Origin of the sequence: Croceicoccus esteveae, from assembly GCF_031846435.1 — a bacterium.
In the GTDB taxonomy this organism is placed as follows: domain Bacteria; phylum Pseudomonadota; class Alphaproteobacteria; order Sphingomonadales; family Sphingomonadaceae; genus Croceicoccus; species Croceicoccus esteveae.
The window spans coordinates 1-57,671 of sequence record NZ_JAVRHS010000012.1; the positions used below are offsets into that span (position 1 = coordinate 1).

General features: G+C 60.8%; 48 protein-coding genes, 2 tRNA genes and 2 pseudogenes (1 of these 52 running past the window's edge). 21 read left to right on the forward strand and 31 right to left on the reverse strand.

From position 1 onward, the window contains the following. Nucleotides 1-1,048: 1,048 nt before the first annotated feature. The 5 genes from RM533_RS11730 to pdxH all read right to left on the reverse strand — a co-directional run bounded on the left by RM533_RS11730 (nucleotide 1,049) and on the right by pdxH (nucleotide 6,105). Entirely contained in the window at nucleotides 1,049-3,130 is a 2,082-nt protein-coding gene (locus tag RM533_RS11730; protein ID WP_311341419.1) for a catalase, read from the reverse strand. Nucleotides 3,131-3,377: 247 nt separating this feature from the next. Next, nucleotides 3,378-3,463, reverse strand: a tRNA-Leu gene (locus RM533_RS11735). Nucleotides 3,464-3,610: 147 nt separating this feature from the next. Continuing rightward, entirely contained in the window at nucleotides 3,611-4,414 is an 804-nt protein-coding gene (locus RM533_RS11740) for a PhzF family phenazine biosynthesis protein (RefSeq protein WP_311341420.1), read from the reverse strand. Then, nucleotides 4,414-5,427: a cation diffusion facilitator family transporter gene (locus RM533_RS11745; RefSeq protein WP_311341421.1), complete on the reverse strand. Its 1,014-nt coding sequence runs from the start codon at nucleotides 5,425-5,427 to the stop codon at nucleotides 4,414-4,416. Before RM533_RS11745 ends, RM533_RS11740 begins: the two co-directional genes overlap by 1 nt. 63 nt (nucleotides 5,428-5,490) lie before the next feature. Beyond that, entirely contained in the window at nucleotides 5,491-6,105 is a 615-nt protein-coding gene (gene pdxH, locus RM533_RS11750) for a pyridoxamine 5'-phosphate oxidase (RefSeq protein WP_311341422.1), read from the reverse strand. Between the two features lie 249 nt (nucleotides 6,106-6,354). On the opposite strand from pdxH, the gene RM533_RS11755 reads away from it, so the two are divergent. The 3 genes from RM533_RS11755 to fabI all read left to right on the forward strand — a co-directional run bounded on the left by RM533_RS11755 (nucleotide 6,355) and on the right by fabI (nucleotide 9,226). Next, entirely contained in the window at nucleotides 6,355-7,341 is a 987-nt protein-coding gene (locus RM533_RS11755; protein ID WP_311341423.1) for a DnaJ C-terminal domain-containing protein, read from the forward strand. Between the two features lie 152 nt (nucleotides 7,342-7,493). After that, nucleotides 7,494-8,393 carry a YihY/virulence factor BrkB family protein gene (locus tag RM533_RS11760; protein ID WP_311341424.1) on the forward strand — a complete coding sequence of 300 codons (900 nt, stop codon included), beginning with the start codon at nucleotides 7,494-7,496 and terminating at the stop codon, nucleotides 8,391-8,393. A gap of 41 nt (nucleotides 8,394-8,434) precedes the next feature. Beyond that, nucleotides 8,435-9,226, forward strand: coding sequence for an enoyl-ACP reductase FabI (gene fabI, locus RM533_RS11765; protein ID WP_311341474.1), 792 nt, complete (start codon nucleotides 8,435-8,437; stop codon nucleotides 9,224-9,226). A gap of 116 nt (nucleotides 9,227-9,342) precedes the next feature. On the opposite strand, the gene RM533_RS11770 is transcribed toward fabI, so the two are convergent. The 4 genes from RM533_RS11770 to RM533_RS11785 all read right to left on the reverse strand — a co-directional run bounded on the left by RM533_RS11770 (nucleotide 9,343) and on the right by RM533_RS11785 (nucleotide 12,489). Then, nucleotides 9,343-9,927, reverse strand: a complete 585-nt coding sequence (locus RM533_RS11770) for a hypothetical protein (RefSeq protein ID WP_311341425.1) — start codon at nucleotides 9,925-9,927, stop codon at nucleotides 9,343-9,345. Between the two features lie 95 nt (nucleotides 9,928-10,022). Then, on the reverse strand, nucleotides 10,023-10,556 hold the full coding sequence (locus RM533_RS11775) for a demethoxyubiquinone hydroxylase family protein (protein WP_311341426.1): 534 nt from the start codon (nucleotides 10,554-10,556) through the stop codon (nucleotides 10,023-10,025). Continuing rightward, entirely contained in the window at nucleotides 10,553-11,041 is a 489-nt protein-coding gene (locus RM533_RS11780) for a disulfide bond formation protein B (protein ID WP_311341427.1), read from the reverse strand. The genes RM533_RS11775 and RM533_RS11780 overlap by 4 nt, the downstream gene beginning before the upstream one ends. 47 nt (nucleotides 11,042-11,088) lie before the next feature. Next, nucleotides 11,089-12,489, reverse strand: coding sequence for a S41 family peptidase (locus RM533_RS11785; protein WP_311341428.1), 1,401 nt, complete (start codon nucleotides 12,487-12,489; stop codon nucleotides 11,089-11,091). A gap of 343 nt (nucleotides 12,490-12,832) precedes the next feature. Here RM533_RS11785 and rpmG point away from each other — a divergent pair, with 343 nt between their 5' ends. The 4 genes from rpmG to ribA all read left to right on the forward strand — a co-directional run bounded on the left by rpmG (nucleotide 12,833) and on the right by ribA (nucleotide 16,089). Continuing rightward, a complete protein-coding gene (gene rpmG, locus RM533_RS11790; RefSeq protein WP_311341429.1) occupies nucleotides 12,833-13,000 on the forward strand; it encodes a 50S ribosomal protein L33 in 168 nt (55 codons plus the stop codon). Nucleotides 13,001-13,195: 195 nt separating this feature from the next. Beyond that, complete coding sequence (locus RM533_RS11795; protein WP_311341430.1) at nucleotides 13,196-13,876, forward strand: LolA family protein; 681 nt, start codon at nucleotides 13,196-13,198, stop codon at nucleotides 13,874-13,876. Between the two features lie 317 nt (nucleotides 13,877-14,193). Continuing rightward, on the forward strand, nucleotides 14,194-14,988 hold the full coding sequence (locus RM533_RS11800; protein WP_311341431.1) for an exodeoxyribonuclease III: 795 nt from the start codon (nucleotides 14,194-14,196) through the stop codon (nucleotides 14,986-14,988). A gap of 21 nt (nucleotides 14,989-15,009) precedes the next feature. Continuing rightward, nucleotides 15,010-16,089 carry a GTP cyclohydrolase II gene (gene ribA / locus RM533_RS11805; RefSeq protein WP_311341432.1) on the forward strand — a complete coding sequence of 360 codons (1,080 nt, stop codon included), beginning with the start codon at nucleotides 15,010-15,012 and terminating at the stop codon, nucleotides 16,087-16,089. On the opposite strand, the gene recQ is transcribed toward ribA, so the two are convergent. The 4 genes and pseudogenes from recQ to RM533_RS11835 all read right to left on the reverse strand — a co-directional run bounded on the left by recQ (nucleotide 16,086) and on the right by RM533_RS11835 (nucleotide 20,088). Then, entirely contained in the window at nucleotides 16,086-17,888 is a 1,803-nt protein-coding gene (gene recQ, locus RM533_RS11810) for a DNA helicase RecQ (protein ID WP_311341433.1), read from the reverse strand. The genes ribA and recQ overlap by 4 nt on opposite strands. A 148-nt stretch (nucleotides 17,889-18,036) precedes the next feature. Next, complete coding sequence (locus RM533_RS11815) at nucleotides 18,037-18,807, reverse strand: TorF family putative porin (protein WP_311341434.1); 771 nt, start codon at nucleotides 18,805-18,807, stop codon at nucleotides 18,037-18,039. A 108-nt stretch (nucleotides 18,808-18,915) separates the two neighbouring features. Further along, nucleotides 18,916-19,790: pseudogene (locus RM533_RS13715) on the reverse strand (ammonium transporter); the annotation flags it as partial. Nucleotides 19,791-19,911: 121 nt separating this feature from the next. Beyond that, on the reverse strand, nucleotides 19,912-20,088 hold the full coding sequence (locus tag RM533_RS11835) for a P-II family nitrogen regulator (RefSeq protein WP_432265073.1): 177 nt from the start codon (nucleotides 20,086-20,088) through the stop codon (nucleotides 19,912-19,914). Nucleotides 20,089-20,405: 317 nt separating this feature from the next. Here RM533_RS11835 and RM533_RS11840 point away from each other — a divergent pair, with 317 nt between their 5' ends. Next, nucleotides 20,406-20,825 (forward strand): hypothetical protein, encoded by a 420-nt coding sequence (locus RM533_RS11840; RefSeq protein WP_311341475.1) that lies wholly within the window; start codon nucleotides 20,406-20,408, stop codon nucleotides 20,823-20,825. 976 nt (nucleotides 20,826-21,801) lie between these two features. Here RM533_RS11840 and RM533_RS11845 read toward each other — a convergent pair. The 5 genes from RM533_RS11845 to RM533_RS11865 all read right to left on the reverse strand — a co-directional run bounded on the left by RM533_RS11845 (nucleotide 21,802) and on the right by RM533_RS11865 (nucleotide 27,731). Further along, complete coding sequence (locus RM533_RS11845) at nucleotides 21,802-22,731, reverse strand: glycosyltransferase family protein (RefSeq protein ID WP_311341438.1); 930 nt, start codon at nucleotides 22,729-22,731, stop codon at nucleotides 21,802-21,804. Then, nucleotides 22,731-23,828, reverse strand: coding sequence for a glycosyltransferase (locus RM533_RS11850; protein WP_311341439.1), 1,098 nt, complete (start codon nucleotides 23,826-23,828; stop codon nucleotides 22,731-22,733). Before RM533_RS11850 ends, RM533_RS11845 begins: the two co-directional genes overlap by 1 nt. After that, entirely contained in the window at nucleotides 23,825-25,123 is a 1,299-nt protein-coding gene (locus tag RM533_RS11855) for an ABC transporter ATP-binding protein (protein WP_311341440.1), read from the reverse strand. Before RM533_RS11855 ends, RM533_RS11850 begins: the two co-directional genes overlap by 4 nt. Before the next feature lie 12 nt (nucleotides 25,124-25,135). Next, nucleotides 25,136-25,984, reverse strand: coding sequence for an ABC transporter permease (locus tag RM533_RS11860; RefSeq protein WP_311341441.1), 849 nt, complete (start codon nucleotides 25,982-25,984; stop codon nucleotides 25,136-25,138). A gap of 922 nt (nucleotides 25,985-26,906) precedes the next feature. Further along, nucleotides 26,907-27,731 carry an SDR family NAD(P)-dependent oxidoreductase gene (locus RM533_RS11865; RefSeq protein ID WP_311341442.1) on the reverse strand — a complete coding sequence of 275 codons (825 nt, stop codon included), beginning with the start codon at nucleotides 27,729-27,731 and terminating at the stop codon, nucleotides 26,907-26,909. Between the two features lie 442 nt (nucleotides 27,732-28,173). Here RM533_RS11865 and RM533_RS11870 point away from each other — a divergent pair, with 442 nt between their 5' ends. Next, nucleotides 28,174-29,055 carry a Crp/Fnr family transcriptional regulator gene (locus RM533_RS11870; protein ID WP_311341443.1) on the forward strand — a complete coding sequence of 294 codons (882 nt, stop codon included), beginning with the start codon at nucleotides 28,174-28,176 and terminating at the stop codon, nucleotides 29,053-29,055. Nucleotides 29,056-29,435: 380 nt separating this feature from the next. On the opposite strand, the gene RM533_RS11875 is transcribed toward RM533_RS11870, so the two are convergent. Beyond that, nucleotides 29,436-30,461: a hypothetical protein gene (locus RM533_RS11875; RefSeq protein WP_311341444.1), complete on the reverse strand. Its 1,026-nt coding sequence runs from the start codon at nucleotides 30,459-30,461 to the stop codon at nucleotides 29,436-29,438. A 147-nt stretch (nucleotides 30,462-30,608) separates the two neighbouring features. Continuing rightward, nucleotides 30,609-31,652 carry a tRNA epoxyqueuosine(34) reductase QueG gene (queG, locus tag RM533_RS11880; protein ID WP_311341476.1) on the reverse strand — a complete coding sequence of 348 codons (1,044 nt, stop codon included), beginning with the start codon at nucleotides 31,650-31,652 and terminating at the stop codon, nucleotides 30,609-30,611. A 241-nt stretch (nucleotides 31,653-31,893) separates the two neighbouring features. Between queG and msrB the strand changes: the two genes are divergently transcribed. Both msrB and dxs read left to right on the forward strand, forming a co-directional pair. Then, nucleotides 31,894-32,382: a peptide-methionine (R)-S-oxide reductase MsrB gene (gene msrB / locus RM533_RS11885; RefSeq protein WP_311341445.1), complete on the forward strand. Its 489-nt coding sequence runs from the start codon at nucleotides 31,894-31,896 to the stop codon at nucleotides 32,380-32,382. A 167-nt stretch (nucleotides 32,383-32,549) separates the two neighbouring features. Next, complete coding sequence (gene dxs, locus RM533_RS11890; protein WP_311341446.1) at nucleotides 32,550-34,472, forward strand: 1-deoxy-D-xylulose-5-phosphate synthase; 1,923 nt, start codon at nucleotides 32,550-32,552, stop codon at nucleotides 34,470-34,472. Nucleotides 34,473-35,096: 624 nt separating this feature from the next. Here the strand turns inward: dxs and RM533_RS11895 are convergent. Next, entirely contained in the window at nucleotides 35,097-36,668 is a 1,572-nt protein-coding gene (locus RM533_RS11895; RefSeq protein WP_311341447.1) for a peptide MFS transporter, read from the reverse strand. 219 nt (nucleotides 36,669-36,887) lie between these two features. Between RM533_RS11895 and RM533_RS11900 the strand changes: the two are divergent. After that, nucleotides 36,888-37,160: pseudogene (locus RM533_RS11900) on the forward strand (integration host factor subunit beta); the annotation flags it as partial. 964 nt (nucleotides 37,161-38,124) lie between these two features. Next, nucleotides 38,125-38,568: an MgtC/SapB family protein gene (locus tag RM533_RS11905; RefSeq protein WP_311341448.1), complete on the forward strand. Its 444-nt coding sequence runs from the start codon at nucleotides 38,125-38,127 to the stop codon at nucleotides 38,566-38,568. Here the strand turns inward: RM533_RS11905 and RM533_RS11910 are convergent. Together RM533_RS11910 and RM533_RS11915 are read right to left on the reverse strand one after the other, a co-directional pair. Beyond that, nucleotides 38,515-39,414, reverse strand: coding sequence for a tyrosine-type recombinase/integrase (locus RM533_RS11910; protein WP_311341449.1), 900 nt, complete (start codon nucleotides 39,412-39,414; stop codon nucleotides 38,515-38,517). The two genes, RM533_RS11905 and RM533_RS11910, sit on opposite strands and share 54 nt — an antisense overlap. Nucleotides 39,415-39,555: 141 nt before the next feature. Continuing rightward, nucleotides 39,556-39,645 (reverse strand) — tRNA-Ser (locus RM533_RS11915). Nucleotides 39,646-39,835: 190 nt separating this feature from the next. On the opposite strand from RM533_RS11915, the gene hspQ reads away from it, so the two are divergent. Next, nucleotides 39,836-40,264 (forward strand): heat shock protein HspQ, encoded by a 429-nt coding sequence (gene hspQ, locus RM533_RS11920; protein ID WP_311341450.1) that lies wholly within the window; start codon nucleotides 39,836-39,838, stop codon nucleotides 40,262-40,264. A 33-nt stretch (nucleotides 40,265-40,297) separates the two neighbouring features. Here the strand turns inward: hspQ and RM533_RS11925 are convergent, their stop codons facing one another. Further along, nucleotides 40,298-41,164: an ABC transporter permease gene (locus RM533_RS11925; protein ID WP_311341451.1), complete on the reverse strand. Its 867-nt coding sequence runs from the start codon at nucleotides 41,162-41,164 to the stop codon at nucleotides 40,298-40,300. Nucleotides 41,165-41,281: 117 nt separating this feature from the next. Here RM533_RS11925 and RM533_RS11930 point away from each other — a divergent pair, with 117 nt between their 5' ends. The 5 genes from RM533_RS11930 to pnp all read left to right on the forward strand — a co-directional run bounded on the left by RM533_RS11930 (nucleotide 41,282) and on the right by pnp (nucleotide 46,666). Next, on the forward strand, nucleotides 41,282-42,106 hold the full coding sequence (locus RM533_RS11930) for a GcrA family cell cycle regulator (protein WP_311341452.1): 825 nt from the start codon (nucleotides 41,282-41,284) through the stop codon (nucleotides 42,104-42,106). Nucleotides 42,107-42,163: 57 nt separating this feature from the next. Beyond that, complete coding sequence (locus RM533_RS11935) at nucleotides 42,164-42,853, forward strand: site-2 protease family protein (RefSeq protein ID WP_311341453.1); 690 nt, start codon at nucleotides 42,164-42,166, stop codon at nucleotides 42,851-42,853. Nucleotides 42,854-42,898: 45 nt separating this feature from the next. Continuing rightward, complete coding sequence (gene truB / locus RM533_RS11940) at nucleotides 42,899-43,885, forward strand: tRNA pseudouridine(55) synthase TruB (RefSeq protein WP_311341454.1); 987 nt, start codon at nucleotides 42,899-42,901, stop codon at nucleotides 43,883-43,885. A 4-nt stretch (nucleotides 43,886-43,889) separates the two neighbouring features. Next, nucleotides 43,890-44,159 (forward strand): 30S ribosomal protein S15, encoded by a 270-nt coding sequence (gene rpsO, locus RM533_RS11945; protein WP_311341455.1) that lies wholly within the window; start codon nucleotides 43,890-43,892, stop codon nucleotides 44,157-44,159. 170 nt (nucleotides 44,160-44,329) lie between these two features. Further along, nucleotides 44,330-46,666 (forward strand): polyribonucleotide nucleotidyltransferase, encoded by a 2,337-nt coding sequence (gene pnp / locus RM533_RS11950; protein ID WP_311341456.1) that lies wholly within the window; start codon nucleotides 44,330-44,332, stop codon nucleotides 46,664-46,666. A gap of 145 nt (nucleotides 46,667-46,811) precedes the next feature. Here the strand turns inward: pnp and rbfA are convergent, their stop codons facing one another. Then, nucleotides 46,812-47,333 (reverse strand): 30S ribosome-binding factor RbfA, encoded by a 522-nt coding sequence (gene rbfA, locus RM533_RS11955; protein ID WP_432265072.1) that lies wholly within the window; start codon nucleotides 47,331-47,333, stop codon nucleotides 46,812-46,814. A gap of 131 nt (nucleotides 47,334-47,464) precedes the next feature. Between rbfA and RM533_RS11960 the strand changes: the two genes are divergently transcribed. Next, the gene (locus RM533_RS11960) at nucleotides 47,465-49,561 is read left to right on the forward strand and encodes an EAL domain-containing protein (protein WP_311341458.1); all 2,097 of its coding nucleotides are present in this window, start codon (nucleotides 47,465-47,467) and stop codon (nucleotides 49,559-49,561) included. A 735-nt stretch (nucleotides 49,562-50,296) separates the two neighbouring features. After that, nucleotides 50,297-50,599, forward strand: a complete 303-nt coding sequence (locus tag RM533_RS11965; RefSeq protein WP_311341459.1) for a hypothetical protein — start codon at nucleotides 50,297-50,299, stop codon at nucleotides 50,597-50,599. A 215-nt stretch (nucleotides 50,600-50,814) separates the two neighbouring features. Here the strand turns inward: RM533_RS11965 and RM533_RS11970 are convergent, their stop codons facing one another. The 6 genes from RM533_RS11970 to RM533_RS11995 form a co-directional block, all read right to left on the reverse strand. Next, nucleotides 50,815-51,885 carry a glycosyltransferase gene (locus RM533_RS11970; RefSeq protein WP_311341460.1) on the reverse strand — a complete coding sequence of 357 codons (1,071 nt, stop codon included), beginning with the start codon at nucleotides 51,883-51,885 and terminating at the stop codon, nucleotides 50,815-50,817. Nucleotides 51,886-51,905: 20 nt separating this feature from the next. After that, on the reverse strand, nucleotides 51,906-53,042 hold the full coding sequence (locus RM533_RS11975; RefSeq protein WP_311341461.1) for a glycosyltransferase: 1,137 nt from the start codon (nucleotides 53,040-53,042) through the stop codon (nucleotides 51,906-51,908). Between the two features lie 407 nt (nucleotides 53,043-53,449). Next, complete coding sequence (locus RM533_RS11980) at nucleotides 53,450-53,761, reverse strand: hypothetical protein (RefSeq protein ID WP_311341462.1); 312 nt, start codon at nucleotides 53,759-53,761, stop codon at nucleotides 53,450-53,452. A gap of 88 nt (nucleotides 53,762-53,849) precedes the next feature. Further along, nucleotides 53,850-54,665 (reverse strand): undecaprenyl-diphosphate phosphatase, encoded by an 816-nt coding sequence (locus RM533_RS11985; protein WP_311341463.1) that lies wholly within the window; start codon nucleotides 54,663-54,665, stop codon nucleotides 53,850-53,852. Between the two features lie 86 nt (nucleotides 54,666-54,751). After that, the gene (locus tag RM533_RS11990) at nucleotides 54,752-56,893 is read right to left on the reverse strand and encodes a M13 family metallopeptidase (protein ID WP_311341464.1); all 2,142 of its coding nucleotides are present in this window, start codon (nucleotides 56,891-56,893) and stop codon (nucleotides 54,752-54,754) included. A gap of 200 nt (nucleotides 56,894-57,093) precedes the next feature. Further along, on the reverse strand, nucleotides 57,094-57,671 hold the end of the coding sequence (locus tag RM533_RS11995; protein ID WP_311341465.1) for an ABC transporter transmembrane domain-containing protein. The gene runs 1,363 nt beyond the window's last position; the window shows 578 of its 1,941 coding nt (coding positions 1,364-1,941); its start codon lies beyond the right edge, outside the window; the stop codon is at nucleotides 57,094-57,096.

Consider the following 57,671-nt stretch of genomic DNA (forward strand, 5'->3'; position numbering starts at 1 on the left):
TATCCCACAAGATACCTTCCAACAGTGCGCTGTCCCACAGAAGTCCCGATGAAATGATGCAGCCGGTCATAAGCTGGATGTTCTTGCGATCATTCGGCCCGATCAAGCCGGGCACATTCCTCGCGCCAGACCTTCAGGCGTCCGAACCTGTTTGGCTGGCGGTGGAATGAGATATCTTGCGCGATTGGACGCGTCGGTGCCCTCTGGAGGTGATGCAGACAGCGCATTTACGGCCGGCCGGAGCAGCGCGGAATCGGTCAGCATCATAACAAGGATCGCCCGGCGAGGTTTTTTGCGCTCGGCAGCGGGCCAGGCATCAGGGCCGCGCCTTGGCAGTCGCTCATCTACCATTGGTTGAGCGCCATCAGCAACCGTCGGCCCCTGCCGTTGCATACGGCGTCGAGCCTGAAGTTCAGGTTCGGTGTTCGCCTTCGGCCCCGGCATGGCTGCGCTGCCTCACCCCCTGGTGCGTTCGATACGGTTGGGAACAGCCTCTTCTCGAGCAGGCTGGCTTCGGTGCGGTGTGCCTCGGGTTTGGCTGCATAGATCATCATTTTATCGGCTTGCTGCCGCCATTGGCGGTGAGCGCAGCAAAGGTCTTGTTGTACACGCCAGGCTGGTTCCGCCGGTAAGCCGGTTGGCGCATCACGTCAGCGCAGACCGCAATACCGGCCCGCGGAGACGCCATTGCGGATCATGAAGATGATGCGGCTTGCGATACTGCGATGATCCACTCGCAATGCATATGCGTTAACGGAAGATGCGGCTGATTGCGGCGCATTTGTGACTCACCTTAGCATCCACGGATCACTGAGCGGCGGCACCTCCTTGCGTTACCATTTGCATCATCTCAGCCATGCTTGTGTAAACGATTCAACAGGTCCTGTGCCTAGCGGAACAGCAACCGTTCTTTAAACCGGTTAGACAAGCCAGGCGATCCAAACCCCTGCACGCTCCTGTACGATGCCTCCAGCAGGTCCGTGACGTACGAATCTGAACTATGGTGAGGCAGAGGCACCCTGCCAGAACGCCTCTGCCACGTTCTGGCCTACGAAGCGGGGTTTGCTACTCTTTCCCAATACCGCAATGCGCCGCAGGTTTTGATGAAGTCGCCTGCGCCCGCACCTGCAGACAGATCGACAAAGCCAGCGTCAATCTTTTCAGCCAGGCCGATTGCCTTGAACAGGGGCATGCTGTCAGGAACATAACCAATGAACTTGGCGTGCGCAAAAGCGTCGGACGCGAAATCCTGACTTGGCTTGTCAGCGGCCAGCTTCCAAGCGCTCTCCCTGCCCAGAACAATTGCAACCGCGTCGAACACCACCGAGGGGCCGCCGTCAATCTTCTCGTTGGCTTCCTTCATGCTGCCATCCGACAGCCGCGCACCCGCGATGTGTGGCGCCACGATACCCACGCTGGCACCGGCGCCCTTTGCAGCTTGCTCCAGAGCGGTGATGACCTGCGCATCGGCTCCGTCCGAAATATAGATGCCAAGCTTGCGACCCTTGAAGCTTTCCGGTCCGTTCTTGAGGATCGACAGGGCATCGGATGGCGGCAGATCGGCAATCGGCACGCGCGCAACCGGCACCTTGTCGGGCAAGGCGTCAAGTCCGATCCCGTCGCACACCGCCTGCGCAAGGCCATCATCGATATGGCGCAGATGGCCGATCATCCGCTTGCGAATGTCCATCCGACCGACTTTCGACAGCTCGAACGTGAGCGCATCGGCCATATGCCCCTGCTCGATGGCAGTCTGGGATACATAGAACTGGCGTGCCTGACTGTAATGATCGGCAAAGGTCTCGCTGCGGACCCGCACCTTGGATCCTTCGACCGGCGCGGGAAAACTGGTGAACCCGTTCATCGGGCAAGCGCGCGGGCCACGATCTTCCCCAGTGCCTTCACCCCAGCTGTTGGGCTCGTAATTGGCGCGACCCTTGGGATTGGTCATCGCCATGTGGCCGTCCTGCTGGAAATTGCGGACCGGGCACTTTGGGGCGTTGATGGGGATATGCGTGAAGTTCGGGCCGCCAAGCCGCTTCAACTGCGTGTCGAGATAGCTGAAATTGCGGCCCTGCAGCAGCGGATCGTCCGACTGGTCGATGCCCGGCACGATGTTCTGCGTGCAAAAGGCGACCTGCTCGGTTTCGGCAAAGAAATTGTCGACATTGTTGTCGAGTGTCAGCGTGCCGATAATGCGGACCGGCACCTGTTCTTCGGGAATGATCTTCGTCGCATCCAGCACGTCGAATTCGAAGCGCTCGGCAAAATCATCGTCGAACACCTGAATGCCAAGATCCCATTGCGGATAATCGCCGCTGTCGATGGCGTTCCACATGTCGCGCCGATGGAAGTCAGGCTCGGCGCCGTTGATCTTGAGTGCTTCGTTCCAGACGACCGACTGCAGGCCCTGCCGCGGTTTCCAGTGGAACTTGACGAAATGGCTTTTTCCCTCGGCATTGATCAGCCGGAATGTGTGGACGCCAAACCCTTCCATGAAGCGGAACGACCGCGGGATCGCCCGGTCCGACATGATCCACATGACCATGTGCATGGATTCGGGCGTCAACGAGATGAAGTCCCAGAAATTGTCGTGAGCCGTCTGCGCCTGGGGAAAAGCACGATCGGGAGCAGGCTTGGCCGCATGGATGAGATCGGGAAACTTGATCGCATCCTGGATGAAGAACACCGGAATGTTGTTGCCGACCAGGTCCCAATTGCCCTCGTCGGTGTAGAACTTCGTGGCGAACCCGCGTACGTCGCGGGCAAGATCCATCGAGCCCTTGTTGCCCGCCACGGTCGAAAAGCGCGTGAAGGTCGGCGTTTTCTTGCCGGCTTCGTTGAAGATGCGCGCATGCGAAAGCTCAGGGATCGCCTCTGTCAATTCAAAGTGCCCGTGCACGCCATAGCCACGCGCATGCACGACGCGTTCGGGAATGCGTTCATGGTCGAAATGAAAGATCTTTTCGCGCGCGACCTGATCTTCGAGCAATTGCGGCCCACGCGGTCCGGCAGTCAGCCAGTTCTGATTGTCCGAAACTGGCATGCCCTGCGCGGTGGTCATCACGTCATCCTTGCCCAGCGGCTTTTGATGATTGGCACCACCTTTGGAAAGGTCGAGATTTTTCATGGAATGGCTTTCCCTTTTGCAAGGACCGGCGGCAGGAAAAGAGGCTGGCGGATGCTTGCGGATCATCAGAACGAACAGACATGTCGGCGCATTTCGTGCACCAATAGCGATTGAACCGACAGCCGGCACGCTGGTTCCAGCAGGCGCAAGGCATTTCAGTTGTGCAGCGTCATACCGTTGCTTGCCAGCAAAACGCGAGGCGTCAGCCGCACTTGCGGCAGGATCCGCCATGAAATTCAGAGAGAAATGGTGCGGCCGAGAAGACTCGAACTTCCACGGGCTTTCGCCCACAACGACCTCAACGTTGCGCGTCTACCATTCCGCCACGGCCGCACGATGCCCGAAGCGAAGGGATACATCCCTTCCCGGTAGGCGCGAGCACTTAGCAACAGCATCCATGCTGCGCAACCGACAAATATCGGGCCCGTGCATCATGTCGCCAACTGCTTGCGGCGTGCTCGGTAAAGCGACGCGATGCGTTCAATAACAGAAACGACCGGTGACGATGGTGACGCATGGGCCGCCAAGCCAGACTGTATTGCCTTCAAGCCGGCACGATAGCCGCCCACCGCGCCGGGATGCCTGGAATGCGGTGAACTCCGCCCGGCCCAGTCGCTGGGCCCAGAACGGGGTCAGCGCTGCGTGCGCGCTGCCGGTGACCGCGTCCTCGTCTACGCCAGACCCCGGCACGAAGACGCGGCTGACAACATCAGTCTGCGATCCCGGCGCGGTGCAGATGAATTGATGATCTCCCAGGGCTGCAAGCGCCCGCATGTCGGGAAACAGGCTGCGCACGATTTCCTCGTTGTCGAACAGGAAAATGTCGTAACCGTCGGGATTGCGAGCGATTGCCTTGGGTGCCGCCCGGTTAGAGGGGTCAAGTGCGGCGACGGCAGCCGGCCACTCGCCCGGGCTTGTCACGATTGCGGGCAGGGCAAGCTCATAATCCTCGCCACGGCGCCGCACGTGCAGGGTGCCGGCACGCATCGTGTTGAACCGCACCGCATCGATACCGTCGCGTCCAAGGATGACATGCCCGGCTGCCAGCGTGGCATGTCCGCACAGGCGCACTTCTGTCGCAGGAGTAAACCAGCGCAGGTGGTAATCGGCCTCTTCACCAGCGAATGGCACTACAAAGGCGGTTTCGGCAAAATTGTTTTCCTCCGCAATGCGCTGCATCACGCCATCTTCGGGGAAGCTGTCGAAGATCATGACTGCTGCCTGATTGCCTTCAAAAGCGCGCGCGGCAAAGGCATCGACATGCCAGTAATCGATCTGCGGCATCAGTTCAGCTCCTTGTCCTGTTTCGGTTGTTCTGCTGACCGATCTGGCGACGTGGATGGAAAATCGGCATCGACACCTTGCGTCAGAAGATCGACCGGGCGTTCCGATGGCGCATCGCAATGTCCGAATGGATCGGTGTGGATCAGGAATTCTGTATCCGGAAACCTGCTGCCCAGCAGATTCTCGATGTCGTCGATAACATCATGGGCGGCCGCGACAGTCATCGCGCCATCGACCGCGATGTGGAACTGGGCAAAATCCTTCTGCCCACTGGTGCGGGTGCGAAGGTCATGCACACCGCGCAAGGCAGGATGGCCGCGCATGACATCGAGCAGGTCCTCGCGGCGGCCAACCGGCCATTCCTTGTCCATGAGATTGTCGATCGCAACGTGTGAGGTGCCCCAGGCGCTCCACGCAAGCCAACCGGCAATGACCAGCGCAATGACAGGGTCTGCGCCGCGCACCCCGCCATACTGGTCAAGCAGGAGCGCCAGGATCACGCCTGCATTAAGCAGCAGATCGGATTTGTAATGCACATGGTCGGTTTGGATCGCGATGCTGCCGGTGCGGTGGATGACATGCCGCTGCCAGCCAAGCAGTGCCAGCGTTGCAACAATTGCAATGACCGATACGGCGATGCCGTCGCCTGCCGCTTCGGTCCGGGCGCCGGTGCTCAGCCGCTGTACTGCCTGGATTGCAATGCCGCACGCCGAGAGGGAGATCAGCACCACCTGAACCAGCGCCGACAATGCCTCGGCCTTGCCATGGCCGAACCTGTGGTCGTGGTCAGCGGGGCGGGCAGCGATCCATACGCCGAGCAAGGTAGCAAGGCTGGCCAGCAGATCGATCGCTGTATCGGCAAGACTGCCCAGCATTGCGGCCGAACCCGTCCGCCACACCGCCCAGAGCTTGAGAAACACGAGCAGCAACGCCACTCCCAATCCGGCCACTGCTGCGCTGCGTGTCAGCATGGCACGCTGCTGCTCGCGCATGGTGCGTCCCTCGTTCGTCATGGCAGGCGGCAAGCGGCCACAAGAGCAAGGGGCGGCAGAGTTTGCAAAGGTCGCAACGCGCTGTCAGGGATACAGCAAGGTGCTTGTCCAGCCATCATCGACCAGAGTGAAGCGCCGCCGCTCATGGAGGCGGTTGGGCCGATCCTGCCAGAACTCGATTGAATGCGGGCGCACCCGATTGCCGGTCCAGTGTTCCGGCCTTGGAACTTCGCCATCCCTGAACCGTGCCTGTGCATCGGCGAACCTGTCCAGGAATTCTGCCCGGTTCGCCAGCGGTGCCGACTGGTCCGAGGCATGGGCGCCCAGCTGCGAATCGCGCGAACGGCTTGCAAAATAGGCGTCGGCATCATGCTGCGTAACGGGTGACAATGGACCATTGATGCGAATCTGGCGGCGCAGGCTCTTCCAGTGAAAAAGCAGCGCTGCTTGCGGATTGGCAGCAATCTCGCGTCCCTTGCGGCTGTTCATGTTGGTATAGAACACAAATCCCTCAGCCCGGCCATGTCCCTTGAGCAGCACCATGCGCACGGAAGGCATGCCATCTGCGTCCGCCGTGGCCAGAGCCATGGCATTGGCATCGTTTGGCTCGCTTTGTCGCGCGGCGGCAAACCATTCATCGAACAACAGGTAGGGATCTGTGTCGGCGATGGCATCGGCATTAGGGGCGTCGGGCTCCATGGGATCTCCCTGCGTTGTTCAGCGGCATGTCGCAACAAAGCGATGGCATCGCCAGCAGGCATCGGCAAGGGGCTTGGCGAAGCAGAATGATGGAGCAGATCACCCGGACACTGACTGGCCCGACCTTCGAGCAATGATCCACCGGGCCGCGGTGAGCGGGCTTCTTGCGCATGCGGATAAAGCGCAGCTCGGCGCGGCAGAGCAGAAGCAGGCGTTGCCACGCGCACTCCGGCACACTAGCTACCCATCATGGCTGATCCATACCAGATTCTCGGCGTGGCACGCGGCGCCACTGAAAAGGACGTAAAGTCCGCTTACCGCAAGCTTGCCAAGCAATTGCATCCGGACCGCAACAAGGACAATCCCAAAGCGGCCGATCGCTTTTCCGATATCACCAAGGCTTATGATCTGCTGTCCGACAAGGACAAGCGGGCGCAGTATGACCGTGGGGAAATCGATCTTGATGGCAATCCCAAAATGCCGTTTGGCTTTGGAGGCGGACCTGGCGGGGGCGGGCGCCCTGGCGGTGGTCGTACCGGCGGCATGGGCGGCACCATGGGCGGTGGCGGGTTCGGGGCAGACGAAGTCGATATCTCTGACCTCTTCGAAGGAATTTTTGGCGGCGGCCGGGCGCCTGGCGGCATGGGGGCGGGGTCCGGCGGCCTTGGGGGCGGAGGCTTTGGTGCCGGATCGCGAGGGCGTCGTGGCCCAGCGCCTAAAGGTGCAAGCGTGCAATATCGTCTTGCCGTCAGCCTGCCTGACCTTGCCAATCTCGCGCCCCAGCGCATCACGCTTGCCGATGGCAAGACGATTGACCTCAAGCTCCCCGACGGAGCGAGCGACGGGACGCAGATGCGGCTGTCGGGCAAGGGAGAACCGGGACCGGGCGGCAATGGCGACGCGATTGTTACCATCGTGGAGCAGCCGCATCCCTTTTTCCGCCGCGAGGGCGATGATGTCCGGCTCGACCTGCCGGTCACGCTTGATGAGGCTGTAAATGGCGCTAAGGTGAAGGTGCCCACGGTTTCGGGGCCGGTCATGCTGACGATTGCGCCTTCCAGCGGCTCCGGCAAGGTGTTGCGGCTGAAAGGGCGCGGCTTTTCCCGCAAGGATGGCAGCCGCGGTGATCAACTGGTCAGTCTGGCAATCGATCTTCCTGTGGATGATGCGGATTTGCTGGCCCGCCTCGATGGATGGACTGACCTGCGTGAGATAAGGGCAAAGCTGGGCGTGTGAGGCCCTTTCCGCCCCTGCCGTCCCAACCCGCGTCGCCGGATCGTGATCGGACAAGGGAACGGCCGGCAGATGGGCCGCCCAACCTGACGCCCGAAGCACGTCGGCGTCATGCGGCGCATTTGCGGTCTGAACTCCAGAAAGGATTGCTTCACGTGCGGCAGGAGGTCGGGCCGGGCACGCGCACCTTCAAGGTCGTGCAGCGCGTCTGGATCGGTGTTTACAACGACGGTTTCATCCACGCAGGCAATCTGGCTTACATGGCAATCCTGTCGCTCTTTCCGTTTTTCATAACCGGCGCAGCAATTTTCTCGCTGGTGGGCAATGCCGATGACCGCACTGCTGCAATCAACGCCTTTCTGCTGGCTGTACCGGCCGTGGTGGCCGAGGTCATCGAGCCTGTTGCACGCGACGTGGTCAGCGCGCGGACCGGCTGGCTGTTATGGGCCGGTGCGCTGTTCGGCTTCTGGACCGTCGGCAGTCTTATCGGCAGCATCCGCGATATTCTTCATCGTGCTTATGGCACCCATCCGCACGCCAGCTTCCTGCGGCAACGCCTGTTCTTTGCCGCCGTGGTCGTAGGAGCAGTGCTCCTCCTCATGATGAGCCTTGCTGCACAGTTCTTCATCTCGGCCGCGCAGGAGGTCATTGCCGCCTGGTTTCCCCATGCCCGCGACTTGGTCGGTGCGCTGGCGCTGTCGCGGTTCATACCGGGTTTCGGGCTGCTGTTTTCGTTGTGGCTGTTGTTCGTATCGCTGACGCCGCGCGCCTATCGCGGCAATGATTACGTCAAATGGCCGGGGGCGGTGCTGGTAACGGTGTGGTGGATCATGGTCAGCGTGCTGCTGCCGCCGGCGCTGCGGCTCATTTTCAAATATGACCTGACCTATGGCAGCCTTGCCGGAGTGATGATCGCCCTTTTCTTTTTCTGGCTGGTCGGTCTAGGGCTGGTGGTTGGCGCGGAATTGAACGCCGCGCTGGCCGAAACGCCGGAAGAACGTGCGTTGCGGACCAATGGTCATGTGGCAGAACAGGATGCGGAACACACGATATGAATGGCCAGAACGGAGAACACGAACCTGCAACCGGCAATCTGATGCAGGGCAAGCGCGGCCTCGTCATGGGCCTTGCCAATGACAAATCGCTGGCTTGGGGAGTGGCTCGTGCCTTGCACGCGCAGGGCGCACAGCTGGCCTTTTCCTATCAGGGTGATGCCCTGGCCAAGCGGGTCAGGCCATTGGCGCAGAGTCTGGACAGCGATTTTCTGGTCGAATGCGACGTTGCCGACATGGACCGGCTGGACAGCGCCTTTGCGAAAATAGCCGAACGCTGGCCGACACTCGATTTCATCGTGCATGCAATAGGTTTTTCCGACAAGAACGAATTGCGCGGCAAATATGTCGACACCAGCCTCGACAATTTTCTGATGACCATGAACATTTCTGCCTACAGCTTGGTAGCGGTCACCAAGCGGGCCCGACTGATGATGACAGAAGGGGGCTCTATCCTGACCCTGTCCTATTACGGCGCGGAAAAGGTCATTCCGCATTACAATGTCATGGGGGTCGCCAAGGCCGCACTGGAAACAAGCGTCAAATATCTGGCCAATGATCTTGGGCCTGAAAACATTCGCGTAAACGCCATTTCGGCAGGACCGATCAAGACCCTGGCGGCAAGCGGCATCGGCGATTTCCGCTATATTCTGAAATGGAACGAGTTGAACTCACCGCTCCGGCGCAATGTCACGATCGATGATGTCGGCGGAGCCGGGCTGTATCTGCTGTCCCGGTTGGCAAGCGGGGTTACAGGCGAAATTCACCATGTGGATTCGGGCTACAATGTGGTGGGCATGAAGCAGGAAGACGCACCTGACATTGCGCTGGTCTGATCCGGCCGATGATGCCGGCGACAGATCGCCAGGCCCGAATACCGCGTGCGATCAGCGACCCGCAAAGCAGACAGCGGGTTCCTCTGCATCGGGCCGTTCCGTAGCTACGCCCTGGTTCAGCGGCGCGGCAATTCGGCCGGCTCACCAGCTGCAGCATCGTCCGCCGGGGGTTCAGAGGCGTCCGAAGCGCCCGGTTGACTGATCATCTCCCCGCGCATCCGGGCGTCATATTCCCGCTCGATCTGCTCGACCCGCTCCTGCTCGGCTGCGGCATCCTCGTCGATCTCGGCCAGCCTGCGCGCACGTTCCTCGGCAATAAGCTGCCCGAAGCGTACGTCGGCATTGGATGCCCGTTCCTGATAAGCCTTTTCGATCTGCTCCAGCGTGCAGCCGGTGAACGCGGCTGGCCCGACGGTAGAGCAGGTCAGCGCGCCCGTCGCGCCTACATCGGCGTTGGCTGCAACGCGCGCTGCCCAGGGCTCGTTCTCCCTCGTTGTCGATTCGCGCAGCGGGGTAGGTATGCGATAGGGATCTTCCTGGCGAACGCACACCGTGATCTGTTCCTCGGTACTGGGCGGGCACGGCTGATCACCATAGACAATCACCTGATTGACCGAAGGTTCTGCGGCATCCTGCGCCGATACAGGCATGGCAAAAGCCACTGCCATTGCCGATGCCAATGCTGCTGCGCTCATCCTCATTACCTGTTCCTTCAATCATGCTTCTTGCCGCGACTTCGCCCGCTGTGGCGATCATCATCAGCCGCATCGTGCTTGAACGATTGCTGAAGCCTGGTTCAGATCCGCTGCGAAACCGCGATTGCCGCGCGGCACCCGAGGCGGATAACGCCGGACAACAGCGCATAGGCTGGCGCGCGTTCCGCGCCACCGGCGATTGCAGTTGCGTGATGCTCCCGCTCATCGGCGCGAAAACGGTCGATCATGTCGGACAGTTGAGGGTCGTCGTCCGCCAGGCTTTCAAGCTGCTGGGTATAATGACGGTCGATTTCTTCTTCTACCGCAGCGGTGCACGCCATCGCTGCTTCGGGGCCGATCAGCGCGGTTGCCGCACCCAACGTGTAGCCTGCGACGTTCCACAACGGCTGGAGCAGCGTCGGGCGCACGCCACGTTCCACCAGCAACGCGTCGAACTGGGTCCGATGTTCTGCCTCCTGCGTGGCCATGGCGGCGATCTGGCCACTGCCGGGCGCGCGGTCGCCCATCACGGCAAGCTGGCCGGCATAGATACGGGTAGCGCCATATTCTCCGGCCTGATCCACCCGGATCATCGCTTCTGTGTCGTTCATCTGGCTATCCAAGGTTCTGGTCATGAAAGATCAACGCGCCTCGCATCTACTTGTGCCCCAAGCCGCAGGACAGACACGCCTGCGACGGCCGAAACAAGGAAGTTCCATCCGGCAAGAGATATGCCGAACAGCGTCCAGGGCGCAATGTCGCACCGCGTCAACGGCGCGTTCATGATTGCGTCAAGCGCACTCCCGCTGCCGACCCGTGCATTCATCGCGCAGCTGGTAATCCCCTCCCACCAGCCATATTCCACGCCTGCGTGATACAATCCGAGAAACGCGGCGACCAGCAGCAGAACACCGGCCAGCCGAACCAGCCATGGTGCCCACTGCGCAGGTGCGAAAAACGACAGCACTGCAGGGACAAGCACGGCAAAATGCGCATAGCGCTGCCACCAGCACATTTCGCAGGGATAAAGACCGAACCCATACTGCGACACATATGCACCCAACAGCAGGGCAGCGGGGACCGTCACCGCAAGAAGACGAGCGGGTTGCAGACGTCTCACGACCTCGGATCGGCGCTCGGGGAACTGGCGTTCGGGCGACGCAGGGGTCAGCGTCCGCGCGCCTGTGCCGGCGCTCTCTTGCCCCGGATGGCTGGCGCCCGCGCCACTATCGTGGAGGGCTGCGCAAGACGCGTGTTGCGCAGGGTTTCCAATGCATAGTGCAGTTGGAAATCCTCTATTCCCTTTTCCTCAAGCTGATCTGCTGTCAGTTGAAAGCGCGGATCCTGCTTCATGTCCTGCTCAAGGGCGTCCTGATCCAGATCCGCTTCGTTGATGAGATGCTTGCGCAGATCGGACTCGCGCACGGCCCGTGCAGCCCGCGCCCGCGCGTCGGGATCGGAGATTTGCGGCACGATCAGATCAGGCCTGATGCCGCCTTCCTGCACCGATTTGCCGGACGGCGTGTAATAGCGCGCCGTCGTGAGCTTCAACGCAGTGTCGCGCGACAAAGGCACCAGCGTCTGCACGCTGCCCTTGCCAAAGCTGCGCTCTCCCATGACCAGCGCGCGGTGATGGTCCTGCAAGGCTCCCGCGACGATTTCGGAAGCAGATGCAGAGCCTACATCGATGAGAACGACAATCGGCACCCCATTTGCGACATCGCCGGGTCGTGCATAATAAGCCTCGTTGTCACGGGCAAAACGGCCCCGCTGCGACACGATCTGCCCATCATCGAGGAACAGATCGGACAGAGCCACCGCCTCGTCCAGCAAGCCGCCGGGATTGGAGCGCAGGTCGAGCACCAGTCCGTCAGGTGCGCCGCCGACCTGCTTGCGGATATCCAGCATGGCCCGCTGCACCTCACGCCCGACATTCGCGCTGAAGGAGGCGACGGTGATCACACCGATCCTGCCGTCCACCGACCATTCAACCGGTTTCAAATCGATGATTTCGCGCGTGACCGACACATCGAAGGGTTCATCGCGACCCGGCCGGAAGATCGTGAGTTCAAGGCCGGTGCCGGGCAGGCCGCGCATCTCGTCCACCGCTTCGTTCAAGGTGCCGCCATAGACCAGACGCCCATCGAGATGGGTGATGAAATCGCCTGCCTTCAATCCGGCACGTTCCGCCGGGCTGCCACGCGTCGGCGCGATGATCTTCACCACGCCGTCTTCCATGGTGACAGACAGCCCCAGCCCGCCGTAATTGCCTTCGGTCTGGGCGCGCAGGTTTTCAAAATCGCTGCCGTCAAGATAAGCGGAGTGCGGATCAAGGCTTGCGAGCATGCCATTGATGGCGCCGCGAATCAGCTGTTCGTCGTCGACCTTGTCCACGTAATTGGCCTGAATGCGCTGATAGACATCCATCAGTTCGCCGAACTGGGGTGCGCTGCGCCCGTCGACGGCGGCAAGACCGGCTGTGGTCACCGGCAGCAGGGCGAGCCCGGTCAGCAGCGCTGCAACACGCAATCTTGCTTTTGCACGCAGGGAAAAACGGCGCAGCGCCATAAACCTTGGTCCTCCTGTTCGACCACCCATGTATAGACGATCCGACCTTAATGCCAGATGGGCGGTGAAATGCCGATCGACGCCCCTGCTTCAACCTGGAGCCGCGCAGTGCAAACAGCCGCTGCTTGCTTGACTTTGCGCTATCATTGCCGCAATGGCGCGGGCGTTCGGGTGCGCTGGCTGCCAAGGTTGGCGTGCTTTTGAAAAGATGCGCGGGCGGCATGGCGCGGCCCCGCACAGGTTCAGGATTACAGCAGCCCGTTCCGGCAATTGCGGGCGGCAGACCAGAAAACGCGGCGCATCTCCTGTTGGTGGAAGAGCGCAGCAGACACAGGATAGCGCAATGGCAAAGCCCGCAACCGTAAAGATCAGGCTGGTATCCACAGCCGACACCGGTTTCTTCTACGTGACAAAGAAGAATCCGCGCAACATGACCGAAAAGATGGTCCAGCGCAAATACGACCCCAAGGTGCGCAAGCATGTCGAGTTCAAGGAAGCAAAGATCAAGTAAGGTCGCCTGCCCGCCCGCATAACTGACTTCATGTCTGCTCGTGGGCTGGCGTGTCTCACCTGCGATGACCTGATCCTGCACGGCTGCGGGTCGTGCTGGATTCTTGCGCGACGCATCTTGGCGTGTGTCGAAATACGCCCGCAGGAACTTTTCCGGTTAACCACCTGTTCAATGGCATTGGTCGATAGAGCAGGGATGGATAAATTGAATTCAGGCAAATTGCTGCTGCGCGCAGCGGGTGTGGCGATGCTCGGTTTCGGCATGCCGCTGGCTCTGGGTCTTCCGGCAGCTCCAGCCTTGGCGGCACCCGGCTCTCAGGCACCGTCCCGGGATCTCGACCGGGCGGTCCGGGCCTTGCGTGCAATCGACTCCATGCAAGCTGATTTCACGCAGGTAAGCCGCGGCGGGCAGCGTGTCGGCGGCACCATGACTCTGAAGCGGCCGGGCAAGATACGGTTCCAGTATGAACGTGGTGTGCCGCTGCTCATCGTGTCGGACGGAACCCGGCTGACCATGCTCGATTACGAGGTCAGTCAAAAACAGGTTTGGCCTGTGAAGAGCAGCCCTCTGGGCGCTCTGCTTGACCCCGGCAAGGACGTGACGCGGTTCGGCACTTTGGTATCCAGCAGCGCGCCCGATACAATCAGCATTCTGGTGAAGGATCCGGCGCACCCGGAATATGGCCGTCTCACGCTACATTTTCGCAGCAAGCCTTCCGCTCCGAGCGGGCTGGAGCTTGCAGGCTGGAATTCCGTCGATTCGCAGAACAATCTTACCCGCATCATTTTGAACAATCACCGCTATGGCATGCCGATCAGCGACAACATGTTTCGCTACAAGGATGTGTCTTCACCCACCCGGCGTGGACCGCGCTGACACTGAAAAAGCATGACAGGCAGGCGAAATACTGGTGAGCGCGCCGGTACGTGCCGCGTTGACGGCAGGCCGTTGGTTTCTGAATTTTCGTTCAGCCAGCGGACAGCACTAACGTCCTAAAAAGAAACGGTCAGGTCGAACGGACTGCTGGTTTCCCCCCTGTTGCCGCGATTCGTTCAGACGGCCTGGCAAACGCGTGACGAACGCAAGAGGAACCCTCGCCCCAATGCCCCCGGGGTGAGGGTTTTTCCCTGGCTTTCTTGCTGCGGCATTGATGCCGGCTGGACAAGAGGTCGGTTCGGCCTATGTCCGCAGACATGGTCAAGATCGCCACCTGGAACATCAACTCCGTCCGCCTGCGCATCGACCAGGTGCTGCGCTTTCTCGGCGAAGAAGCACCCGATGTCCTGTGCCTTCAGGAGATCAAGGTCGCCGAAGCGCTGTTCCCGCACGATGCATTCGAACAGGCGGGTTATACGCATCGCGTGGTTAATGGGCAGAAGGGCTATCACGGCGTTGCTACCATCAGCCGCTTGCCGCTGCGCGAAACTGGCCGGCATGACTGGCAGACCAACGGGGAGGCGCGGCATGTCGGAGTCGAACTGCTGGGCACAGGTAAAGGCCTGCTGCTGGAAAACGTCTATGTCCCGGCCGGCGGTGACATTCCCGATCGTGAGCAGAATGCAAAATTCGGCCAGAAGCTCGACTTTCTCGAGAACATGACCGTCTGGGCAACCGGTGTGACTCGCCCCAGCCTCATCGTCGGTGACTTCAACGTCGCTCCGCTGGAGCATGATGTCTGGAGTCACAAGGCATTGCTGAAGGTGGTGTCGCATACACCTGTCGAAGTCGCGGCGCTCGACCGGTTCCGCAATGCGCACGGCTGGGTCGATATCGGACGCGAGCATGTGCCGACGGACCAGAAAAGCTACAGCTGGTGGAGCTACCGCAGCAAGGATTGGCAGGCTTCCGATCGAGGCCGGCGGCTTGACCACATGTGGGCCTCGCCTGAGCTTGCGCGGCGTGCGGTTGCGCATCAGGCGGTGCAGGCCTGTCGGGGATGGGACCGGCCATCGGATCATATCCCGTTGATTACCGAATTTGTGCTCTGAAGCTGACGCTGCAAACTGCCGATGAACGCTCCTGACCTCTCCGACAAGCCCAGCTCCCGCAAAGTGGCACAGGCGATCGACGCATTGCGCCACGGCTGGCCCGTCTGTGTGGGTGCCATGGTTCTGCTGCCGGCCGAAACGGCTTACGACAGCGGAAACCCCCGTTCGGATCGTCTGCTGATTTCGGCGGCGCGGGCCGCTACGCTGCACCTTGCCAATCAGAAGGACGCGGCCATACCGGAAGCGCCCGTGCTCATCAGGGCGGCGCAAGCATTCACTCTCGCCGATGCGCGGATGCTGGGCGACCCCACGCACGACCTGGCCAATCCGCTGGCCGGCCCGTTTCGGGCTGAGCCGCTCGACACGCCTGATGATGCCGTGGCCGCAATGACGCTGGCACGGCTCGCCGGTATTCTGCCAGCATTCATGGTCGACGCGTCGCCATCGGAAGAATGCGTGCCGGTGTCGCTGCAGGATCTGGCCGTGTTCCGGAGCAGCGACCGGCTGACGATCCAGACCCGCGCTGCGCTGCCCGTTCGCATGGCACGCGATGCTCAGATCATTGCTTATCGCGCTCCCGATGATCTTCGCGAACATATCGCGCTGGTAATCGGCCGCGCCGGTTCAGACCGGGTTCCGCTTGTACGCCTGCACTCCGAATGCCTGACAGGGGATGTGCTCGGCAGCCTGAAATGCGATTGCGGTCCGCAACTGGACACTTCACTCAGCGCCATGGCGCGCGAGGCGGATCAGGGCGGCTGGGGCATATTGCTGTATTTGCGGCAGGAAGGGCGCGGGATTGGGCTTGTCAACAAACTGCGCGCCTATCGCCTGCAGGATCAGGGGTTCGACACAGTCGACGCCAACAACCGGCTCGGCCTGCCGACCGAGGCACGCGATTTCCCTGTGGCGGCACGCATGCTTCACCTGCTCAATGTCGCAAAAGTGCGGTTGATGACCAACAATCCTGCCAAGGTGGCCGCGCTGGAGGAAGTTGGGATTGACGTGGTCGAACGCGTTCCACACCAGCTTGCGGCCAACGAACACAACGCTCGTTATCTCGATACCAAGCGCGACCGGACAGGGCATCTGCTGCTCTAGCGGTGTTCGCGGATTACCTTGAGAAACGCTTCGCCATACTGCTCCAGCTTCCTGGGTCCGACGCCTGGTAATTGAAGCATGCTGCTGGCGCTGTCGGGTCGCAACCCTGCCAAGTCACGCAGCACAGCATCGGGAAAAACGACAAAGGCTGGCACGCCTGCCTCTTGCGCCAGCGTGCGCCGCAGAGCGCGCAATGCTTCGAACAAGGGGTCGGCAACGGGATTGCTGGCCGCTGCTCTCCTGCCTCTTGTTGGGGCGCCGTGCTCCCGGTCGCGCCGCTTGGCGGCAGCGGGTCGCAACACATCGAGGCGCCGCTCGCCTTTCAGAAAGGCCTGTGCTTCATGGCCCAGCATCAGTCCGCCATGCTGCGTCGGCAACAAGGCGCCATGCGCCAGCAAAGCGCGTTGCACAGGTTTGAGGAGGGTGGCTTCGGCCGCAGGAACAATGCCGAACACAGAAAGGTCCTCATGGCCATTGTCGCGGCTGCGATCGCTCGATTGGCCGGTCAGGATTGCTTTGACATAGCCAGCGCCGAATTGCTGTCGCGTGCGGACAACCGCCGAAAGGTATTTCTGCGCCAGCACGCTCGCGTCAATGGCTTCGGGCGGGTCAAGGCAATTGTCGCAATTGCCGCATTGTGCCGGTGGGTCCTCGCCAAAATGGCGCAGCAGGATGGCGCGCCGACATTGCGGTGTCTCGACTAGCGCAGCCAGTGAGGCAAGCCGGGCGTTTTCTCCCTGCTGGCGCGCCGGATCGAGCTCGGCAAGGCGCTGGCGTGCGCGAATGAAATCATCGCCGCCCCAGAACAGATGTGCCTTGCTTGGCTCGCCGTCGCGTCCAGCCCGGCCGGTTTCCTGATAGTAGGATTCGATGGATTTGGGCAGACCGGCATGGATGACAAAGCGCACGTCCGGCTTGTCGATGCCCATGCCGAATGCGACAGTCGCGCAAATCACCATATTGGCAGACCCGATAAAGGCCGATTGATTGGCGGCGCGCACTTCCGGCGCCAACCCTGCATGATAGGCGCGGACCTGTCTTGCAGGCGAGTTGAGCGCCTGTGCCAGACGCTCGCTGGCTGCGCGGGTTGGCGCATAGACAATGCCCGCGCCAGGTTCGGCAGCCAGAACGGCCTTGACCTGGCTGGTCAGGCTGCTGCGTGCACTTACCGCGTAACGGATGTTCGGCCTGTCGAACCCCGCCACGATCATGCCATCCTGCGCGATGCCCAATTGCGCAACTATGTCCTTGCGGGTGTGTTCGTCCGCCGTTGCAGTGAGCGCGAGCCGCGGCACTTGGGGGAATGCATCGAGCATCGGCCGCAGCAGGCGGTAATCAGGCCTGAAATCATGCCCCCACTCGGACACGCAATGTGCCTCATCAATCGCGAACAGGCATAATTGCGCTTGTGTCAGCAGCCGCAGGAAGTGCGATCGGCTGGCCCGTTCGGGCGCGACATAAAGGAGGTCCAGCTCGCCTGCATGAAGACGCCGCACGGTTTCGGCCTGATCATCATCCGCACTGGTAAGCGTGGCAGCGCGGATCCCCACTGCCTGCGCGCTGCGAAGCTGATCATGCATCAACGCGATCAGCGGCGATACGACCACACAGGTGCCCGGCATCATCCGTGCCGGCAATTGATAGGTCAGCGATTTGCCCGCGCCGGTCGGCATGACCGCCAGCGTCGATTGTCCGGACAGCACACGCCGCACGACTTCTTCCTGGCGGCCGCGGAACGCTGCGAACCCGAAGACATCCGCAAGCGCTGCAAGCGGATCGGCAGGCGTGGAACTGGACAAGTCGAACTCTTTTTCTGTTGGGGAGCAGGCTGCGCCATGTAGCGCAGCCGGAGCTTTGTGCCAAGCGATGCGCCGAGCCGCCGAGGACCACCCGCCACCCTGTCAGCGCCGCCGCTTCATCATGCTAACAGGTCTGTTGCCGGGCTTTTCAGAAAGCAAGGCCGATGGCGAGCACGACGCCAGATTGCGCATTGGGCGTCGCCTGCAGATCAGTATCGACATAAGCGATGCTGACCCGGGCAGCACCACGTGCTGCACTCACCGTTACAGACCAGTCCAGATAATCGCCAGACGGTGCAAGACTGCCGTTGGAATAGCCCAGGTGCGTCCCAAGCGTCAGCGGGGTTCCGATCAGCGCCAGCGCGGTGTCGCCATAGACATAGATGTTGTCATTGTCGCCGGTTGCGCTCTGGCTCCATGCATAGGCAGCGCCAAGCGTGAACCTGGCCGGGCCGATGGTGTGGGAAAGGGACGCATATGGTTCGAAATAGTCGCTGTCACCAGCGTCATCCTCGCCATCGGCATAGACATAATAAAGCACCCCCGCGTCGATTGCAGTGCCACCGGAAAGATCGAAGCTGTACCCTGCGTAAAGGTCGACTTTGGTATGCCCCAGAACTGGACTGTCCTCCAGGGTGGATGCCCAGACCCCTGCATAAAACCCGCTGGCATGTGCAAGATCGATCGTGCCCTGAACCGCAGGGTCCTTGTCGGAAAAGGAAATGCCGCGAAACCGGTAGTCGGTCACGACGGCGACCTCGCCGGTGATCTCGACGGGGCTTATCTGTCCCATGCTGCCCGTGGCTGGCTGGGCTTCTTCGAATACCGGCGGGCCGGCGCTTTGCGCATGGACAGTCGCTGCGCCCAGGAGCGGGGTCACGCCTGCTATTGCTGCAGTCATCAGGAACGGATATTTCATGCACGCGTCCTTTGGTTTGGTTTGTGTCGATCCGCTCCGGCACAGGCCCGGTCTTTGCCCGGGCCTGTCGTCATATCCCGGTCAGTAATCATATGTCCGCTCGAAGTGTCAGGTAAAGTCGAGCCCTTCACGCTCAACATGTGCATCGACGCGGCCGCCGGTTACCAGCCTCGTCATGAGAAAAGCAATGGCGGACCCGATCCCGGTCCGGGCAATCGCTACGGTGCAACTGCAAGATGAACTTCGCGCCTGCTGCATCCTGCGCATTACCGGCGCCGCCTAGGGCTGGCATCATGGCAATGCAGTGCCAAGCGAGCCGACCATGTCGCCAAGCAAGTGAATGCCGAACCCGTCGGCGGTGTCGTCAAAGCCAAGCCTGGATTTCGCCCCGGTGACAAACCAGAAGCAGGCAAGCGAGGCCACCGCGCTCCAAGGGGAATCGCGCCAGACGGTCCCGATTTGCCCGCCGTCCGGGTGATCGCGATCAGCCCTGCTCTCGCTCCTGAACAGCCGCCAAGCAGCGAGCCCTTGTGTCCGGCGATCTTCTGCGCAAGCATTCAGAACAGCACGCCCGATGCAGCAGCGACAAAAGTGTTGGGGACAGCAAGACAGGCAATCCCTTCCGCTTCAAGCTGCGAGCCGCCGTTGAAGCCGAACCAGCCCACCCACGACAGGCCGGTGCCGATCAGCGTCATGGTCAGCAACTGGGGCAGCATAGCTTCCTTCAGATATCCAAGCCGCGGGCCAAGGATAATGCCGCCAACCAGCGCCGATACGCCGGCGTTGATGTGCACCACTGTGCCGCCGGCAAAGTCGAGCGCGCCCCATTCATGGATCAGACCACCTGTCGCCCATACCATGTGTGCGAGCGGATAGACGATCGTCAGCCAGATCGCGGTGAACAGCATCATGGTGGAGAACTTGGCCCGCTCCATGACCCTGCCGACAACCAGCGCGGCCGTAATGGCGGCAAAGGCCATCCTTGGCAATGGTGGCCACCACGACAGGCGCTGCGCCGCTGCCCCCTTCCTGAAGCGGCATCGCAGGAGCAGCGGTCAGGCTGCCTGAAATTGCCAGCAGGATCGGCGCCTTTCTGCACAGTGATCACATAGCAACATCGTCACGGTCACCAGTGCGGATGCGCAATGCGTCAGCCAGGTCGAGCATGAAAGTCTTGCCATCGCCGATACAGCCGGTGTGGGCGTCCTGCGCTGATACCGCGATCGCTGCATCTGCCGGATCTTGCATGACGACGACTTTCAGCATGATCTTCGTAACGATGGTGACTGACTGTTCAGCGCGACGCGGGCCGTTTTCTTTCTCGAATTAACTGTTGTTCGCCAGTTATATTGCATTGCACAAGAAAGGGCAGGCCGCCAGCATGTTGCATCATCCGCTATTGCCAGCCAGTTACCTGTTATTGGTTCTATAGCGGCAGCGGCTTTGCGTGTAAAAATCACCACTGTGCACTTGCAACAGGCGGCGCTGCGTGATGCGTTCAGTTGGGAAGCGGCACTGCTGGTTCCGACGCTCGCAGCACACTTGCGGTGAAGGACCCCGTGCTTGCCTCGATGCAGCCAGACGAGCTGCGACAATCGATGCAGGCATTGGGAACAGGAACACAGCAGGCATTAGCGGCGATTTTGAGCGTGGATCGCTCTACCGTGAGCCTGTGGCTGGACGGACAGGCAGGAGTGCCGCGCCCGGTGGCCAAGCTTGTGCGGCTGATGATCCATTATCGCAAACTCGATGCGGGGCTCCACGACCATGAACAGGCCGCTGCACCCTGGCATAAGGTGCGCAGCGTTCAGCCCGCTGGCAGCTGCCGTTCGAGCAGATACATCTGGCGGGCGCCATCCTGCAGCGAGGTGACAAGAATGCGCTGCCCGTCGGGGCTGGGAACAGGATGCAGGTCGCAACGAAACGCGCCACCTTTGGGCCGGTGGTTGGCAAAATGCGCGATGGTGTGGTGTGTGCCGGCCTTGAGGTCGAAAAGGATGAGGTCGATCTCCTCCTGATACGGTGTATCGAAAACGTATTCGTCTGGCCGCTGCGCGAAGTGGCGGATATGCACATTTTTCTTAATGAGATCAGGCGCAATCCGGTTGGTTTGGCGGCCGACAGGGGCGGTGTCCTGGTAGAAATATACCCCATCCTGCCGCCAGAGATACAGGTGATCGCTGTCATGCCAGATCACGTGGCTGGCAGCATCGGTCAGGAGGCGCAGATCGCTGCCATCGCTGTTACAGGTGAGGCTTGCGCCCTGCCGATCGTTCCAGCTGCCGTCCCTTTGCCGGTAGCGCAGCTTGACTGTAAAACGCGTGCCGCAGGGCGAATATTTGGCATGGTTGAACCAATAGGTATATCGTTTCACCAGATGTTTCAGCCGCTGCCGGACTGGCAATTGCGCCAACATGAAGCGCACCGCCCGATCAAGCGACAGCAGCAATTGCGCATCCTGCCCACCGTCACTGCCAAGATGCAGCCGCCAGATACCATCGCCGGTCGGTCGCCGCTGGTCGATACCGTCACCTGATCCGCCGGCATAGCCGTAGCCGGGCCGCAGATGCTGCAGGCGCGCCATGTTGAGCGACAGGGCAGATCGTCCATCGGGATGCAAGGCGTAGACGGGTCTTGAGAAACGCCGCTCCTCACCTGTGTCGAGGTCGTGCATGCGGGCAATGAAACGGGTGCCATCGCGATCGTTCCAGATGACGCGATTGCCTTTCGGGAGCCACTGGCTCATCGCACCTTGCTGCCAGCTCCATGCATGGCTGCTGCCCAGCGGCTGCCAGCAGCGGTCGCCATCAAGGTCGACGATGCCGATCTCGATCGTGTCGTCGGCCGTGGGGTGCCGTTCTGCGAAATCCAGGCGGTGCCCGATTACCCGCCGGCTTGCAGGATCGAACACCGCGATGTCGTAATAGGCATGCGCGTGGCCGATCCCTTCTGCGCTGCCGGTGGTGAGCCGCGAAAGTTTCCACTCAGTGCTGATCATCGCCTGATCCTCCGGATGAGTTTTTCTGCTCTGGCAAGACTGCGCAGCCCCTGCACCCGCGTCGTCCAGCTGATCCGGTCGGCCAGCATGGGCCGGCGGATCGCAACGTCGTCAAAGGAAATGCGCTCCTCATCGGCAAAGCGTTGGAGCAGGAGTTCGCCATACCGCTTGCCCGCCGCGCTGACGCCAGCGGTGCCGACGCGTTCGCGGGTTCCGGGAACCAGCGTCGCCACCCATTTGTAATGATGCACCTTGAACGGGAAGGCAAAGCGAAACGCAGGGCGGGTGCTGGCGCTGAATTCGGCCAGCGGCTGACCAGCAAGAAATCGAGGAGCGATCCCGTCGCCACGTGGATGGTGTCCGCCGCGGCTTGGCATCAGGTCGCCTTTCAAAGCCATCACCTTGACCGTGCCATAGCGGAAGCCGGGTTCCTGCGCGCCTCCTCTGATGGCGCAGATCACCTCGGCCTGAATGGGAAACTGCACCTCGACAGCCGGGCTGGCAACCACAGGTTTGAGCCGGCCATTTGCCGCGAGCCGGTCGATAAACGGCCCCTGGATGCAATTGATCGAACGCGCGTCGCACCAGCCAAGCACTTCGTGCAGCGGCGCGGGATAATCGTGCAGTTCGTCCACATCCGCGCTGATGACCCAGTCAGCGCCATCGGCGCAGCGTGTCTGCACGGCACGCCGCTTTTCCCACATTGCATCGCTGGTATATGGCTCCAGCCATAACTCGGGCTCGGCAAGGCTGAAATCGTGCAACAGGGCAATCGCCGCATCGAGCTCCAGACAGGGTTGGGACGCCTGCAGGATCAGATGCATGTGTGCAGGTGCGATGCCCAGCGCCAGATAATGGCGGATGAAATGCGGCAGCATGGCAAGGTCATTGCGCACGCCGACGCAGGAGATGAGCCGTATTGCCATCATGCGGTCCTTGCGTTTGTCCTGACCAGCAAACGCCGGGCCAGCAGGCGGCGGGCAACCCTCACGGCCCAGCGCCGGTTGAAGCGCCAGGCAGCAGCGGAGGCGGCTACCAGCAGCGCGGCGGCCGGATCGCTGCCCTTGAGACGGGAGGCGGCACCGAACAGGCTGTCGCTGATCCTGCGTTCGAAATGTGCCATCACCGTCGGCGTTTCACGCTGCACCGCGACCCGGCGGATGCGGGCAAGGCACTTCTCGGCCAACAGCACCTCGTGCGCGGCAAGCGGCGGCGCGCTGCGGTAAAGAGCAATGGCGGCGCGCGCTTCGTCCTGTGGCAGCGGCGTGCCGAGGTAGCGGCCAATCTGCGCGATGGGAACAGAAAGGCTCAGCGCCTGGCCTTCTTCACCCCGACTGCGCGAAACCGACTGGTCATGGACGCGGTAATCGACCAGCGCCTCGCGGATGTTCGCAAGGCGGGTGACATGCGCGAGGCGCGCCCACAATTCGGTGTCCTGCGCCGTCCAGAAGGCTTCGTCATAGCCGCCTGCCTCCCGCACCAGTGCGGTGCGGAACATGACACCGGGATGCAGGATGCGGTTGATGAACAGGCGATCGAAGGCGATCTGGTCAGGATCGGTCACCGCGTTAATGGTGGCGATGTAGGTGCCGTCCTGCGCAATGCGGTTGAACCCGCAGGATACGACGCCGACGTCGGGGTGCTTGTTCAGGAAAGCGACCTGTCGCGACAATCGCTCGGGCGCGTAGATGTCATCGGCGTCCGCGCGGGCGGTCAAGGGCGCCCGGCATCTCTGGAGGCCGATGTTGAGGCTGGCTGCAAGCCGCAATTGCCGGTCATTGCGAACAAGAACGATGCGCGGATCTTGCGCGGCATGCTGCTCCAGCATGGCGTGCACGACCGGCCCGCTGGCATCGTCGACGATGACGAATTCGAAGTCGGTGAAATCCTGCGCCAGGAGGCTGTGCATCGCTTCATCGAGGTGTGCCTCGCCATTGTGGACCGCCATCAGGATGCTGACCTGCGGCGTATCGGCGGATGGATGGGCAGCGGCCTGCCTCGGGCTTTCCTCGATCGCGATCATGCGTCATGGCCGCCGTGCCGCGTGCTCGCTTCCCAATGCTGGTCGAACAGCACGCGCGCAATCCGCCTTGGCAGCGTTCGTCCGGTTGCAAAGAAGCTCGCCGAATCGACGGTAAAGGTCAGCGCATTGGGCACCGCGTCCGAAATCTTGTGATCGGTCGTCAGCACGGTCGCATTGACGGAATAGCTGCCAGGCGGAAGCGGGAGGCGATCGAGTGTGACGCGCACCCGGCCGTGTTCGGCGGCATCGAACTCGAACCCCGCGACGCTGGTCTGCGCAGAGGTGACTGCAACCCCATCCCCGTCGCGGATGGTGAACCGCATTTCAAACCGCCGCGCCCGACCCGGATTGTGGTAATCGCATTCGAGCACAAGCGGGCTGCCCGCATCGAAATACTCGCTTTCGATCCCCTGCGCATCGAGAACACGGCCATCGATGAGGCGAATTTCGCCTTTTGTCTCGCGGTCGGGATTGTCGTTGCTGAACCCCTTGCCGGCAAAACTGACGAAGGAGGCAAGATAGTCGCTGACCACCTCGCTCGATGTGCCATCGGCGACCATCTCACCATCGCGCAGCGAAATGGCGCGATCGCACAGGTTCTGGATTGCGCCCAGATTGTGGCTGACGAACAGGACCGTGCGGCCCATCCCGGCGACTTCTTCCATCTTGCCGAGACAGCGCCGCTGGAATTCGGCATCACCAACGGCCAGCACCTCGTCAATGATGAGCACTTCGGGCTCCAGATGCGCAGCGACGGAAAAGCCGAGACGGACCTTCATGCCCGACGAATAACGTTTTACCGGCGTATCGAGGAACTTCTCTACGCCGGAAAAAGACGCGATCTCATCGAATTTGCGGTCGATCTCCCGCTTGGCCATGCCGAGGATCGTGCCGTTCATGTAGATGTTTTCGCGGCCGGTCAGTTCGGGATGAAAGCCGGTGCCCACTTCAAGCAGGCTGGAAACGCGGCCCCGGATGGCGATTTCGCCGGTGGTCGGCTCGGTAATGCGGGACAGCATCTTGAGGAGGGTCGATTTGCCTGCGCCGTTGCGCCCGACAAAGCCAACCGTTTCCCCCCGCCGGATCTCGAAATCAAGGTCCTTTACTGCCCAGAACAGATCATCCTGTCGGTCGCCTGCGGAAAAGGTGTCGAGCTGGCGCAGGCGCTTGAAATTGCGCAGCGGCGATGCGGCAAATGAGGCAAGCGCACCGATCATGGTGTCGGCGCGTTCGGCCGCAACGCCGATGCGATATGCCTTGCCAAGGCCGGCGACGCGAATGGCTATATCGGACATGGCAAACCTCGTTCAGGCGACATCGGCGAACAGGGGTTCGCGGCGGCGGAAGAAGAACGCGCCGCTGACCAGAAGGAAGACCGCAACCGCCGCGCCAACCCCAATAAGGTCCCACGGCATGGCGCGCGAACCGAGGAATGCGGCACGAAAACCCTCGATGACACCGACCATCGGGTTGAGCGCGTAAAGCAGCTGAAACCGTTCCGGCACCAGGCTGGCGGGATAGACCACCGGCGCTGCATACATCAGCAGCTGCACGAAGAACTCGGTGGCGTAATTGATGTCACGAAACTGTATTGCGAGGGCGGTGAGCCACAGCCCGATGCCCAGCGCGGCTATGACCATGATTAAAATTAACAGCGGCACGACAATGACGCCGGCGGTCGGCTGCACGCCATAGATAAACAGCATGCCGATCAGGAGGACGAAACCGATGGCAAAATCGACCAGCCGGGCGCAGACTTCCGAAATCGGCAGGATCATTCGGGGAAGGTAGATCTTGCTCAACATCGCCGCGTTCTTGGGCAGGCTGTTGGTGGATTGCGTCACCGCGCTGGCAAAATAGGTCCACGGCACCAGCGCAACAAAGGCGAATACCGGATAGGCGCTGCCATCCGACCCCACGCCCACCAGGCTGCCGAAGATGACGGTGAACACCACCATCTGCGCCACGGGCTGGATCACTGCCCATCCCATGCCCAGCGCGCTTTGCGCATAGCGGATCTTGACGCTGCGCAGAGTGAGAAAACGCAGCAGATCCCAATGGCTGGCAAGTTCGCGCACATCTATTGTCCGCCAGCCGGTATGCGGCCTGATCACCGTGACCTGCGGTGGCGTGTCTTGAGGGGTGTGGCTGCTCATCCACGGCTGGTATCAACCATTGGCGCTCAAGTCACTGGAATAACTATGCAGATGTGCTTCACCAGCGAGCTGTTGTCATGCCGCATTCTGTTCCGGAAGCACGCGTAATCTGCTTGATGCGAAGCTGATCGGACAGGGCGGGGAACTGCGGGTCCGGATCTCTTTACGGTACGCCCATCGGCATCCCTGCCGGCGCCAAGGGCGAAGCAATCCGCGCAAGCTATACCGATCGAATCCAACACAATCCCGGTGTTCGGATGCCGGGCACACATTTCCGACGCAAATCATGCAGTTTTGCCGGGCAACAGAACCAGACCGTCAGCGCTCTGTTGCGTTTGCCAGATCTCAAGAACGACCAGTGTCGGAAGCAACCATCAGGTCGGGCGCGCCATCGCGGCACAATGTGGTGAGCGCTGGCCAGCCTGGCTCCCCATGCGGCATGGATCGAAGCCTTGCAAAGCAACGATATCGTCCCGCCGACGATTACCGCCAGTCGCTTGGGCGGGGGCAGGACCATGATCCGCAAGGCTGGTTTCTGCCGTTGGCAAGCAGCAGCTCGATTCCGGACGCAAAGCTGAGGATGACCCAAGACAAGAGTTCGCCGGCTCAGATTAACACCATCAGCGGACGGTTGCTGCCGATGCCGGCGGGGCGCATGCACCTCTCCTTGCCCCGACAATGGGATGAACCCTGCCGGCGAGCCCGGAGGTCCAGTGCCGATCTGCGCTGCACTCCTGCTGGCAAACACGACAGCCGGATTGCTGCCACGGCTTTACGCGACGCGATAGCGGTGAAAGTCGCTGTGCAAGCCCGGAAGGTCACGGCCCTCGAGGAACAGGACCGCTTCGGCAAGGCAAATATCTCAAGCGATCCCTTGCGTCGTGACCTGCCTGTCCTGCAGTGCGAACCACTGCATCATGCGTCACACCATGTAGGAGCCGCCATTCACAGTCACGACGCTGCCGGTGGCATAGGACGATTCATCGCTGGCGAGGAACATTGCGGCAGCCGCGATTTCCTCCGGCTGCGCCATGCGGCCCAGCGGCACTGCTGCTTCCAACTGACGCACTGCATCATCCGGTATGGATTGCATGATGGGCGTGTTGGTAGGGCCGGGATGGATAGCGTTGACGCGAATGCCGCGCGACGCCACTTCACGCGCCAGGCCACGCGTCAATCCAACGATAGCGGCCTTGCTGGTGACGTAATGGATCGGCCCCTCGCCTGACGCAGCGGAGGTGGAGGCGATGTTCACGATCGCGCCGCCGTGTCCCTTCTCGGCCATCGCCCGGATTGCTGCGCGCGAACACCAGAATGCGCCATTCAGATTGATGCCGATCACATGCAACCAGCCTTCGTCGGTCATGTGGATCGTCTGGTCCGGATGATGCGTGGGAGTTTCTCCCCTCGCGATCTGCTCCTGGCGCTGCGCGATGCTGGCGTAAAGCTGGGCGCTGCCGTCATCGGGGCCCTGTCCGGTGCCGGCACAATTGACCAGCAGGTCGATCCCACCGAATGCCTCGGCAACATCAGCAAACGCTTTATCAACCTGTGTGCTGTCGGCGACATTGCAGCCAAAAGCCCGATGACGGTCCGCTTCCAACCCGGTCAGGCTGGCCGCCGCCTCGTCAGGATCAAGGTCGAGCACCGCGACGCGTGCGCCTTCCTCGGCAAAGCGGCGGGCAATGGCGCGGCCGATCCCGCTTGCGCCACCTGTGATGACCGCACGACGGTTCTGAAGCTTCATCTGCATACTCCTCAAGCCGGACAGCTTTCGCTCTGTCCAATACTACAACAAGGGAATAGCAGTCCCTGCGGTCTGGACCAGAGGAAACAGCCTCGTGCCGGATCGCAGTTGCTTCAGTGCCTTGGCACAAGATGGGAAACTGTCCCTCAGCACATGACGTGCGAACAACAAATGTGAACGATAACAAACCTATACAGTGATAAATAAGGGAGCTATGTCATGCGATATGTGCATGGACGGTGTTGTTGCGGCATGGGCTCGCAGTGAAGAGGAGATCTGTTCTTCATGGAAGTCTGCGTGTTGCTACATTTGCCTGCCGTCATAAGGAACGCAGCTTCCGGCACCTGTCTTGCTTTGCAGCGACGCGTCGCCGATGCCGCCATCAGCCTGATCCTGCCATATATTTGCAACGCAGATGCGGCGTTTCGCCACGGCAATGTTGATGGCACATCAAAGAAGCGCGCCGGGCGGAACATGTGGCGCAAAGCGGACTTACCTCAAGATGCAGGGTGACACGAACAGTTCCGAAGCGACAGTTGCGGCGGTGAAAAGGCGAGACGACAATCTGTTCGTTCAGCGCATGGCGCCGCTGCTTGGCCTCGACGGGCAAGCGCAGGCACGGCTTGCGTCCTTGTGCGGGTCCGTGCAGCTTCTGGATGCCGACCGTGAGTTCGTGCATGCACATGAACCGGTAGAACACGTCCATATCCTGTTGGAGGGGTGGGCATGTCGCTACAAGATCCTTGCTGATGACAGGCGGCAGATGACTGTTCTGCTGTTGCCAGGCGACATCTGCGATCTTGACAGGCTGTATGTTGCGATGGGCAGTCGCGTGGTCATTACACTGACTGCGTGCAAGATCGCCTCGGTCAGCCGCGACATGCTGCGCAACTTTCTTGATGAACAGGGCGCTTCTGGCAAACTTGCCGCCATCGAGAACGCTGCGCTCGAGGAACGGATCGCAAGCCTTGGCGGCAGAACCGCGCGCAAGCGGATCGCGCATCTGTTCTGCGAATTGCAGCAACGCCTGACAAGGATCGGGCTGGCCCGAGATAATCGGTACAGGCTGCCTTTGACGCAAAAGCAGCTTGGCGATCTGCTCGGGATGACTGCGGTGCATGTCAACCGCGTGCTCAAGGAATTGCGGGCCGAGGGTGTGGTGGAAAAGTACCGGGACGAGCTTGTCATTCTTGACCCGGAGGTCTTGCGGAATATTGCCGGATTTACACCTGCCTTTCTTCACCTGGATGGAGCGGCAAGTACGTTCAGCCCCGAAGCATTGTCGGCTTCTCCGCAAGCTGATGGGGCCGCAGTCAGGGGCTGAGCAGTCCCCGACGCTGCATGTCGGACGCTCTTGATCTTTACCCGATACGCTGTGCATCGTTACAAAACCGCTTGCCTTTAATGTAGGCGATCCTGTCCATGATACGAACAGGGGGCATGGAATTGCTCCGCCACGGCGCGGGCGGTTTGGCCGATTTGGATGGCCTGCTCGACGACAGGGCCGATTGTCAGGCGTGGGCAGGAGCATATGCAATTCGGCTGCTGCTGGCCTGACCTGCCAGAGGGCCATGGGTGCAGCGCCCTTGCATACTGAGCAAGCGTAAGCCTCTGCCAAAGCAGGTAAATCAAGAGGTCGGCGCAAGAAAATGGCGCTGCCTTTTTACAAGGCAGCGCCATCATCTGTTGCGTAGAAGTTCAGATTTAGAGGCGGCGAACCACTTCGCGCTCTTCGGTGCGTCCGGAAATCGCGCCAAACACCGCAGCGGCAAGGCCAAGCAGCGAGGCAATGAAGGCCCAGAACGCTGCTGTCGCAATCGCATCGGTTGCTTCGGTAGCGGCATTTGCCACCGCTGCCGGGGCGTTGTTGGCAACCTGCTGCGCCTGTGCCTCGACATTGTTGACGATCTGCGTCGCTTCGGCTTGGCTCATGCCCGTGCTCTGGGCGAGTTGGTCGATCGCTTGCTGCCGATCTTCAGGACCGACTACGCCATTGGCTCCAAACAACCGGTTCGTCACATTGCGCGCAGCTTCGGCTATCGTTGCATCGCCTGTGGCAACCGCGCGGGCATTTTGCTCGACCGCATTTGCAACCTGCTGCTGCTCACGCTGGGACAAGACCGAGTTCACGGCCTGCTCTGTCTGTGCCGCAATTTGATCCTGCGTCTGCTGATCAGGCACAGCGGCTGGCGCGACCTGCGCGATACCGGAAGAAACCGATCCGATCAGCGATGTCGCGCTGTTCACGATCGATCCGACCGCGCTCGACGCCATGTAAGCAGTCAGAAGGGTGGCCAGGCCCCAGACGGCTGCGCCGTGAAAGGCAGTGCTAGTGGACTTGGGAATGGCGGCGAGGCGACCAGCGACAAACCCGCCAATGGCAAGCGCGATCAGCTGTGAAACGACCAGCCAGATGCCGGCTCCTGTCGGAATGCCAGAAAAGCCGCTTTCGCCCGGACCGAAATCCATCGAGGAAAGGCCGAGCGCCATGCCGGCAAGCGCAAGGAGCAGCAGCACGGCAACGCCAACAACGGTGCCGGCGAAGATCGCACCCCAGGAAACGCGCGAACGGAATGCATCGCCGACGTAGCCCGGCAGATCTTCGGACAATCCGTATTCGCCACGGTCACGCTGAACCGTGTTATGCTGGACATGATGGTCGTGAACGACCGTTTCCTGAACCGGGATGGCAGTGCCTCCCGTTGTTTCATTGACGCGGTTATCTACCATTATACTGCTCCTCCTGTTGGGCAAGACAACATTCATCCAGCCGCAAGGTTCCTGAACGCCGTATTCCGCTCGCCTTTCTGGCATCATTGCCCGTTTTGCAGCATCAGGCATGCACGCCAGTTGCAAGGCCGACAGAGCGACCCCATCCTAGTGATCGGCGCTGGCAGCCAATTGTGCAAGCGCCCATTGCGCGGCTTCGGCGATCACCGGATCGGCAGCGTCCCGCCACGTGAAGATCGAGGAGCGCAAGGCGGGGTCCCTGCTGTTGCCGGCGGCAATCAGGCAGTTGCGGATGAACCGGGCGTGCCCGATACGCTTGACAGGCGAGCCGGAGAACAGCGCCCGAAAGCCTGCGTCGTCCAGAGCCAGCAAGGCATCGAGCGGGGGGGCGGCAAGTTCGGCGCGTGGCAGGAACGCCCGGTTGGCGGCCGCCGCGCTTGCAAAACTGTTCCACGGACACACCGCCAGACAATCGTCGCAACCGTAGATGCGATTGCCGATCGCCTTGCGAAACTCGTCCGGAATCGATCCCTTGTGCTCGATCGTCAGATAGGAGATGCACCGCCGCGCATCGACGACACGCGGGGACGGAAAGGCATTGGTGGGGCACGCATCCAGACAGCGCCGGCAACTGCCGCAACGGTCCGCATGCGGCGTGTCGGGCGCAAGCGGCACATCGGTGTAGATCGCACCGAGGAACAGCCAGCTGCCGTGGGTGCGGCTCACCAGATTGGAGTGCTTGCCCTGCCAGCCGATGCCTGCCGCTGCGCCAAGCGGTTTTTCCATGACCGGCGCTGTATCGACGAAGACCTTGACCTGAGGGTCAGCAAAGCCGCGTGCGGCAGCTTCATGGACCAACCAACGCGCCAGCCGCTTCAGCGCCTTTTTCACCACATCATGATAGTCGCGACCTTGCGCATAGACGGAAACACGCCCGATGGATTGCCTGTCCGCCAGGCTCAGCGGGTCAGTGCCGGGTGCATAGCTCATGCCAAGCGCGATAACGCGCTGGGCCGCCGGCCACAGCGTTTGCGGGTCGGCGCGCTGGTCCCGCCGCTCTTCCATCCAGCCCATGGTGGCATGGTGCCCCTCGTCAAGCCAATGGGCAAAATGCGCGGACCGTTGCGCATCGGCTGCGGCGTCGGCAATGCCAATACTGGCAAAGCCTTCGACCCCGGCTTGAAAAAACAGGTCTGCCTTTAGCTTGGCCAACGCGTCAGTCGTGGGAGCAGGCGTGTTCTTGCCCGAAGTGCGGTTCACCGCCCATCCATCCTGATCCACACCAGCCGCATTTCAGGAAAATAGGCATGATAGAGTGAAAACAAAAGATCTGGCCTGAAGGCCCGGTACCAACGGCGTGACAGGTCGGAAGCGCAGCGGACCGGCGCCGCTGGTTAATGTCTGTCTCATCATAATGTGTTATGAAGCCTCCATGGAAAACGCATCGAGACGCAGCATCATCGCTTGGCTTTCCGCTTGCTCAGTGGCGCCGTTTCTTTCCGCCTGTACCGGCAGCGCGGCGCAGGCAAAGGAGTTTCCCGTCAGCCGTTCCGAAGACAGCTGGCGCAAACGCTTGGACAAGGAAGAGTTCCGCATCTTGCGCAAGGCAGGAACGGAGCGCCCCTATTCCTCGCCGCTCAATAATGAAAAGCGCGCCGGCACTTACATCTGTGCAGGATGCGACAACAAGCTGTACAGCTCTGCCACGAAATTCGAGAGCGGCACCGGCTGGCCCAGCTTTTTCCGGCCGCTGTCAGGCGGGATCGGCACCGCCACCGATTTCAAGCTCGGCTATCCGCGCAAGGAAGTGCATTGCGCGCGCTGTGGCGGGCATCTGGGCCATGTGTTCAACGATGGTCCCAAGCCGACCGGCAAGCGGTATTGCATGAACGGAGCGGCTATGGATTTCATCGCCGCCTGAGCAGCCGTCACGGCTCCGGTTCATCAGCCTGCAAGCGTAGGCCTTGTGAAGCTTGCACGGGCCGCTCGCCTGCTGAGATGGGCATTGCGCCATCGGACGATGCCGCTACAACGCGCCGGCTTTACAGAATGTTCGACATGGCGGGCGTGCCCGGCTAGGATGGTATGATGACTGCCGAAACGGCTACGCCGCTGCTCGACCAAGTGACCACCCCGCAGGATCTGCGCAAGCTGCAGCCGGCGCAGATGCGCCAGCTTGCCGACGAGCTGCGCACCGAGATGATCGCCGCTGTGGGGCAGACCGGCGGGCATCTGGGCTCCGGCCTTGGTGTGGTCGAACTTACCGCTGCTATCCATTACGTATTCGATACGCCGCGCGATCGGCTGATTTTCGACGTCGGACATCAGGCTTATCCGCACAAGATCCTGACCGGCAGGCGAGACCGCATTCGCACCCTGCGGCAGGGCGGCGGCTTGTCAGGATTTACCAAGCGGTCCGAAAGCGAATACGATCCGTTTGGCGCGGCGCACAGCTCAACGTCGATTTCGGCGGCGCTGGGTTTTGCCACTGCCAACCGGATGATGGGCGTGCCTGGTAAAGCCATTGCGGTGATCGGCGATGGTGCGATGAGCGCGGGCATGGCTTATGAAGCCATGAACAACGCGCAGGATGCCGGCAATCGGCTGGTCGTCATCCTGAACGACAACGACATGTCGATCGCTCCGCCAGTGGGTGCGCTGTCATCCTATCTGGCGCGGCTGGTGTCGAGCGGCAAGTTTCTCGGCCTGCGCGATCTTGCCCGCAAATTTGCCCGCAAGCTGCCGCGCCCGTTGCATAATGCAGCGCGCCGCACCGATGAGTTCGCGCGTGGCCTCGCCATGGGCGGCACTCTTTTTGAAGAGCTCGGCTTCTATTATGTCGGTCCGATCGACGGGCACGACATGGATGCACTGATCCCGGTGCTCGAAAACGTGCGCGACGCCGCCGAAGGGCCGTGCCTGGTTCATGTCGTGACGCAAAAGGGCAAGGGATATGAACCGGCCGAACGCTCGGCCGACAAATATCACGGCGTTCAGAAGTTCGATGTGGTGACCGGAGAGCAGAAGAAATCCGCTGCCGGGCCGCCAAGCTACACCAACATCTTTGCCGATGCGCTGATTGCAGAGGCTGATCGTGACAGCCGCGTCTGCGCCATTACCGCCGCGATGCCGTCGGGAACCGGGCTTGATCGCTTTGCCGCCCGTTTTGCGGATCGCAGCTTCGATGTGGGGATTGCCGAACAGCATGCCGTCACCTTTGCCGCCGGCCTTGCCGCGCAAGGCATGCGTCCGTTCTGCGCGATCTACTCCACATTTCTGCAACGTGCCTATGATCAGGTCGTGCATGATGTGGCGATACAGAACCTGCCGGTGCGCTTTGCCATTGACCGGGCGGGGCTGGTGGGGGCCGACGGTGCTACCCATGCCGGCAGCTTCGACGTGACCTACCTTGCTTCGCTGCCCAATTTCGTTGTCATGGCGGCGGCGGATGAGGTGGAGCTGGTCAACATGATCCACACAGCGGCCATGCATGATGCAGGACCGATCGCTTTTCGTTACCCGCGCGGCAACGGCATCGGGCTGGACCTGTCCGGCCCGCCCGAATTGCTGGAGATCGGCAAGGGGAGGATTGTGCGCGAAGGCTCCAAGGTCGCCATCCTGTCGCTTGGCACCCGACTGGCAGAGGCGCGCAAGGCAGCCGATGAGCTTGAAGCGAAGGGTCTGTCCACCACCATTGCCGACATGCGCTTTGCCAAGCCGCTGGACGAGGACCTGATCCGCCAGATGATTGCCAATCACGAAGTGGTTGTCACCATCGAGGAAGCGTCGATTGGCGGGCTTGGCGCGCATGTGCTGACCATGGCGAGCGATGAAGGCTTGCTGGACAATGGGCTGAAGATCCGCACCATGCGCCTGCCAGATGCATTCCTCGATCACGACAGCCCGGACAAGCAGTACGATACCGCCGGTCTCAACGCGCCGCAGATCGTCGACACGGTGTTGAGGGCGCTGCGGCACAACAGTGCCGGGGTGGAAGAAGCCCGGGCCTGAGCAAGGGCAAGGCGATCATTCCAACCGTTGAGAATAAATAAAGACGTCTGATCAAAAGGTGGCATAATCCAGTTTCCTGATTGGGCGCTTTAGATAGGCGGAGCCATAATACTCGCGGGAAGTTTCTGTTCGGCGCTCGCCCAAACAAAAGCTGGCTGGAAAGTTGGCGCGTGGTCCGGCGGCGCATTTTGGTCTGTCTGGTTTGGAATGGGCGCTCTCGCCTGTCTGGCGGGCAGGGGCAGTGTTTTTTGGCTGGATCGCTTTTTTGGGAGCCATTTGCCTGGCGTTCGCCACCGGCTTCGCTTTGGCTCTCATCGCAGGACGTCGCGCGCAGTCAATTGCTTGTCCGCGCTGTTCTCGCCACTGTCTATCAGATGTCATGAGCACTAAACCATTATAAGATCAGCCTCTGCGACTTCGATTCCCAAATTTTCGTAAAGCGGGTAAGTTTGGCCGCACGGCTCCTGCGTAGCGCTGCCGCGTCTTAAAGCTTGACCGTTCATAAAGCGGTAAGTGCGTCAAAAATGATCAGTTCGGAGCCAAAATCACTCCGAAGTGATTTGCGCCTATTTGACGAAAGACACCCCATACCGAACTTATCTGACAACCCGCAGCGCGCCTCGATCAGCCATGGTGGCTGGTCTCCGGCCGCAGCCCGGCGGCCTGCGGTTCTCCAGCCTCGGGCTGTCCCAGCAGATCACCGCCGACATTCCGGTCTCCCAAAGTATCAAGATGCATCAGCTTCCTGATCCAGGGCGAGATGATCAGCACTGCGACGCCGACGCCGACCGAGATCCAGCCGATCTGCGTATAGACGCCCATCACCACCTCGCGTGCGGCACCTTCGCCGCCAGCCGATTCTGCGCCGGTTGCAGACGCAATCAGCCCGGCAACAAAATTGCCGGTCGCCGAAGCGAAGAACCACGTGCCCATGATGAGCGACGCCATGTGTACCGGAGACAGTCGGTTCATTGCCGACAATCCCACCGGGGAAAGGCAAAGCTCGCCTGTCGTGTGCAGCAGGTAGATAAGGAAGATGAACAGCACAGGCACGAGCGAAGGACCGGCCGCTGCCGTTCCTGCAACCAGCACGAGGAAACCTGCGCCAAGCTGCAGCAATGCCAATCCGAACTTGGCCGGGGCTGAAGGTTCCCAGCCGCGGCGCCCAAGCACAGTCCACAAGCCAGCAAACAATGGACCAAGCAGAACGATGTAGATGGCATTGACGGACTGGAACATTGAAGCGGGCACCCCGCCTCTGTCCACATGGCGATCGGTAAACAGGTTGAGAGAGGATCCGGCCTGTTCGAACAATGCCCAGAACAGGATCGAACCCATCATCAGGAACAATGCGGCAAAAATGCGATCCCGGTCGTGCGGAGCGAGTTTGGTGATGGCAGTGAACAGCACATATCCCACCAGCACCACCCCTGCTACGATCAGCAGGCCGCCAACCACCGACTGGAACTGGATCAAGGCCCAGATCACTCCGACAGATGCAACCGACAGGCCGTAGATGGTAAACTCCCGGACCTTTGTCAGCACGATCGGTGGTTCGCCACGACCAAGCAGCAACGGCCGGAAAACGGTGAACACGATCAGGCCAGCCAGCATGCCAACGCCTGCTGCGCCAAAGCCGTACGACCAGCCATAGGTCTGCCCAAGGTAGCCACAGATAAGCGAGCCGAGCGCTGCGCCAAGGTTGATGCCGACGTAGAAAATCGTGTACGCGCCATCGCGCCGCACGTCGGTGAGTGGATACAATTGCCCGACCATCACCGAAATGTTCGCCTTGAGAAAACCGGTGCCCATGATGATGAAGCTGAGCGCCAGCCAGAAGATGTTCAAAGCAGCGCTGCCTTGTCCGCCATCCCCTTCGAACGCCATGAGAAAATGGCCGAACGTCAGCAGCAGCGCGCCAAACGCCGTGGCCTTGCGCTGACCGATGTACCGGTCGGCAAGATAACCGCCCAGCACCGGCGTGATATAAACAAGCGCGGTGTAAGCGCCATAGATGACCCCGCTTTCGCCATCGGAAAACAGCCAGTGCTGCGTCAGGTAGAAAATAAGCAGCGCACGCATGCCATAGTAGGAGAACCGCTCCCACATCTCGGCGAAGAACAATACGAAGAGCCCCTTGGGATGTCCAAGGAAAGTCCCGGCCGCATCACCATCCTGCGCATATCGCGTCGCCATCTGCCATCACTCTCCCGCACATCATGTTCTGGCGCGAGACATTAAATGAAAACGGCCGCATGTGAAGCGCCTTTGTTGCTATCGTAACCGGATGACGGCTGTCATTACCTATCATTTGTAATGTTTGGTTGCGCGATGCCGAAAAAAATGAGAAGAGAAACAATTGGATTTTCCCATGCGCGACACAGCTTTGTAAAGCTGGAGCACCGAGGATTTGCTGTGATCAGATCAGAACTCGTTCAAGCAATGGCAGAGCAGAACCAGGATCTTCGCCCCGAAGAGGTGGAAGCAGTGGTCGAGCTCTTCTTTGATACAATTGCTGAGCGCCTCGCCGACGGTGGTCGGGTTGAATTGCGCGGGTTCGGTGCATTTTCCACTCGGGAACGCGCGCCGCGCGCCGGACGCAACCCGCGTACGGGCGAAACCGTTGACGTTCCGGCAAAAAGGGTGCCCTTCTTCAAGGCCGGCAAGGAGCTGCGCGAAGGTCTGAACGAAGCAAAAAGTGCGGCGTCGCGCAAAGCGGCCGAAGAAGGGTCCTGGGATCTGCCGCCACAGCGTATGGCACAAGCAGGCAGCCGCGCCTGATCCGCGAAACATAGCCGCGGCTTTATTGCCTCACTGGTGATCCATTTAGTGTTTTTCCGGTGTTGCGGATAATCTGTGGCACAGAAGCGATCTTTGTGGCACGAGGCGCTTGCAATACAGCAAGTGCGGACGTGGCGAAATCGGTAGACGCAACAGACTTTGAAAAACCGGAGTGCCTTTGGAGAAATCCGGAGAGTAGAACTGCTCAAATTCGGGGAAAGCTGTGGCCATCGCGTGCCGTGCCAATCCCGAGCCAAGCTCGCCATCATCTTGGCGTGAAGGTGTAGAGACTAGACGGGCAGCACCTACGGTCATTATCCATGGCTAGGGTGAAGGGATAGTCCAGACCACGAACGCCTGATGGCGGCGGTGAAAACCGAAGTGGTATGAAAATCTGTTTTCCGGATGGAAGTGCGGGTTCAAGTCCCGCCGTCCGCACCAGACCAGCGCCGGCGATGCTCGCGCCCCACATTATCACAGGTCCTGCGAGCCATAATCGACAGGTGCTTGCGCAGCACCGATCAGCGCCCGTTCAATGCGCTCGGGCTCGAGATGCTGGAATACCGTGCCAAGGATGAAGAGAGAGTAGAAATAGCTCTTTATGGCGCTACCTTAGGAGCGCAATGATCAGCATCTGTCCATCTTGCATGCTGACCCGTGCAAATCGGCCAATCTGGCGGCTCAACCTCCGACAGATTGGCAGGGCTTGAAAGTGGTTGGAACATCCATGCAGCTTCAATGGAGTTTATCGAGGCAGGGGACACAAGATGATCGAGAATTTGACGCCCAAGGAATTTTACCGGTTTGAGAGCGACTGATGCCAACCTCAAAGGATCAAAAAATCTCATTCACAAGAGCTTAGGGGGCGGCAGTGCATTTTGAAGTGGATGTGCTGATCGGCTATTTCTGGCAGCTTGCTCTTGCATTCGCATTGGCTTTGCCACTCGGCTGGGAACGAGGCAGTGGCCGTTCCAGCGTCGGATTTCGCACTCTGCCGGTGGTTGCAATGGCCAGCTGCGGCTTTGCCTTGCTGGCGATAAAGCTGCCTGACGCTGATGCCGGCAGCCTCACGCGCCTGCTGCAAGGATTGATGGGCGGGATAGGTTTCATCGGCGGCGGCGCCATCATCAAGAACAACGGCTCTGTTAAAGGCCTTGTTACCGCTGCAAGTGTCTGGAATGTTGGCGCAATCGGAGTTGCGGTCGCTTTCGGCATCGTTGAAATTGCCGTTGTTCTGATGATGCTGAACCTGGCGGTATTGTTATTGTTGACCCCGGTGGCAAAGATCGTTGCGGATAACTCGCCTGACGCCTGACGCCTGACGCCTGGGGCTTGGCCGTTGCAGGTTCGCTGGCCATTTCGCTGCTATAGCCTCGGCTTTCATGCGTTCGGCAGGGATGGTCCAGAGCCTGGCGTCAAGGTCGAACTCGGCCCATGTTGCCAGCCGCACCTCGCCTGAACGCGCGGCAGTCAGGATTGCCAGTTCCAGAGCCAGCCGGCCCGCCGTTTCCCGTTTAGCTAAACCCTGCATAAAGTTCGGCAGGTCGGCGTAGGGCAGTGCTGCATGGTGTTTCACCTTGGCGCGCTGCCTGGGCAATGCCTTGTCTATCACCGCCATCGCCAGCGGTCCGTCGCAATAGCCCTTCGCCACCGCCCAATCCATTACCGTACGAATGCGCTGGCGAAGGCGTCGGGCAGTTTCAGGTTTGGTCAGCCAGATCGCGGCAAGCGCATCGCGCACGGCTGGCGCTTCAACGTCGCTCACCGCCACGTCGCCAAAGGCAGGAAAAGCGTAACTTTGCAGCGTCGATAGCCATTGCGCCCGATGCTTGGGGTTCTTCCAGCCGCTCTTGTGTTCGGCGTGAACGAGCGCAGCCGCTTCGCGGAAGGTCGGAATGCCAGCCGCCTTCTTGCGTTCGGCCACCGGATCAATGCCCGCTTCCACCTGCGAGCGGGTTGTTGCGGCTCTTTCACGAGCAAGCTTGAGAGGCACCTTGGCCGCACTGCCCAAGCCGATGTCCCGACGCCTGCCGTCCTTCTGCACGCGCACCATCCAGCTTTTGCCGCCGCGCTTGCCAATCAGCAGGAACAGGCCATCACCATCGCCATAGCGCCCCGGTGCGCTTGCCGCTTTCACTGCCGTTGCCGTTAATCGGCCCATTGCTGCTCCTCCCACATCTTCTCCCACAGCATATCGCGGCTGGTGGGAAACAGCAAGACACAGCGGGACACATGAAAGCGCTGGATTTGCGAGCTTTCAGAGGGTCAATGGAATGGCGAGAGGTGAGGGGAAACAGGCAATTGGCGGAGAGGGTGGGATTCGAACCCACGTTACGGTTGCCCGTAAACCGCATTTCGAGTGCGGCGCATTCGACCTCTCTGCCACCTCTCCGCTACAGCCGTTCGTGCGTGGTGAGGTGCGTGTTACGCACAGTCCCTCGAGCGACGAGGCGCGGGTAACCGATTGCACTGCCGTTGCCAAGTCAAATAAGGTTGCAAAACAAGGTGGCTGAATTGTCTGGCAAACCCGCAGCGGCGATCGCTGCTTGTCCTTGCGGGGTCGCTGTCCTATCTTTGGCAGCATGAGCACCCCTTTCATTCCCGACGACGGAGAGGCGCGCAAGGCCAGAACCGCCCGAGCGACATATTTCTCCCCCCAGGCAGGGCGGGCTGTGACCGCGCCTTCTGTTGCCAGCGCCAGGTTCGCAATCGGCGATATCGTTCGCCACCGCATGCATGATTTTCGCGGCGTCGTCTTCGATGTCGATCCGGTCTTTGCCAACAGCGAGGAATGGTACGAATCAATCCCGCAGGATCTGCGTCCCGCCCGGGAGCAACCTTATTACCATCTGTTTGCGGAAAATGACGAGGCAAGCTATGTCGCTTATGTCAGCCAGCAGAATCTGGAAGAAGATGGTGAAGGCGGGCCGGTCGACCATCCCTCGCTCGACATGATCTTTGGCGAGTTCGCCAAAGGTCGCTACCCGCTTCACGAAAGCATGCGGCACTGATCATCGGATTTGCGCGCAGCAATTGCGCAGGCGTCAGCTCCTGAGCTTCCATCCGGAACGCAGGATCAGATAGGTTGCCATGCCCAAAACCAGGTTGAGCACGCCCAATCCCAGAGCACCATGCAGCACGGCCATATTGGTGTCGCCGATGTCACTGCGGCCAAGAAAGCCGAAGCGAAAGCCCGAAATCACGTAGAAAAACGGGTTTAGCCGGCTGATCGCCTGAAAAAACGGCGCCAGATTGTCTATGACATAGAACGTGCCTGACAACAGGGACAACGGCGCGACTACGAAATTGGTAATTGCCGCATTGTGATCAAACTTTTCTGCCCAGATCGATGTCAGGGTGCCGAGCAATGACAGCATGATCACTCCCATCAATCCGAACCAGACGATCGCCCATGGGTGCGGTGTGTCGAGCTGCACGCCCGGATACAGGGCCATTGCTGCTGCCACGGCAAGGCCGACAAGGATGCCTCTGGTTGCAGACGCGCCGACGATGCCTGCCATCAGCTCCAGAGATGATAGCGGCGGCATGAGGTAGTCAATAATCGTGCCCTGGATCTTGCCGCCAAGCAGCGAAAAGCCGGCATTGGCAAATGCGTTCTGCATCATTCCCATGACAATGAGGCCGGGCGCCACGAAACTGGCGAACGGCACACCGAGCACTTCGCGGCTCGACCGGCCCAGTGCCACCGAAAATATGATGAGGAACAGCAAGGTCGTGACTGCCGGGGCCCAGATAGTCTGCGTCTGCACCTTGAAGAACCGGCGCACCTCTTTCATATAAAGAGTCCACAGGCCAAGCCAGTTCACTCTGCCGATTATCGGCACGCCGGGCGCCTGCAGCGGGACGGCGCGATCATGCGGTTTGTCGTGAGGGGGATCCGATCTTGTCATGTCGGGCATCCGGCTACCGGCATGTTGACTGCTTGACAAGCGATTGGCCGCACGCCGATGGCGTTCCTATATATTGTGCGAACACAGGCACGAACATTAAAACACGACGGAGTATCCATGAGCTGGACGGATGAACGCATCGCGACGTTGACGAAGATGTGGGAAGGCGGCTCCACCGCCAGCCAGATTGCCGAGGAACTTGGCGGGGTCAGCCGCAATGCGGTGATTGGCAAAGCGCATCGCCTCGGGCTGAAGGCCCGTCCCTCTCCGGTGAAGGCTGCTGCTGCAAAAGCAGGCGCTGCAAATGAGGCAGCGAAGATCACGGCTGTCGATGCTGACGCGGCCAGGGTTGATGTTGGCAGTCAGGCCGGCAAGCCTGCGCGGACCAAAGCGCCTGAAGCGCCTGCCAGGGTAAACCCGCCATCGCCCGCCAGTGAGGTTGCTGTGCCCGCTCCTCCCCGGAATGCTGCGGTAACGCCCGCTAAACCGGCGCCTGCTGCCGTTTCGCCACAAGACGCGAGCACGGCTGCTGACGCTACGCCGTCTCAGGCAGCGGGGTCCACGCCGCCCGTGCGGGGTGCGCAGCCGGTGCCTGCCACCGGCGCTACCCGGATCGTGTCGGTTGGGCCGGGCGGATTTCTGAGGCAGGGACCCGGTGATCAGCAGCCACCGATACCGCCTGCGCCTCCGCGCCGGCTTGTGCCGGCAAAGCCAAGCACGCAAATCGCCGACAAGACCAGCCTGCTTGATCTTACCGACCGGATCTGCCGCTGGCCCATGGGACACCCGGGCGAGCCGGATTTCCATTTCTGCGGAGAGGCTGTGAACCCCGGCTTTCCTTACTGTGTGGAACATTGCGGCCGCGCCTATCAGGCGCAATTGCCGCGTGGTTCACGCCGGCCGCCACCACCGCTGCCGTTTGGCGGGCCGCGCGTGCGTTGACCCGGTTGGCCGGAACAGCGCCCGCGTCGCGACAAGGCGCGCATTTGTGGCAGCACCATGAGTGAAACGCTGTTCCTTGCCGCGGCGATCATCGTGCCGCTGGTTCTCGCCATCGTGTTCCACGAGGTCGCGCATGGCTATGTCGCGCGGATGCTGGGTGATGAAACGGCGCACCGGGCCGGGCGGCTGACGCTCAACCCTGTTCGCCATGTTGATCCGGTCGGCACGATCCTTGTGCCCGGTGCACTGGCGCTGCTCAGCATGCCGGTGTTCGGCTGGGCAAAACCGGTGCCGGTGCGCAAGGACCGGCTGCGCAATCCGCGCTTTGGCATGATGGCCGTGGCGTTCGCGGGGCCGGGCACCAATCTGGTGCTCGCGCTTGTCGGCGCGATCGGGCTTGGGCTGCTGGCGCTTGCCACCGGCTCTGCCGAACCGGGCGCGGTTACCGTCTTCCTGGCGACCAGCCTCAACTATTTCATCCTCATCAACATTTTCCTGGCATTGTTCAACCTGCTGCCGATTCCGCCATTCGATGGGTCGCATATTCTGGAAGGGGTGCTGCCGCGCCGTCTCGTGCCCGCCTACGAAAGGCTCAGGCCGCTGGGCTTCGCGCTGGTGTTCGTGCTGCTGCTGGGCGTCCCGTATTTCCTGCCGGGGCTGGGTATTGTCGAGAACGTCATCGTGCCGCCTGTCGAGTGGTTGCGCGAAAGATACATGGCGGTTGCCATCGCGCTCTCTGGTGCCTGATTGGCGGTTGTCTGATTGGATGGCCAATTGTCCGGAGGGCGGATGATGCCGAACGGCTGGATCGTCCTCGACAAGCCGCTGGGAATGGGGTCCACCCAGGCAGTCGCCGCGGCAAAGCGCAATCTGCGCGCGGCCGGCCATGGCAAAGTCAAGGTCGGGCATGGCGGCACACTCGACCCGCTGGCGACAGGCGTGCTGCCAATCGCGGTGGGCGAGGCGACCAAGCTGGCCGGACGGCTGCTTGATGCCACCAAGGAATACGCCTTCACCATCGCTTTTGGCACTGAAACCGACACGCTCGACGCGGAAGGGGAGGTCGTTACCCGGTCACAACGTCGGCCGCCATTTGCCGCCATTGCTGCAATCCTTCCCAGCTTTGTCGGCGAGATCGAGCAGGTGCCACCGGCCTTCTCGGCACTGAAGATCGACGGACAGCGCGCATACCGGCGCGCACGGTCGGGCGAGGCAGTAGAGATGGCGGCACGCTGCGTGACCATCCACTCCCTTGCGCTGGCAAATGCGCGTAATGAAGAAGCACCGCTGTCCGCCTTTGCTACCACGCGGGGCCGGCCCGATCCATATGATCCGGCAGCGCCGCTCGAACTGGCTGAGCAGGTGACGCTGGTCGCATGCGTGTCAAAAGGCACCTACATCCGGTCACTGGCGCGAGACATCGCCCATGCGCTGGGAACGTGCGGCCATGTCGTGTTCCTGCGCCGGCTGAAGGCGGGGCCGTTCAGCGAAGCGCAGGCGATTTCGCTGGACAGGCTGAACGATCTGGGCAATGGCGCGCCGATCGAAGAAATTCTCCTGCCGATGCGGGCGGGGCTGGACGACATCCCGGCCCTGTCCCTCACTCCGGATGAGGCAGGAGCGGTCCGACAGGGCCGCACATTGTCCGGTCTTGCCAGGGAAGACGGCACCTATTGGGCGCAGGCGGGCGATATCCCCGTCGCTCTCATGCAGGTCGAAAATGGCGAGGCAAGAGTCCTCAGGGGCTTCAACCTATCCAACCATGATGTCGCGGAGTAAATAAATGTCGATTTCGGCCGAACAGAAGCAGCAGATCATCCAGGACAACGCGCGCGGTGAAAATGACACCGGCAGTCCCGAAGTGCAGGTTGCCATCCTGACCCAGCGCATCCGCAATCTGACCAGCCATTTTGACGCCAATCACAAGGACAATCACTCGCGGCGTGGTCTGCTGGTGATGGTCAACAAGCGGCGCAGCCTGCTTGCCTATCTCAAGAAGATAGATGTCGAGCGTTATAATGAGCTGATCAAGAAGCTCGGCCTGCGCAAATGATTTGAAAAGCGGTCCTGCGGGGCCGCTTTTTGCTTTATCGGCAGGCTGGCGCAATTCGGTGCCGGACTGCCTGATGGGGTCGATCGCGATCCCGCAACGGACCGGGCCGCTTTATCCCGGCAAGCAAACCCCGCCTTGAGCAATCTGGCCGGCGGGACAGAGGAAAATCTATGTTCAACACGAAAACCGTATCGATGGAGTGGGGCGGAAAGACCCTCACCCTGGAAACCGGGCGCATTGCGCGCCAGGCCGATGGCGCCGTTCTGGCGACTTATGGCGAAACCGTTGTCCTGTGCGCGGTGACCGCCGCGCGCACGGTGAAGGAAGGGCAGGATTTCTTCCCCCTCACCGTGCATTACCAGGAAAAATTCTCGGCCGCGGGACGCATTCCCGGCGGCTTTTTCAAGCGTGAACGTGGCGCGACCGAGAAGGAAACGCTGACCAGCCGGCTCATCGACCGTCCCATCCGCCCGCTGTTCCCATCAGGCTTCTATAACGAGATCAACGTCATCGCCCAGGTGCTGAGCTATGACGGCGAAACCGAGCCCGATATCGTGGCGATGATCGCTGCGTCGGCCGCGCTGACGATTTCGGGCGTGCCGTTCATGGGTCCGATCGGCGCCTGCCGCGTCGGCTATGTGGATGGCGATTACACGCTGAACCCGGCGCAGCAGGCCGCTGCTGACGGCGACCTCGATCTGATCGTGGCTGCCACCGGCAATGCCGTGATGATGGTCGAATCCGAAGCCAAGGAGCTCGATGAGGACATCATGCTGGGTGCCGTCATGTTCGCGCATGACGAAATCGGCAAAGTGGTCAATCTCATCATCGATCTTGCCGAACAGGCCGCCAAGGACCCGTGGGAGCTTTCCCCGGTCGAGGACAAGAGCGCGACGCTCGACGAATTGCGCGGCATCATCGGGGACGATCTGGCCGCGGCCTATCGCCTCACCGACAAGCAGCAGCGTCAGGATGCGGTCAATGCCGCCCGGACGAAGGCGCGCGATCATTACGCGTCGCTTAATGCCGCCGATCCGGCCGAATACATGGGCCGCCTCAAGCTGGTGAAGAGCCTGGAAAGCGACATCGTCCGCAAGGCGATCCTGAAGGACGGCAAGCGCATCGACGGACGCACCACCACGCAGGTTCGCCCGATCGAGGCGATCGTCGGCCTGCTGCCCCGTACGCATGGTTCATCGCTGTTCACGCGCGGCGAGACGCAGGCGATCTGCACCACCACGTTGGGCACCAAGGAATCGGAGCAGATGATCGACGGGTTGGAAGGGCTGACCTATTCCAACTTCATGCTGCACTATAATTTCCCGCCCTATTCGGTGGGCGAGGTGGGCCGCTTCGGCGCGCCGAGCCGCCGCGACATCGGTCATGGCAAGCTTGCCTGGCGCGCGTTGCGGGCCGTGCTGCCGACGAAGGAGGAGTTCCCCTACACCATTCGCGTGCTGTCCGACATAACCGAATCCAACGGGTCGTCATCGATGGCGACGGTGTGCGGCGGTTGCCTGTCGATGATGGACGCAGGCGTGCCGATTGCCCGGCCGGTTTCGGGAATTGCCATGGGCCTCATCCTTGAAGGCGATGATTTTACCGTGCTGTCCGATATTCTCGGTGATGAGGATCATCTTGGCGACATGGATTTCAAGGTCGCGGGCACCGAGAAGGGCATTACTTCGCTCCAGATGGACATCAAGGTCGCGGGCATCACGCGCGAGATCATGAGCCAGGCGCTGTCGCAGGCGAAGGAAGGCCGCGCGCACATCCTTGGCGAAATGACCAAGGCGCTGGGTTCGGCGCGCACGGAACTGTCCGATTATGCGCCCCGGATCGAGACGATGCAGATCGACAAGGCGAAGATCCGCGACATCATCGGCACCGGCGGCAAGGTGATCCGCGAAATCGTTGCCGAAACCGGTGCGAAGGTCGACATCGATGATGAAGGTCTGATCAAGATCAGCTCTTCCGACATCAGCCAGATCGAAGCCGCGCGCAAATGGATCTCCGGCATTGTCGAGGAAGCCGAAGTCGGCAAGATCTACAATGGCAAGGTCGTGAACATCGTCGATTTCGGTGCGTTCGTGAACTTCATGGGCGGCAAGGATGGATTGGTCCATGTGTCCGAGATGAAGAACGAACGGGTCGAAAAGCCGACCGACGTCGTGTCCGAAGGGCAGGAGGTCAAGGTCAAGGTGCTGGAAATCGATCCGCGCGGCAAGGTGCGCCTGTCCATGCGGGTGGTCGATCAGGAAACCGGCGAGGAGCTGGAGGACACCCGTCCGCCACGCGAACCACGCGAACCACGCGAACCGCGTGGTGACCGCAACGACCGGGGCGACAGGGGTGGCGATCGCCGCCCACGGCGCGACGGCGATCGTTCTGGCGGTGGCGGGCGCGGCGGCAACCGCGACCGTGGCCCGCGCCAGGACCGGAACGACCGTCCTGCGGGCGGCGATCCCGAGCACATGCCTGCGTTCCTCAAGAACGACGAGGATTGACCCGACAATAGCAGGCTGACGAGCGGCACCGGAGTTCCCGGTGCCGCAAGTCGCAGGATAGAACGGTGTGCAGGATTAAAGTGTCCCACCGCATCCTGCTGGTGGATCAAGCAGGGTGGGTGCCCCTATTACACCCTTGAATGCGTCAATCTTCGCCAAGATCCCGCTTTACGCGCGGATTATCCAGCAGCCGGTCAATGCGATCGGCCTCGTCGAAAGTCTCGTCTCCACGGAACTGCAGCTTGGGCGCGAACTTCAAACCGAGGCGCTTGGCCACTTCGCTTTGCAGAAACGCCGTATTGCGCTGCAGCGCCTTCACCACCGCATCTTCTTCTGCGCCCAGCAGCGGTTTGACATACACCTTGGCATTGCGCAGGTCAGGCGTGAGCCGCACCTGTGTCACGCTGACGCTATGCGCCGTGAGGATTTCGTCATGCACTTCCTGCCGGGTCAGCAGTTCCGACAGGACATGTCGAATCCGCTCGGCTACCTTGAGCATGCGGACGCTGTGTTCCTGCGGATTGTGGCTGTGACGGGCCAATGGCGTTCTCCATACGCTGGTAAGGCGGCGAAATACGGTGATCCCTGGGAGCTTCTGGCGTCGTGGGCTACCTGCCGCAGCCTTAAAGGCTGAAACGCGGTCGCCGTCAATGTATCCGCACACCATTCGAGCGCAGGCGGCAGGCAATCTGCGCCAATCGACACCGCACTTCTTGTCTCTGCCCCCATGTCGCTGTGTTAAATGCTTGTTCACTAATCACCATTAGCCCTCTGTTGTTTGTGGGAACAGGCAGCACCATGCAGAGCAGGAACACAGACAAGGGCGACGATTGGCTGCTTCACGCCATGCCATGCGCTGTTGCGATCATCGATGAGGCCGGGTTGGTGACAGCGGCAAATGCCGCATTTCGCGACGCTCTGGGTCTGACGAACCAAGACAGCGTGTCTTTTGAAGCACTGTTTGGCGCGCCGGTGCATGCATTTTCCGCAAGCTGCCGCACCATAACTTTGCACGATCGGCAATACAGCCTTGGGGTCGGACCGGCTGAAGGACGCGGAACATTATGCCACCTGCATGATGTGACGCAATGGCTCGACGGTCAGGCTGACGCCCGGGCAGCGCTGGTGACCGATTCCCTGACAGGGTTGCCCAACAGAAGCGCCATCATTCCCGAAATGAGCCGCATGTTCGACCCTGCGCGCATGGCCGCTCTGATTCTCATTGATCTGGACCGTTTCAAGCAGGTCAATGACACGCTGGGGCATCCGGCGGGTGATGAACTCCTGTGCAAGGTTGCCGAACGGCTTTCCACCGTGATTGGCAGAAACGATCGGGTAGCGCGATTAAGCGGCGATGAGTTCGCCGTGCTGCAGGAAGACACCGCGCAGCCACAGGCTGCGGAAAAGTTGGCGAAGCGGATCGTCGAACTGATCGGCCGACCCTACCTTGTCGACGGGCACATGATCGACATCGGTGCAAGCGCCGGTGTTGCCCTTACTGAAACGGCCGATTGCAGCGCGACCTTGATGAAGCAGGCCGATATTGCGCTCTATCGCGCCAAGCGGACGGGGCGTGGGCGGTTCTGCTTCTTTGAACAACAAATGGATCAGGAGGTGCAGGATCGTCGTGCGCTTGAACGCGACTTGCGGCGCGCACTCGCCTTTCGCCAGTTCGAGCTTCACTATCAGCCGCAGATCGAACTCGGGTCGCGCACTGCCATCGCCGCAGAAGCGCTGCTTCGCTGGAACCACCCGGAACGCGGAGTCATTCCCCCTGCTACATTCATCCCGCTTGCCGAGGAAACGGGGCTGATCGTGCCGATCGGTGAGTGGGTAATCCGCCAGGCCTGCGACCACGCCGCCTCATGGTCGCGGCCGGTGTGTGTCGCGGTCAACGTGTCGGCCAAGCAACTGACAAGTGGCAAGCTCGTCAGCTGCGTTGCCAATGCGCTGGCAGCCGCTGGGCTTCCACCAGAACGGTTTGAGGTGGAAATCACCGAAAGCACGCTGATGTCGGACGCAGAGCAATGCGCCGCTACCTTGCATGCGCTGCGTGATCTGGGTGTGCGGGTGTCCATGGACGATTTTGGTACAGGCTATTCCTCGCTTAGCTATCTGCAGAGTTTTCCCTTTGATTCCATAAAGATCGATCAAAGCTTCGTGCGCGCTGGCGATCCTGTTCGCAACAACGCCATAATCAGCGCGATCACTGCAATTGGCCGGCACCTTGGCATGACCACAGTTGCGGAAGGGGTTGAAACAGAGGAGCAATTGGGCAGCGTAACCGATCTGGGCTGCGGCTCTGCGCAAGGTTTCTTGATAAGCCGCCCCGTTCCGGCAGCCGAAGTGGCCGCGCTGCTCGACACGATCGGCATTACGCAGTCCGCCCCGTCACATACGCCAACGCTCTCGCCGGAGCGAACGGACGATGCCACTGATCTGGTGGAGAGGGACCTGTTTCGGCTCGTATATTACAGCCGCAACGCCATGGCCGCGCCGGCTGACGAGATGCGAGCGGCAGTGGACCATATCATGGAAGCATCCCGCCGCAACAACGAACGGGCAGGCATTACGGGGGCCCTGATGTTCACAGAAGATCTTTTTGCTCAGGTTCTGGAAGGGTCGAAAGATGCGCTGGAAAGCGTGTTCAACCGTATACAGATGGACGAGCGACATGATGACATCCAGCTCCTGTCAATTGATCCGATCGACCAACGGTCTTTCGGCAATTGGGCGATGGCGTATGTGGGGTCAATAACGCAGGGAAAGGAGCAGTTCGACCATTGCGCCACCGTGAGCGGGTTCGATTTCATGCGGGCGAACGCCGAAACCATGGCTCGATATCTGCACCTGTTGCTGTCTGATGAAGACCGGCTGAATACGCGCGCGGCCTAGTGGACCGGTGTAGTCAGCCGGCCTGATCTACCGGCCTGGCTTGTTTCACCGGCCGGGTTTACTGAGGTAGTCTGCGCGTGGACGACTGTGGCAGGCAGGCGGGTTGTACTTGGCTGAGTCTACAGACGTTGAAGCAAAGGCAGGCGCTTCATCGCCCGGTGTGTGCAGCAGGAACCACCGATGTCACAGATCACAGCGCCGCACCGTTTGGAAACAACGCTGCAATGCCTTACCGCAATCTGTTCGACATAAGAAAGACGCAATCCTTCACAATCTTCATCGGCTGTCTCGCGATGTCGACATCACGGTCGGGTCCGGCGAAGCGGCATGGTGCCCGTACGACTGCTGGCGCTGCTGACGAACACGCGAATTGCCGATCCGGACAGCTGGACGGAAAAGCGTATTATGCGTTGGGCAGGACCAAGGTTGCAGGCATGCGGCCAATCGTCCGACACCGGTGCAACGGGCTTATGAATGATGAAAGCATCAACGGTGGGATGCAATGCGCTGCCCGTGACCGCGTCGCGCAGTAAGGTCTTGACGAGCTGACTCTGTTTGCTGCCGTTATGGACCCTTAGCAAGACCCTCCAGAAGCTGATCTTGTCTTCGTAAAGGTGCCTTGGCCGCAGATGTCTCAGCGGAATTTGATGCTTCACAAGCTGCGTCGACGTGGATGGGGCGTTGTGCGGCGACGCTGGTACAGATGACCGGGATTGGCAGCCACATGCGCAACTTATGTCCGACGCGCGGCAGCTTTACCCGATGTCCTGTCCGATCCGCACCCTGGTGACGACCCGGACAGAACAGAACCAATCTCAAACAGAAGCCTGGGCAGCCGTTCACGATATCATTCATGGCGAGCTGTCAATGGCCACTGCCGATATCCCGGTCCGACGCGGAGCGGCTTTCTGGCAGAGCCGCTTCAAGGCGCACACATACCGGCACAGCAGCGCGGAACAGTTCATGACGCCCCAAACTGCGCAAACGCAGATCATCGCCGGTGCTGCTGCAAAGCCCGTGATGTGCCCGAACGCGTAGCCTGATCCAACCATCGGTTACAGCGCGAGTACAACAGGCGCTGCGTTTCAGCGGAGTTCTGCAGAAGCGATCGGCCAGAGGGGGGTGTGCAATACCGCCGCGCCTTTGCGTATCTTTCCTGACTGGCGCAGTGGCAAACATGTGGCATTTTGCAGCCGCTCAGGCTCGCATTAGAGCGCCAGATGGAGGAGAGCGGCCCGGATCAGGACAATTGCTCAGATTTGCACGGCCGGACCGGTTGCACATGCCTTGGCCAGCACGTCCATCAACCTGTCTGTCTGGTGCTCTGGATCGATTTCTGACCGTCTGGAGTGCGACAGAGCCGCCTCGGACAGCGTCTGGTAATAATCTGCATCTTCCCACAGCCGGCGCACCGCTGCGACCCAGTCCGCGAGCGGCGCGGTAGCATCGAGCGTCACGCCGCCGGGCCCGATCGCTTCGGGAAGCCCGCCTTGCCGGGAGCCGATCACCGGAATACCGGAAAACTGCGCCTCTGTCGCCACCCGCCCCCATGCTTCTTCCCACAAGCTCGGTGCAAGCAGGATCCTGGCTTTGCCGTAGATCGATTTCATGTCGCTGGTCCGAGCTTTCAACGTGACGTTGTGCAGGTCTTTCAGGCGATTGTTGATCCAGCTGCGCATTTCGAGGTTGAGATCCCAACTTTCGCAGAATACGAAGGGAATGTCGGGGCAAGCCTGTGCAATGTCGAACGCCAGATCACGACCCTTCACCGGATAGGGATTGATGAAGGTGACGTTCTGCCGCGTGCTGGTGGTGCGGTAGTTTTGCGCAAGCACCAGTGGCGGAATGACCGTTGCTGTAACGCCGAACCTGTCCTGCACCCGCGCGGCGGTAAAGCGGGAATTGGCGACATGCTGCGCGCCGCTCAGCTCCGCAGGATTGCCGCCCATATCTTCGAACGCGACATGACGGTAATAAAGAACAACCGGCACTCCCAACTGGTCGAGCGACCTTGCAATCGGCACCGTATCTCCGCTTTGCACCACGGCCACGTCAGGCCTGAACCTGGATACGACCTCCCTGGTATCAGTCGGGTCCCATGCGCGGAACACCGGCAGGCCCAAGCGCGTGTCGCGGGAAAATCTTGTGCGGAAGACCCGCCGCTTGATCCGCGAATCCAAAGCGGTCCATCCGCCTCCGCTCAATCGGCACAGAACCGCGACGTCGTGTCCCCGGGCCACCAGCGCGGCGCAAAGCTGCATCGTGCTCGACTGCACGCCGCCGGAGTTCTGCGGCAGGAAAGCCCGGCCGGATGTAAACAGCACGCGCATGAGGTTTTGCTCTTTCAGACCGGGTGATGGCGCAGAATGTCGATGAGGGAATCCACCTGGCGGTCTGCATTCATGGCCTCGCGCGCGGCGTGAGCAACAGCAGCGGCTGCTGTCTGGGCGTAAATGACAGGATCTTGCCACAAGCGGCGTAATTCTCGCACCCAGACGGCGATGTCTGCGCTTCGGGGAACAACGGTTCCGCCCGGACCGATCGCCTCGGGCAGACCGCCGCAGTCGCTGCCTACGACAGGAATGCCGCTTATATGCGCTTCTGCCGCAACGCGGCCAAACGCTTCATTCCAGATACTGGGCGCAAGAATGATGCCGGCGTGCCTGTAGACAGAGCGCATGTCGCCGGTAGCGGGACGCAGCGTGACATTTGGCAATTGCGCCAGCCTTTGTTTCAATTGCGCGCGCTCTGCCGAATCCAGCGTCCACGCCTCGACGAAGACAAACGGAATATCCGGGCAGCTGCGAGCAATAGCAAGGGCAATGTCCAGCCCCTTGCAGGGACGCGGATTGATAAAGGTCACATTCTGCCGCGTGCTTTCCACGCGATAATTGTCAGGCAGAACCAGCGGGTAGACTGTTGGCACTTCAAGACCATGCGAATGCCGGAAGCTGTTGGCAGTAAATTGGGAATTCGCAATGAAGCCCGTACCTTCAAGCTTTGCCGGATTTCCACCGAGGTCGTCCAATTCGACATTCCGCAGATAGATGAAGGTTCTGACCGCTGTCCGGTCAAGCCGCGCAGCAAGGCTGACCGGCAGGCCTGATTGCAGAACTGCAACCTGAGCGTCAAAATGGCTTGCAACGGCGGCTATTGCATCTCTTGCGAACCAGGCGCGATGCACTTCATAACCAAGCGATCGGTCACACACCCAGTTGCGGCGCTTGTTCCACCCATATGATCTGGCCTTCAAAGCTGCCCGTCCGCGCCATCCGATCCAACCTGCGCCGGTCAGCCCGCATACCACGGCAACATGGTGCCCTCGCGCGATGAAAGCGGTTGCCAGCTCATGCGTGCTCGATTGCGCGCCGCCCCGGATCTGCGGCAGATAGGGGTGCTCGGTTCCCAGCAGGATCCGCATGGGAGCCTGCTGCGACCTGGCTGCGGCATCAACGGCCTGCTCCATAGGGACATGCATCATTGCGTTTAACGGGAAAGCCGCTGCGATATGTGCTGCCCACCCGTCGACGGAGCGCACATGCGCCCACGCACCCGGAAGGCAACTCCTTGACCCCCGATTACAGCAAGGCAGAGCATTGACTTGATATCCCACCCTCCTTGTTTGCGCCGAACAGGACATATGCGGGCCGTCCAGCCTCAAGCAAGACGCAGGCCCGACTATCCGCGAATCGTCAGGATACGCCGTTCGCAAGCGACCTTACTGACGGTTCAAGCGGCTTCCGCCTCGGAATGTAAAACGCTGTTTCAAGAGCGTACCATACTGGTTCGCTATAATGATGGGCAGCAGGCGCCCGACGTTGCCGCTGTGCATCTTCACGAACTCAAGGAGCGGCAGGAAAATCTGATGCTCCTGCACTCAGCGCCGGATCAGTCGCGACGGCGTGTGAGCCAGGCGATCAGCGCACCTGCGACCACGACAACGCCTGCACTACCATACAACCAGGCCTGGCGCTCTGCACGCAGTCGGCCCAGCGCATCCTCGTCCAGAAAGAAGCCGCCGCCTGCACCGCGGATTACACCTTGCGCGCGCAATCTGTCGAAACGGTCCGCCTCCTGCGGATCTGACGGAACGATGTCAGCCGAATTGGCCGGCGTAAGCGCACCAAGCGAGCGGAAGCGTCCGACGACAACCTCCTCCATGTCCCGTTTGCCGGAGGCGAATTCGACAGCGTTCGTCATTGTTGCATTCCCATCATTCAGTACCTTCCTGTTAAGCGCAACGGAGGCCAGTTTGGTTCCAGCCAATCACCAGATGCGGACAGGTGCTTCAGCGAAACGCAAACCACCAAACCGCGAATGCCCCGATAACAATGCGGTACCAGGCAAAGGGCGCAAAGCCTGCCCGGCTGACATAAGCGACAAAGGCGCGGATCACGCCCAGCGCCACGATGAATGAAACGACAAACCCGATGGCAATCTCGCGCCAGCCAACCGTCAGCGATCCTGCCGCAAGCACGTCGCGATATTGCCAGATTTCCAGCGTGCTGGCGCCCAGCATGGTCGGAATGGCAAGGAAGAAGCTGAACTCTGCTGCGGTGCGTCGCTCTATCCCCATGGCCAGCGCGCCCATGATGGTGGCACCTGACCTGCTGACACCGGGGATCATGGCAAGGCACTGAAGGAACCCGACGCCCAGCGCCTGCCGCACTGGCAATTGGCCTATCCCGCTGGCTGGCCCCGGCTTTGCCATCCGTTCGATGAGGAGGATGGCGATACCGCCGGCGATAAGAGCCCACGCAACCACCAGCGGGCTGCCCAGCATGATGTCGATGTAAGGCTTCATGATCAGACCAATGACGGCTGCCGGCAGAAACGCGACCAGAATGTTCACGACGAAGCGAACAGACTGCGGCTGCCGCTTTACAACTCCGGTACCGACTGCCCAGAAGGTGCGCCAATACTGCACCACCACGGCAAGGATCGCGCCCAGCTGGATGACGACGTTGAAGATCTTCCACTGATCCGCGTCATAGCCGAACAGTGACGATGCCAGGATCAGGTGCCCGGTTGAGGATACGGGTACAAACTCCGTCATCCCCTCCACGATGCCGAGCAGAATGGCAGTAAGCGTCAGATTGTCCATGGCCCCGGGTCATGGCAACGACGCCGCGCAAGTCAAGGAGAGATCCCCTTGGCAGGCGCAGGCGTCGCGCTATTGGGCTGCTGTTCCTACCAGATGCGGACGCGCTGCTGCGGCGGCAGGTACAATTCATCCTGCGGCGTCACGTTGAACGCCTTGTACCATTCGTCGAAATTGCGGACGATGCCGTTCACGCGGAACTGGTTGGGGGAGTGTGGGTCGGTTGCCATGCGGGTGCGAGCCGCTTCCTCGCGCATCATGGTGCGCCACACCTGCGCCCAGGCAAGGAAGAACCGCTGATCGCCCGTCAACCCGTCGATCACCGGCGCATCCTTGCCATCCAGCGACATCTGATAGGCACGATAGGCAAGGCTGAGCCCGCCCAGATCGCCAATGTTCTCACCCAGTGTCAGCTTGCCATTGACGCAGGTCTTGCCTTCATCAAACGGGCAGAAGGCGTCATATTGACTGGTCAGGACGCCGGTCCGCGCCTCAAATGCGACGCGGTCCTCCTGCGTCCACCAGTTGCGCAGCACGCCCTTGCCATCAGATTTGGCACCCTGGTCGTCGAAGCCGTGCCCCATTTCATGCCCGATCACTGCGCCGATGGCACCGTAATTCACTGCCGGATCTGCTTCGGCGTTGAAAAAAGGTGGCTGCAGGATTGCGGCCGGGAACACGATCTCGTTCATCGTCGGGTTATAATAGGCGTTCACTGTCTGCGGGAACATATGCCATTCGCCACGATCGACCGGCTGACCAAGCTTGCTGGTCTGGTCGTTCCAATGCCAGCGTTCGGCCGCCATCGCGTTGGCAAAGGCGTCATCCCTGACGATTTGCATGTCATCATAGGTTTCGAATTCATCGGGGTAGCCGATCTTGGGCGTGAACGCGTTCAGCTTGGCCATCGCTTCTGCACGGGTATCTGCACCCATCCAGTCGAGCGAATCAAGGTTGACCGCCATCGCCTTGCGCAGATTGGCTACCAGCGCATCCATCGACTGCTTGTTGGCAGGGGGAAAATGGCGGGCGACGAATTCCTTGCCCAGCGTCTCGCCCATCATGTCCTCGGTCGCTGATATCGCACGCTTCCAGCGCTGCTGCTGCACCTCAGTGCCCTGCAGCGTCTTGCCGTAAAAGGCGAAATTGGCGTCGTCGATCGGCTTTGGCAGGACAGCGGCCTTGCTGTCGATCAGATGCAGCGCCGCCCAGGCCTTCAGCGTGGCCAACGGTGCGTTCTCCAGGATCTGCAATTGTTCGGCCACTCCGCCGCCCAGTTTGGCAAGCTCCGCCGGAGCAAGATCGTACTGCGCAATCTCCTCTGACGTCGGCGACACATGATAGACCCAGAAATCCTGCGCATCGATACCGGCGGCGGCAATCAAGGCGTCGAGGTTCGCGTTACGACCCATCTGCATAAGCTCGGCGCGTGACAGCCGGTTGTAGGTCAGATCGCGATTGCGCGACAAGGCATTGTCCCAGTCGGCCTCGGCAAACCGGCGTTCGAGCGCGTAAACCGCATCGGCGGTTGCGGCAGGATCGGCATAGCCGAGCTGGTCGGCAAGGAACGTCAGATATTCCTTGTAGCGGGCGCGGATCTCAAGGTTTTTTTCAGTATCCTTCAGGTAATAATCACGGTCGGGCAGACCCTGACCACCCACGGCCATGATGGGAATATACTGGTCCGGGTTCTTGGAATCTGCCGTCACCCCGAACCCCAGCGGCGAGGGATAGCCAGGCGTGCCGAACACGGTCATCAGCGCGGCAAGATCGGGCGCTTCGTAGATGCGGGTCAGGTAGGGCTGCGCCGGAGCAAGCCCGCGTGCATCGATGCTGTCGGTGTCGAGGAACGCGGCATAGGCTGCGGCGGCCTTGCCTTGCGGCGTGTCAAGCGAACCGCCGCGAGCAGCCATGTCATTCACGATTGCGCGCAGGTCCTTTTCTGCCTGCACGGCAAGCAAATCGAACGATCCGAAACGTGAGTATTCCGGCGGGATCGTGTTGGCGTCCATCCATTTACGGTTTACATAGCCGTAGAAATCATCGCCGGGATCAATGCTGCTGTCGATCAGCGAAGTATCGATGCCCCATGTGCCGAACTCCATGGTCGGCGTTGCGTCTGCCACCTGCGCTGTGTCCGCACCGGAGGCATCCTGCGCCACGACAGGTGCAACGGTGGCAAGTGCAACGGCGGCGGCCGAAAGAGACAGAGTAATCCTGGTCAACTTCATCAGTCGAGACATCCTTGATCCATGTGTTCAAACAGATTCAATGTTCGAATCGCTTTTAAATTCAGGCAGTTAAGTCAGCCGGACCATCGCGGTGCCGGTCAGGCACAACTCATTCCGGTTGCTAAAGATACCATTATCTTTTGCATCATGAAAGCCGGCTTAACGATCAGTCGTTGCGTCAAACCTGCAGCATTATCGCGTCAATTTTCGAATTGCAGCCCGGCAAGATGCGCGTAAAGCCCCCCTGCCGAGAGCAGGCTGGCATGATCGCCTTCCTCCACGATGCGGCCACCTTCCATGACGATGATGCGGTCGGCTGCCCGCACGGTGGCCAGCCGATGCGCAATCACAAGCGTGGTACGTCCCTTCATCAGATGGTCGAGCGCTGCCTGCACCAGCCGCTCGCTTTCAGCATCAAGCGCGCTTGTCGCCTCATCAAGCAGCAGGATCGGCGCGTCGCGCAGCAACGCCCGGGCGATTGCCACTCGTTGGCGCTGTCCGCCCGACAGGCGCGCCCCGCCTTCGCCAAGGAAGGTATCCCAGCCATTGGGCAGTTCATCGATGAACTGTTCGGCATTGGCCGCGCGCATCGCCTGGCGGATGGCCTCGTCACTGGCATCCCACCGGCCGTAGCGCAGATTGTCGCGCGCACTGGCGGCAAACAGGGTGCTTTCCTGCGGGACGAGCGCGATGCGGCGGCGCACTTCGGCCGGATCAGCGCGGGTCAGTTCCACTCCGTCGACGCGCACGCTGCCTGCCTGCGGATCGTAGAACCGCG

Coding starts and splice junctions, on each gene's coding strand:
- RM533_RS11840 (WP_311341475.1), top strand. CDS start 20,406: ATGCAGGCATTGGGAACAGGAACACAGCAGGCATTAGCGGCGATTTTG.
- hspQ (WP_311341450.1), top strand. CDS start 39,836: ATGAGCACCCCTTTCATTCCCGACGACGGAGAGGCGCGCAAGGCCAGA.
- RM533_RS11990 (WP_311341464.1), bottom strand. CDS start 56,893: ATGAAGTTGACCAGGATTACTCTGTCTCTTTCGGCCGCCGCCGTTGCA.
- pnp (WP_311341456.1), top strand. CDS start 44,330: ATGTTCAACACGAAAACCGTATCGATGGAGTGGGGCGGAAAGACCCTC.
- RM533_RS11855 (WP_311341440.1), bottom strand. CDS start 25,123: ATGTCCGATATAGCCATTCGCGTCGCCGGCCTTGGCAAGGCATATCGC.
- RM533_RS11925 (WP_311341451.1), bottom strand. CDS start 41,164: ATGACAAGATCGGATCCCCCTCACGACAAACCGCATGATCGCGCCGTC.
- RM533_RS11770 (WP_311341425.1), bottom strand. CDS start 9,927: ATGAGGATGAGCGCAGCAGCATTGGCATCGGCAATGGCAGTGGCTTTT.
- RM533_RS11910 (WP_311341449.1), bottom strand. CDS start 39,414: ATGGGCCGATTAACGGCAACGGCAGTGAAAGCGGCAAGCGCACCGGGG.
- RM533_RS11980 (WP_311341462.1), bottom strand. CDS start 53,761: ATGACGAACGCTGTCGAATTCGCCTCCGGCAAACGGGACATGGAGGAG.
- RM533_RS11860 (WP_311341441.1), bottom strand. CDS start 25,984: ATGAGCAGCCACACCCCTCAAGACACGCCACCGCAGGTCACGGTGATC.
- RM533_RS11870 (WP_311341443.1), top strand. CDS start 28,174: ATGGCACATCAAAGAAGCGCGCCGGGCGGAACATGTGGCGCAAAGCGG.
- RM533_RS11800 (WP_311341431.1), top strand. CDS start 14,194: ATGGTCAAGATCGCCACCTGGAACATCAACTCCGTCCGCCTGCGCATC.
- RM533_RS11775 (WP_311341426.1), bottom strand. CDS start 10,556: ATGACCAGAACCTTGGATAGCCAGATGAACGACACAGAAGCGATGATC.
- RM533_RS11965 (WP_311341459.1), top strand. CDS start 50,297: ATGTCCGACGCGCGGCAGCTTTACCCGATGTCCTGTCCGATCCGCACC.
- RM533_RS11795 (WP_311341430.1), top strand. CDS start 13,196: ATGGATAAATTGAATTCAGGCAAATTGCTGCTGCGCGCAGCGGGTGTG.
- RM533_RS11730 (WP_311341419.1), bottom strand. CDS start 3,130: ATGAAAAATCTCGACCTTTCCAAAGGTGGTGCCAATCATCAAAAGCCG.
- RM533_RS11865 (WP_311341442.1), bottom strand. CDS start 27,731: ATGAAGCTTCAGAACCGTCGTGCGGTCATCACAGGTGGCGCAAGCGGG.
- rbfA (WP_432265072.1), bottom strand. CDS start 47,333: ATGGTGTGCGGATACATTGACGGCGACCGCGTTTCAGCCTTTAAGGCT.
- RM533_RS11895 (WP_311341447.1), bottom strand. CDS start 36,668: ATGGCGACGCGATATGCGCAGGATGGTGATGCGGCCGGGACTTTCCTT.
- RM533_RS11785 (WP_311341428.1), bottom strand. CDS start 12,489: ATGGCGCTGCGCCGTTTTTCCCTGCGTGCAAAAGCAAGATTGCGTGTT.
- RM533_RS11755 (WP_311341423.1), top strand. CDS start 6,355: ATGGCTGATCCATACCAGATTCTCGGCGTGGCACGCGGCGCCACTGAA.
- rpmG (WP_311341429.1), top strand. CDS start 12,833: ATGGCAAAGCCCGCAACCGTAAAGATCAGGCTGGTATCCACAGCCGAC.
- RM533_RS11935 (WP_311341453.1), top strand. CDS start 42,164: ATGAGTGAAACGCTGTTCCTTGCCGCGGCGATCATCGTGCCGCTGGTT.
- truB (WP_311341454.1), top strand. CDS start 42,899: ATGCCGAACGGCTGGATCGTCCTCGACAAGCCGCTGGGAATGGGGTCC.
- fabI (WP_311341474.1), top strand. CDS start 8,435: ATGCAGGGCAAGCGCGGCCTCGTCATGGGCCTTGCCAATGACAAATCG.
- RM533_RS11960 (WP_311341458.1), top strand. CDS start 47,465: ATGCAGAGCAGGAACACAGACAAGGGCGACGATTGGCTGCTTCACGCC.
- RM533_RS11850 (WP_311341439.1), bottom strand. CDS start 23,828: ATGATCGCGATCGAGGAAAGCCCGAGGCAGGCCGCTGCCCATCCATCC.
- RM533_RS11975 (WP_311341461.1), bottom strand. CDS start 53,042: ATGATGCATGTCCCTATGGAGCAGGCCGTTGATGCCGCAGCCAGGTCG.
- RM533_RS11930 (WP_311341452.1), top strand. CDS start 41,282: ATGAGCTGGACGGATGAACGCATCGCGACGTTGACGAAGATGTGGGAA.
- RM533_RS11845 (WP_311341438.1), bottom strand. CDS start 22,731: ATGGCAATACGGCTCATCTCCTGCGTCGGCGTGCGCAATGACCTTGCC.
- msrB (WP_311341445.1), top strand. CDS start 31,894: ATGGAAAACGCATCGAGACGCAGCATCATCGCTTGGCTTTCCGCTTGC.
- rpsO (WP_311341455.1), top strand. CDS start 43,890: ATGTCGATTTCGGCCGAACAGAAGCAGCAGATCATCCAGGACAACGCG.
- pdxH (WP_311341422.1), bottom strand. CDS start 6,105: ATGGAGCCCGACGCCCCTAATGCCGATGCCATCGCCGACACAGATCCC.
- RM533_RS11745 (WP_311341421.1), bottom strand. CDS start 5,427: ATGACGAACGAGGGACGCACCATGCGCGAGCAGCAGCGTGCCATGCTG.
- RM533_RS11875 (WP_311341444.1), bottom strand. CDS start 30,461: ATGGTAGATAACCGCGTCAATGAAACAACGGGAGGCACTGCCATCCCG.
- RM533_RS11985 (WP_311341463.1), bottom strand. CDS start 54,665: ATGGACAATCTGACGCTTACTGCCATTCTGCTCGGCATCGTGGAGGGG.
- RM533_RS11740 (WP_311341420.1), bottom strand. CDS start 4,414: ATGCCGCAGATCGATTACTGGCATGTCGATGCCTTTGCCGCGCGCGCT.
- RM533_RS11815 (WP_311341434.1), bottom strand. CDS start 18,807: ATGAAATATCCGTTCCTGATGACTGCAGCAATAGCAGGCGTGACCCCG.
- dxs (WP_311341446.1), top strand. CDS start 32,550: ATGACTGCCGAAACGGCTACGCCGCTGCTCGACCAAGTGACCACCCCG.
- ribA (WP_311341432.1), top strand. CDS start 15,010: ATGAACGCTCCTGACCTCTCCGACAAGCCCAGCTCCCGCAAAGTGGCA.